The following is a 47,822-nucleotide window of genomic DNA, read 5'->3' on the forward strand; positions in this document are numbered from 1 at the left end:
CCACCCGCACCGCCCGCGCGCTGGTGAAAGACCTCCACTACCGGCTCGACGTCAACACCCTCCACCGCGACGAGACCGCCACGAGCCTGTCGCTCAACGAGATCGGCCGGGTGTCGCTGCGCATCACCCAGCCGCTGTTCGTCGACGACTACGCCCGCAACCGGCAGACCGGCGGCTTCATCCTGATCGACGAGGCCACCAACGGCACTGTCGGCGCGGGCATGATCCTCTGAACCCGGGCCTAGGTAGATCCTTGGGCGTTCGGTGAACGCCTAGTTACTCTCCGCTGTAGCGTCAGCACGTTCCGTATTCACTTCGGGGGTCGTGCACGTGTCTGACGCTCAGCCGATGATCTTTGTTGGAGGGCTGGGGCGCAGCGGGACGACGCTGCTGGAGCGCCTTCTGGGGGAGCTTCCCGGTGTCGCGCCGCTCGGCGAGGTCGTCCATCTGTGGCACCGGGGGGTGCACGCCAACGAGCCGTGCGGTTGCGGGCGGCCGTTCGCGCAGTGCCGGTTCTGGCACGAGGTCGGCGACCGCGCCTTCGGGGGCTGGCGGCCGGCCAAGGCCGACCGGCTGCTCGAACTGCGCCACAAGGTCGACCGCACCCGCCGCGTCCCGGTCTTCGTGCTGGGCCTGATCAGCCGCGAAGCCCAGCTCACCGAGTACGTCGCCGCATACCACCGCATCTACGCGGCGGCGGCCGAGGTCGTCCGCGGCCATGTCGTCATCGATTCGAGCAAGCACGCCTCGCTGGCCTACTGCCTGTCGGCCATCCTCGACCTGACCGTCGTCCACGTCGTGCGCGATCCGCGTGCGGTGGCCGCGTCGTGGCGGCGCAAGGTGGCGCGGCCGGAAGACGGCCGGCCGATGGCCCGGTGGTCGCCGGCGCGCACCGCCGTCCACTGGTTCGTGCAGAACCTCGCCTACGAGGTGCTGCGTGGCAAGGGCGTGCCCATCGTGCGGGTCCACTACGAGGACCTCGTCGAGGAACCGGCCGACACGCTCCGTGTGCTGGCCGGCAAGCTCGGGTTGCCCGCCGACCACGAGGCGCTCGCCTTCATCACCGGCCGCACCGCCCGGCTCGGCGTCGCCCACACCGTCTCCGGCAACCCGATGCGCTTCCACGTGGGCCGCGTGCGCTTCCGCGACCGGCGCCCCGACCTGCCCTTCCCCCATCGCTGGGCGGTCACCGCGCTGACTCTCCCCCTTCTTCTCTGGTACGGCTACCGCCTCAATTACTGACCTACCGATCGGAGGCAACGATGACCTCGACCGTCGGCGTCGTCATCCCCACCCGTGGTGACCGTCCCCTGCGAGCGACGATCGAAGGCGTGCTCGCCAACCGCCCGGCCGCCGTCGTGGTCGTGGTCGACGGGGCGCCGTTAGATTCCGTCGACGACGACCGGGTGGACGACCGGGTGAAGGTGCTGCCCAACTGCCTGAGCCCGGGTCTGCCGGGGGCGCGCAACACCGGGATCGCGGCGCTCGACACCGACCTGGTGGCCTTCTGCGACGACGACGACGTGTGGCTGCCGGGCAAACTCGACGCCCAGGCCGGCCTGCTCCGGCAGACGGGGGCCGAGTTCGCGAGCTGCGGCATCGAGGTCGAATACGGTTCGCGCCGGGTGACCCGGCTGGCCGGGGCCGCCGAGATCACCGCCGCCGACCTGACCCGCTCGCGCATGGCGATGGTGCACGCCTCCACCTACGTCTTCCGGCGTGGTGCCCTGTGGGTCGACGAGAGCGCGCCCGCCGGCCAGAACGAAGACTGGGACCTGGCCCTGCGGGCGGCCAAACGGCGGCCGATCGCCCACGTCGACCGGCCGCTCGTGCGGGTGCGGTGGGGCAGGTCCCACTACGCGACCCGCTGGGCCGACCGGATCAGCGGCCTGGAGTGGATGCTGGCCCGGCACCCCGAGATCGCCGACGACGCCCGGGGGGCCGCCCGCGTCTACGGGCAACTGGCCTTCCACCACGCCGCGCTCGGGCGGCGCAAGGAGGCCCGGCGGTTCGCCGCGCTCGCCTTCCACTCGCGGCACCGGGAGCCCCGGGCCGCGCTGGCGCTGGCCGTGGCGGCCGGGCTCGTCTCGGCTCCGGCCGTGTTGAGCGCGCTGCATACCCGCGGCCACGGAATCTGATGCGCACGCGCATCGTCGCGCCGCCCAAACGGCGGCGCGTCTCCGTGGGCGGGGTGGTCATCGACCGGCTGACCGAGATCGAGGTGGTCGACCGGGTGATCGGCGCGATCCGCCGAGGGTCGGGCGGGCATCTCGTGACGCCCAACGTGGACATCTGCCGGGCGTGCGCGCGTGACCCCGCGTTGCGCGCCCTCGTCCTGCGGGCCTCCATCGCGGTGGCCGACGGGATGCCGCTGGTGTGGGCGGCCCGGCTGCTCGGCAAACCGGTGCCGGCCAGGATCACCGGCGCCGACCTGATCTGGTCGCTCTCCGAGGCGGCCGCCTTCTATCGGGTGCCCATCTACCTGCTGGGCGGACCGCCCGGGGTGGGCGACCGGGCCGCCCGCGCGTTGTGCGAGCGTTATCCCGGGTTGTCGATCGCCGGGGTCGACGCGCCGCCGTGGGGGTTCGAGGACGACGCCGAGCAGTTCGCCGCCATGCGCGACGCGCTGACCTCGGCGCGTCCGCTGCTGGTGTTCGTCGGGCTCGGGTTCCCCAAGCAGGACCTGCTCATCGAGCGGCTGCGGGGCGACCTGCCCGAGACGTGGTTCGTCGGGTGCGGGTCGGCCATCGCGTTCGCCGGGGGCGCCGTGGCGCGCGCGCCCGTCTGGATGCGCGATCGGGGGCTGGAGTGGCTGTTCCGGCTGCTCAGCGAGCCGTCGCGGCTGGCCCGTCGTTATCTCGTCGACGACCTGCCGTTCGCGGTGCGGCTGCTGACGGTGTGCGCGGTGCGGCGGCTCTTCACCTGAGGGTCAACCGGCTGACCCTCTCGGCGTCGGCGGCGGACAGGCGCGACTTGGCCGCCGCCGTTCTGCTGTCGGTGGGGCGGAACGCCGTCTTCGACGCGCCCCGCCAGGCGAAGCCCGCCTCCCGGGCCGGGCCGGTGCACGACCGGGTGATCGTGGCGGCCGATCGGTCGGTCCAGGGGATGCCGCACCATTCGTACAGGCTCCGGAAACCGAAGTGCGGATCGGCGGCCAGCGCCTCGTAGCCGACCACGCGGATGTTGGGGTGGCGCATCCGGGCGACCGACTCGTGCGCGGCCTTCCACAGGGCCGCCGCCTTGGCCAGCCGGTCGGGCGGCGTGCCCGCCAGCGCCGACAGGTGGGGGTGGTCGCGCACGAGGAGGGGCTGGTCCAGCAGGTCGGCCGGGTTCGCGGTCCAGCCGAGGTGCTCCCAGCTCCCGACGAACGTGACCGGATCGCGGACGAGGATCACCACCCGGCAGTCGAGCCGGTCGGCGAACCACTCGGCCGACCAGAGGGCGAACGGGTCGTCGACGAGGGCCCGGCGGCCGGTCAGGCGGCCGTGGGCGAACGAGGTCGCGTATTTCAGGAAACGGGCGGGCGACGGAGGCCAGGGGAGCTCGGCGTGCCAGCGGAACCTCAGGCGCAGCGTGTCCTGGAACGGCTTCAGCCAGGCGGCCTCGTTGTCGCGGCAGATGTACTGGAACCGGTGCTCGACCCGCGCGTTCAGCACCCCCCGGTAGGGCCGTTCGGGGTTGAGCGGCTCGTTGACGTAGACGAGTTCGCCCGAGGCGCAGAGCATGCGGCCGGCCCACGAGGTGCCGCTGCGGGGGAGCCCGGTGACGAGGATCATGCCGTCGCCCTGGCGACCTGGGCGAATGGCAGCAGGTTCTTCACGAGCATCCCGCCCGCCCAGCCGAGCGCCGCGCCGAACGCGCCATAGGCCGGGACCAGCAGCAGATCGAGCCCGACCGTGACGGCCAGCGCGGCGGCGACGTTGCCGAGACTGGCCCTGGTCCGCCCCGAGGCGATCACGACCACGTCGGCCATCCCGCAGGCGGAGGCGACCATCATCGTGACGGCCAGCACGATCGCGACGTCGGCCGCGTGGGCGTAGCCGTCGCCGAAGACCTGGAGGACCTGCGGTGCGAAGAGGGCGTACCCGATCCAGAACGGCCAGGTCAGGGCCATCTGGGTGCGGGCCGCCCGCCGATGGAGGGCCCGCGCCGCCCGCGGCTCTCCCCGGATGAACGCCCTGACCAGCTCGGCCTGTACGCCCTGCGCCAGCCCCTGCCCCACGAGTTGCCCGACCACCTTGAAGCGGGTCGCGGCGACATAGAACGCGGCCTCGGCGGGCCCGGCGAGCAGCGCGACGATCACGACGTCGAGCCGCTGGAAGACGGCCTGCAAGGCGGCGGCCAGCGACCGGGGCGACGTGTAGGCCCAGAACTCCCGCCACGACACCCGGGCGCCGGTACCCCGCAACCTGACGGCGGCCAGGATCGTCACCGGAACCGCCGGGATGCCCCACGCGACGATCAGCCAGGGGGCGGAGAGCCCGGCGGCCAGCGCGCCGCCCACGAGAAGAAGCTGGCCGACCGGTTGAACCAGCCCGCTGAGCAGCAGCGTCTCCCGCATCCCTCCGGTGCTGCGGGTGGCGGCCACCAGAACATCGGCCACCACGACGAAGGGCAACACGAGGGCGAGGGCGGGCTCGGCGCCGGTGAGGACGACGGAGGCGGCAAGCGCGCCGAGGGCCACGGGCACCAGCGCCACGGTCAGGAGCGGCCGGGCGGTTGCCCCGGAATCTCCGGATGGGCGTGGCTCATGCCGCCCGCCGGTCGTGCGCCGAACAGGGACGAGGGCTTGCGCCGCGGCTCGGCGGCCACCGATCGTCTCGGTTCGGTCGTCGACGGTGGCGTGTGGATTCCGGTCGCCGGCCTCGGGACGGGTGGTCGGGGGGTCGCCGATCGGCTCTTCGGGTGGCCGGCGGGCCCGGAAGTAGATCAGGCCGTTGCCCGTGTCGAGGCGTAACACCCCCGCCAGCATCAGCCCCAGCGCCGTCGTGGTGAAGAACGCGCCCGCCTCGGCCGGGGGCAGGGCGCGGGTGATCAGCAGGGTGACGGCGAACTGGGCGGCCGCGCTGGTCCCGGCTCCCGCCAGGCCCGCCACCGACCTCAGGCGCGCCATGAAGGGGTCGCGTCGAGCCACGGCAGCAGCAGGGCGTCCCACGGCAGGAAGTGCTCCGACAGGCGGGTGCGCAGGTCGCGGGGGATCGGCGCGTAGGTCCGCGAGTTGTGCCGGTCGAAGACCGGGTCGGCCGCCGGTGGGAGGCCGAGGAAGGAGAGCACGTCGTCGTACACGGGCAGGGGGTCGGCGAAGAAGCGCCCGCTGTCGACGACCTTGATGCGGTCGCGGGCGATCAGCGGTTCGAGGCGGGCGAGTTGTTCGGCGTAGCGGCCCCTGGCCAGGTAGGCGTGGTGGCGGTGGGCGTGGCTGGCCGACAGCGGCGCGGCGCACAACCGGGCGCTCTCCCCGGCCAGGCGTTCGGGTTCCAGGTCGACGGCGCGGGCGAACGATGGCTCCGACTCGAAGCCGCGGGCCAGTTCGTGCGCGTGGGCGGAGATGGCACGTTCCACCGGATCCCGGACCAGCACGATCAGCTTCACCTCGGGGAGGTCCCAGGCGATCCTCGGCACGGCCAGCGGGTGGAAGAGGTAGTAGGGGGAGGACTCGAACGCCAGCATGCCGGGCCGCCGCAGCGGGAAGTGCGCCCGATACCAGGCCAGGCCGCGGCCGTAGGCCATGTCGAAGTAGTGCACGCCCTTGCGCAGCACCGGCTTGGCCACCATCGGGTGTCGCGACAGCGCCCGGTAGAGGGAGGTCGTGCCGCAGCGCTGCGCCCCCACGATGAGGAACGACGGGAGCATCCGGGCGCCTCCGGTGAGCCGCCCCGCCGTGATCGACACGGCGTGGGCGGTCGTCTTCAGGGCGTTCACGTCAGGGGTTCCAGCCCGTCGACGGCGGGGTTCAGCCACGTCGCGGGCGACCCCAGCGGCTCGTGGCCGTCGGCGCGGTGGCGTTCGGCCAGGGTCATCAGGTAGGCGGCGGCGGTCACCCGCGCCTCCTCGTAGGAGATCCCGAAGGGCTCCAGCAGCCGCCCCGACCGCGCGACGCACGCCTTCGCCGCCGACGCCGGGCGCATCCGCCGCAGAGCCGTCTGGAAGAAGTAGTGCAGCGTGTCGAAGCCCGCCGGCACGCCCGTGCCGAACCGCTCCCAGTCCCAGACCAGCAGCCGGTCGCCCATCGGGGCGACGTTCCACGGCGAGAAGTCGCCGTGCCAGGCGCCCTTGCCGAGCGCGGCGATCTCCTGGGCGGCGGCCGCGAGCAGGTCGGCCGACGGCCGCCCCTTCGTCACCGGGAGCGGCGTCAGGACCAGCACGTCGAGGTCGCGCCACACCCCGTGGTGCATGGCCTTGGGCGCGACGACGACGTCGAACGCGTGGCGGGCGATGGCGCGCAGCGTGTCGGTCTCGTGGCGGATCAGGTCTCTGGTGTGCGGCTGGTCGCCGATCTTCACGAAGGCCAGGAGGCCGGCGTCGCCGTACAGCTCCAGGACGGGTTTGCGGTTCGCGCGGCGGGCGGGGCGGACGTGCAGCGTGGCCCGCACCCGGCGGCCGAGCACGTCGCCGAGGTGGGTCTCGATCGTGTCGGGCCCGTCGGGGATCAGCACCCGCCCGCCGACATGCCATGGCGCGCGCGGCACCAGCCGCCGGGGGACGAGCCGGCTCGGCACCAGAGTCCGGGCCGAAGAAGTGGTGGACGGCGGGAACAGCAAGGAGATCACCTCATCCAGGTAGCGCAGACGTATGCGGGAGTCCTTCACGTCGCGTTCCGCCACAGGACCGCGAACGAGATCAGGTAGAGGGTCAGGGCACTGACGAGGCCGTCGTAGATGAACATGTAGAAGAGGACGAGGAGCATGACCAGGCTCCCCGCCTGCCCGATCGGCGACCGATCATGCCAGTGCCGCCTGACCGCCCCCGCGAAGAAGGCGACGTAGAGCGCCGCCCCGGTGAACCCCTGGGTGATGAGCAGCAGCCAGAGCTGCCCGTCGGAGCCCAGCGGCGGATGCCCGCACGACCGGCACCAGTCGGTCCGGCCGGTGGTGATCGTGCGGTGGTTCCCGAACGCGTTGCGGGTGTTGCCGTAGCCGATGACCGGCGACGTCGCGGCGACCTCGACGGTGGTGGCGACCGTGAAGGCGCGGATGTCGTTGGAGTGGGGCCGGTCGACCCGCGCCGCCACGACCTGGCCCAGCGGCGAGAACACGAAGGCCGCGGCGGTCACGGCCGCGAGGGTGAGCATCGCCGCCCGGTTGCGGTTCCTGACGATCAGGTACGCGATCCCGACGGCGATCGCGGCCCAGAGCCCCCGGTTGAGGGAGTAGACGACCGGCACCGCCGCCACCGCGACGGCCGCCGCCGCCACCGCCTTCCGCGCCGGGCCGCCGTAGACCCACCAGCCGACCACGAACCAGACCAGCAGGACCGAGACGTTGCCGCCCCAGGCGTTGGCCCACTCGAACGGCGCCTCCGGGCGGGGCGCGGCATGCCCGAGCACGTACTGGATCTGCGCGGCGGTCGGGTGGACGAGGTTGGTGACGAAGGCGTGGTCGGGGAGCAGGTGCTCCATCGGCGCGGTGAACTCGAACGCCGGCGCGAGGACGCCCAGCAGGCCCCCGGCGACGGTGGTGAGGAACAGCACCCCCAGCATCCTGACCAGGGCGAGCTGGGGGAGTTCCTCTTTGGTGAGGTTCCCCAGGTAGAGCACGACGACGAAGAGCGCGACGTAGACGGTGAGCCGCATGGCCCAGCCGACGACGCGGCCCGTGCCGAACTCGCCGTAGGTCCCGGCGGGCGTCGCGTCGAGCATGACCATGCTGATCAGATAGCCGACGATGAGCAGCGCCCACAGGCCCATACCCCGGGGGATCAGGATCGGCCGCCGCAACCACAACACGACGGCCATGGGGACGGCCACGACCACGATGGACAACCCGCCGAACCCGAGGGCCCACCAGACGGGGTATCCCACGAGGAACGCCGCGATCGGCCACGCGGCGGGCGCCGACCGCCAGGTCATGAGCGGGTCCCGGTCGCCGCGGAGCATGCCGCCGGCGGAGCAGAGGTGCTCCCGGCCTGGCCGCGGGCCGGGGCCGTGGGCCGGCGGTCCACAGGGGCCGGGCAGGTGGCGGATCCCCCGGTCACAGCAGGTCCCTGCGTTGCTGGGGGATGTCCACCGTCGGAGGTTGCTGCGACCTCAACGCGTCGACCGCCAGCGTCCCGGGAGCGCCCGCCGGGTCGACCGCGATCACGCCCAGGACGTCGACGCCCCGGCGCTTCAGCGACTTGGCCGAACGGATGACCCACGGCGCGCGGATGCGCCCCAGGGCCACCGCCAGCACGGCCGCGTCGGTCGGCCCGGCCGTGACCAGGAGGATGCCGCCGCCCGGCGGGAAGCCCTCTTCCAGGGTCCACGCCACGTGGGCCGGTTCGACGCCCAGGCCCTCGACCAGCACGCTCCGGTGCCCGGCCGCCGTGACCACCGCGGCGAACTCCTCGCCCTGGGGAAGCAGGGCGAGGTTCGTCAGGCGTTCGACGTCGGCCGGGGTGCGGAGGCGCAGATCGGAGCGGTCCCGGGCGAAGGCCGCTCCCACGCCGAGCAGGATGCCGGCGAAGAGGCCGCCGCCCACGTAGAGGGAGGGGCGCGGTTCGCTGGCCGTCTCCGGCGGAGACGCGGGGGTGATCACGGTCCCGGGGGTGACCGCGGTGGTCTTCAGGACGTCGTACCGGAGAGTGAGGGCCGTCGCCTGACGGGTCAGCACGGTCTGCTGGTGGGCGGCCAGGGCACGTTGCGGGGTGCCCTTCGGGTGCCGGGACATGGTGACGAGCGCGGTGCTGAGCTGGCTGTTGACCAGGCGGAGCTTGGCCAGGACGGCCCGCTTCTGCTCGGTCAGCAGCGCCTCGGCCGCCGCCAGGCGGTGGGCCAGGTAGGCGTCGGCGAAGGCCTGCGCGCCCCGGGCGGCCCCAGCGGCGTCGGGCCAGGTGAACGAAATCCGAAGAATTCCCGAATTGGGTGGCACATCAACGGAAACCTGCCCCCGAAGGTCCTCGGGGTCGCCTCCAATAACACGTGACGCATTCGTCGCCACCACGGACGATTGTGCGATCTGCGCCTCGGTGTCTAGATTGAGAGCTTCGCGCTGCCGGGCGGTCACCACGTTCTGCGGCTCCCCGAGCCCGGTCGGGGCCACCTGCACCTCGGCCACCCCGAGATAGGCCGTCGGGGCCCGCCACAGCAGTCCGACACCGCCCATGACGCCGAGAAACAGGCAGGTCAAGGCGATGATCCAGCGGCGGCGGAACACGGAGCCGTACTCCGCGAGGTCCCGGCTGTGCGGCGGTGGCAGGCTCATGTCGGTCTCCGGTGGGGGTGAAGCGACTACGAACCCTAGCCGGGTGCGGTGATTACCCCGGTGCTAATTACAGAATTTCTGCTGGCGAATCACGGAACAATAACGGCGATTCGCCGGACATGTCGGAGCTGCGTTCTGGAAAAGGAGGCCACATGTTCTCCCCCGGCAGTGGAAAGGTGAATCCATGCGCTGGGCAATCACGGTGGTCGTGTTGATGGTGGCGAGCTGCTCCCTGGCTTCGGGAGCCGCCGAACGGACGGTGCCGAAGACGGTGCCGAAGACGGAGCCGCCGATCGCCGCGCCCTGCGCCGTCACCGGCGTGCTGATCCCCACCTGCGGCGCCTGGTGGGGCATCGCCCCCGAGGTCTTCACCGGCCGGGGCCCCGCGCGCGGCCTCCAGCGGGCCGAGCAGCGCATGGGCCGCCGGGCCGACATCCTGCACGTCTACCACCGCGCCGGCGAGTTGTTCCCGACCGACGAGGAGCGCGCGCTCGCGAAAGACCGCCTGCTGCTGGTCAACTGGAAGCCGTCACTGCGCCATACCTGGGCCGAGATCGCCTCGGGCGCGCTCGACCGGCGCATCGACAAGCTGGCCGCCCACATCTCGGCGACCTTCCCGCAGCGGTTCTTCTTGACGATCCACCACGAACCGGAGAACGACGTCCGGCCCGTCGAGGGCATGGCGGCCGACGACTACGCCGCGATGTTCCGCCACGTCGTGCTGCGCCTGCGCGAGAAGGGCGTCACCAACGCGGTCACCGTGATGACCTACATGGGCGCGCCCAATTGGTCGTCGGCGTCGTGGTTCGAGCGCCTCTACCCGGGCGACGCGGTGGTCGACTGGATCGGCGTCGACCCCTACGCCGACGAGCGCGTCACCGACTTCGCCTCGCTGGTCGACAAGCGCCGCCCCGACCACCCCGGGTGGCCGGGCTTCTACCGCTGGGCCCAGTCGCGGTTCCCGGCCAAGCCGATCATGGTGGCCGAATGGGGGGTCTTCGAACGGCCCGGGTTCAAGGCCGCCTTCTTCGATTCGGTACGCCGCCAGATAGCCGCCTACCCCCAGATCAAGGCCCTGGTCTACTTCGACTCGCCCTGGGCGCCCCGGGGCGACACCCGGTTCGACACCACGCCCGAGGCCGCCGAGGCGTTCCGGCGGCTCGGGCGCTCGCCCTACCTGACCCAGCCGCCGGTCGTGAGGGCGTTCATCACCAGCGAGACCGCCCGTTCGACCGGCAGGCCGGTGGTGTCGATCTCCAGGTCGGCGTCCTCCGGCTCGTCGTAGGGGGCCGAGACCCCGGTGAACTCGGGGATCAGCCCGGCGCGGGCCTTGGCGTAGAGGCCCTTGCGGTCGCGGCGCTCACACTCCTCCAGCGGGGTGGAGATCCACACCAGCAGGAAGTCGGCGCCGACCTCCTCGGCCATCTCGCGGGCCTCCTCGCGGGTGTGGGCGTGCGGCGCGATCGGGGCGCAGATGGCCAGGCCGCCGTGCCGGGCGACCTCCGAGGCGACGTAGCCGATCCGGCGGATGTTCAGGTCGCGGTCCTCCGCCGAGAAGGTCAGCCCCTTCGACAACAACCGCCTGACCACGTCGCCGTCGAGGTAGGTGACCGTGCGGCCGCCCTTCTCCAGCAGCGCGTCGCGCACCCCCCGGGCCACGGTCGACTTGCCCGACCCGGAGAGCCCGGTGAAGAACAGCACCAGGCCGCGCCGGTGGGGCGGGCCGGGGATGCGGACCGGGGCCGGGCCGGCGTAGTGCTCGGTGGCGCCGTAGTTGCGGGCGACGTACTCCCGCAGTTCGAGGTCGATCTCGACGTCCTCGCGGGGGGCCAGCGGGACCGCCACCACCTGCGACCCCGGCAGTTCGGTCTGCGCCTTCAGCGCGGCCCGCACCACCGCGGGCCCGGCCTCGCCGAAGACGAGCGGCATCAGCAGGACCGTCGCCTCCAGCTCCTCGGCCGTGGCGGCGACGTCGGCCAGCGCCGGACCGTCGAGCGGCCCGCGCATCGTGACGGCGAGCACCTCGCCGTCGAACTTCAGCTCCTCGGGGGTACGGCGCAGGCGCGCGAACGGCCCGTAGACGGGCGCGCCCAGCGCCTCCACCGGACCCGCCGCGTGGTGCCCGTCGCGTTCGGTCACCGTCATGACCGCCAGCGCGGCCCCTTCGGGATCGGTGAGGGTGACCTGGTCGCCGACGGCGATCTCGTCGGGCAGTGCGATGGTGACGGGGTCGGGCCACGGGGTGCCGTCGGCGAGGGTGCCCGTCTCGGCGACCGACGCGGTGTCGGCCTTGCCGAGGAAACCGGTCAGCGGCGCGAACGCCCCCGAGAGGAGCAGTTCGAGGTCGGCCAGTTCGCGGGCGTCGGGTGTCCAGTCGGTCATGGCGGTCGATTATCCGATCTCGGCAGGCATAGGAGGAGCCGCACGGCGGCGTCATAAAGGCTGACACATCTTCTGGGAGGTGACCGTGGACTCGGCAGCAGAACTGCGTTTCCGTGAGTTCGTGGCCGCCCGCTCGCCCGCGCTGATGGGCCTGGCCTACCTGCTCACCGCGGGCGACCAGCACGCCGCGGAGGACCTGGTGCAGTCGTCGCTGGTCCGCGCGCTGGGCCGGTGGTCCGACGTGGCCGATCCGGAGGCCTACGTGCGGCGGGTCATGTACCACCAGCACGTCAGCCTGTGGCGGCGGCCCTGGCGGCGGCACGAGACCACGGTGGCCGAACCGCCCGACAGGGGCGCCGACGACGGCACCCGCGCGGTCGAGTTACGCCTGGCGCTGCGTGCGGCGCTGGCCACCCTCACGCGCCGGCAGCGCACCATGCTCGTGCTCCGCTACTACGAGGACCTGCCCGAACAGGAGATCGCCCGCGTCATGGGCTGCTCGATCGGCACGGTCCGCAGCACCACCCACCGATCACTGGCGAAACTGCGCTCCGCCGACCTCAGGGAGCTGACCCGATGAACGAGGACACCATGATCGAGGAGGGTCTCCGCGACTGGGCCCGGGAGGTGCGGGTGCCCGCCGACCTGGCCGACCGCGCGCTGCGGGCCCGCAGAAGGCGCGTGTTCGGCTTCGCCGGGTCGGGCGCGGTCCTGGTCGCCGCCGCCGTCGCGGCCGTCGTCACCCTGCTGCCGGGCGTCTCGCCCGACCGCGTGATCGTCGCCGAGCGGCCGAGAACGGCCGCCTCGCCGGCGCCGACGACCGTCCACACCGACACCGAGAACGACCCCCCGGTCAACCTGGTCGCGGCCGGGCCGTGGGCCGTGGGCTCCTACTACTCGACCGAATGGGTCGACACCGGCCGGGGCACCGAGACCCTCCGCTACACCTGGAGCGTCTACGACCAGGGCAAGGGCCGCTACGTCCGCACCCCCTACCAGTGGGTCGACGTGCTGCCCGGCATGGGCCTGGCGGCCGTGCTCGTGGGCGACCTGCCCTCGCAGGGGCTCGGCCTGGTCGACCTGAAGACCATGATGTTCACCCGCTGGTGGGACCTGGACGAGGCCGCCGGGTCGGTCTTCTGGTCGCCCGACGGCTCGAAGCTGGTCGCCACCACCTACAGCGGGCCCCCCGACGAGAAGAAGTGGACCGACGCGGAGCGCACCAGCGCGACGGGCCTGCAGCGGTCGCGCACCGGCTTCTACGTGATCGACCCGAACGCCGGAACCCCGGCCTGGCGGCCCCTGCCGCCCGACCCCGACGCCCTGAACACCCGCGACGACCTGCGCTGGGACGACGACGGCGCCCGCCTGTGGACCGCCGTCGGGGGCGGCGGCCGGTTGCTCTACGACACCGAGGGAACCCGCCTCGGCTCCGACGAAGACAACCCCCGCCGCATGAACGAGGCGGGAGTGTCTCCCGACGGCAGGCTGCGGGCCGGTCCCGCCGGGTTGCCCACCAAGGTCACCGACGTCGAGACCGGTGAGGTCGTCGGCCGTCAGCGGATGCTCCAGCTCTGGGCCTGGGTCGACGACGACCACCTGATCGGCCTCGGTTGTGCCCGCGACTGCGACGACGAGTTCGACAACACGCTGGTCATGGTGAGCGTCGACGGGAAGGAGACGGTGCCACTCGCCTCCTACCGCGACTCGCGCGCCTCGTGGCGGCCGGTCCTGGTGCGCCGCTAGAGGACCCGCGCGAAGTGGTTCCTCGGTCTGCGCACGATCAGCGTCACCTCGTCGTAGACGGGGTCGAGCTTCCCGCGCGACAGCGCCGCCACCGCCCGGCACACCGTCTCGACCAGCTTCCCGCGGGGGCCGAGACGGGCCGGGCCGGTGGTGTCTCCCCGGTCCTCGGCGATCATCAGCCCGCGCATCAGGCAGTAGGCCCGCAGCCCCTCCCGCGAGCAGACCGGTTCGTAGACGGCGGGCAGCGGCTCGCCGAACCTGCCGCGCAGCCAGCCGGGCAGGATCCGGTCGACGAAGCCGTAGGCCGACTCCCGGTCGCGGACCCGGATGAGCAGCAGCCCGCCCGGACGCAGGGCGTTGACCATGCGGTCGAGGATCAGTTCCGCGTATTGGACTCTTTCGAGCAGGAACTCCACGCAGACGATGTCGAACCCCCGTGGCGTCATGGGCACCGAGCGGAGGTCGCCCAGGGCGTAGACGTGCAGATCGGGACGTTCGACCGTGTGAGCGCGAAGGATGGGCCGGTCCTCATCGACCCCGGTGACCCGGCAGTCGACACCGCCGAGCTCCAACGGTTCGCCCCGGCCACACCCGGCCACCAGGACGTCGAGCGGCTTGCCGGGCGTCTCCGCGGCGCGTTCGCCGATGATTTTTCCGAAAGACATGTCACAAAGCGTAGTCATCCGCTCACCGAATCAGGTCGCATCATGGGCGAGTCGCGCGCGCAGTAGCCTTGTGGGGTACCCCGGTCCCGATCAGGTTCCGGGTCGTCCGCGTGCCGTCGACTCGTCCGGCAGGCGGCTGTAGTTACTTACGTGGGGGCCCGCGGCATGACACTTTCCGGACTTCTCGACCTCGTCGCAGCGCAGCCAGAGCTGGCCGAGGCGCTCGGCCAGGAGGTGACCGGCGCCGATCTGATCGCGCCGACCGCCCTGCGGCCGTTCGGGGTGGCCGCCGTGGCGCGCACCCGTCCCGTGCTCGCCGTGACCGCCACCGGGCGGGAGGCCGAAGACCTGGCCGCCGCCCTCACGAGCCTGCTGCCCGAGTCGCAGGTGGCGGTCTTCCCGGCCTGGGAGACCCTGCCCCACGAGCGCCTGTCGCCGCGCAGCGACACGGTGGGCCAGCGGCTCGCCGTGTTGCGGCGGCTCGCCCACCCCGTGGCGGGCGACGCGACCGCCGGGCCGCTGCGGGTGGTGGTCGCGCCGGTCCGCGCGGTCCTGCAGCCCATCGTGGCGGGCCTGGGCGACCTGGAGCCGGTACGCCTGCGCCCCGGCGACGACGCCGACCTCGAAGACGTGGTCGCCCGCCTGGTCGAGAACGGCTACCACCGGGTCGACATGGTGGAGAAACGCGGCGAGGTCGCGGTCAGGGGCGGCCTGCTCGACGTGTTCCCGCCGACCGAAGAACACCCGCTGCGGCTGGAGTTCTGGGGCGACACCGTCGAGGAGATCCGCTGGTTCAAGGTCGCCGACCAGCGTTCCCTCGAAGTGGCCGAGGGCGGCCTGTTCGCCGCGCCGTGCCGCGAGCTGCTGCTCACCGCCGACGTCCGCGACCGCGCCCGCGAGCTGGCCGAACGCCACCCGGCGCTGGGGGAGATCCTCGGGTCGCTGGCCGACGGCGTGCCGGTCGAGGGCATGGAGGCGTTCGCGCCCGTGCTGGCCGGCGACATGGACCTGCTGATCGACCACCTGCCGCTGCGCGCGGCGGTGTTCGTCTGCGACCCCGAGCGCATCCGGGGCCGGGCGGTCGAGCTCGTGCGCACCAGCCAGGAGTTCCTGGAGGCCTCGTGGATCACCGCCGCCGCCGGGGGAGAGGCCCCGATCGACCTCGACGCCGCCGCCTTCCGCACCCTCGACGAGGTGCGCGAGCACGCCGGTGAGCTGGGCCAGCCCTGGTGGTCGATCGCGCCCTTCGGCGACGGCGTCGACCTCGGCGCCCACGACGTGGAGGCCTACCGGGGCGACACCCAGCGCGCCCTGGGCGACATCAAGGGCTGGCTGGGGGCCGGGCGCTCGGTCGTGCTGATGAGCGAGGGCCACGGGCCCGCCGAGCGCATGGTCGAGCTGCTCAAGGGGGTCGACGTCGCCGCCCGGCTGGTCCGGTCGATCGACGAGCCGCCGGGCCGCGACGTCGTGCAGGTCACCACGGGCCGGTTGGAACACGGGTTCGTGACCTCCGGGCTGGCCGTGCTGACCCACCTCGACCTGGTGGGGCAGAAGGCCTCCACCAAGGACATGCGGCGGTTGCCGAGCCGGCGCCGGAACATGGTCGACCCGCTCCAGCTCAAGATCGGCGACCACGTCGTCCACGAGCAGCACGGCGTCGGCCGCTACATCGAGATGGTCCAGCGGACCGTCCAGGGCGCGACCCGCGAATACCTCGTCATCGAATACGCCAAGGGCGACCGCCTCTACGTCCCGACCGACCAGCTCGACGAGGTCACCCGCTACGTCGGCGGCGAGTCCCCGACCCTCAACCGCATGGGCGGCGCCGACTGGGCCAAGGCCAAGACCCGCGCCAAGAAGGCCGTCAAGGAGATCGCGGGCGAGCTCATCCGCCTCTACTCCGCCCGCATGGCCTCCCCGGGCCACGCCTTCGCGCCCGACTCCCCGTGGCAGCGCGAGATGGAGGACGCCTTCCCCTACGCCGAGACCGGCGACCAGCTCGAAGCCATCGACGAGGTCAAGCGCGACATGGAACGGGCCGTCCCGATGGACCGGCTGATCTGCGGCGACGTCGGCTACGGCAAGACCGAGATCGCGGTCAGGGCGGCGTTCAAGGCGGTCCAGGACGGCAAGCAGGTCGCCGTGCTGGTCCCGACGACCCTGCTCGTCCAGCAGCACCTGTCGACCTTCGGCGAGCGGTTCGCCAACTTCCCGGTGACCGTGCGGCCGATCTCCCGGTTCCAGACCGACGGCGAGGTCAAGGACACCCTCGAAGGGCTCAAGGCCGGCGGCATCGACGTCGTCATCGGCACCCACCGGCTGTTCTCGCCCGAGGTCAGGTTCAAGGACCTCGGGCTGATCATCGTCGACGAGGAGCAGCGGTTCGGCGTCGAGCACAAGGAGGCCATGAAGCACCTGCGCACCCAGGTCGACGTGCTGGCCATGTCGGCCACCCCGATCCCGCGGACCCTGGAGATGGGCCTCACCGGCATCCGCGAGATGTCGACCATCCTCACCCCGCCCGAGGAGCGCCACCCGATCCTGACCTTCGTCGGGCCCTACGACGAGAAGCAGATCGCCGCCGCGATCCGGCGTGAGCTGATGCGCGACGGCCAGGTGTTCTTCGTCCACAACCGGGTGCGCAGCATCGACAAGGTCGCCGCCCGCCTGCACGAACTCGTGCCCGAGGCGCGCGTGGCGGTGGCCCACGGCCAGATGAACGAGCAGCAGCTCGAAAAGATCATGGTGGGCTTCTGGGAGCGCGACTTCGACGTGCTCGTGTCGACCACGATCGTCGAGTCGGGCCTCGACGTGCCCAACGCCAACACGCTGATCGTCGACCGGGCCGACAACTACGGCCTCTCGCAGCTCCACCAGCTCCGCGGCCGCGTCGGCCGGGGCCGCGAGCGCGGCTACGCCTACTTCCTCTACCCGCCGGAGAACCCGCTCACCGAGACCGCCCACGAGCGCCTGGCCACGATCGCCCAGCACACCGAGATGGGCGCCGGCATGTACGTCGCCATGAAGGACCTGGAGATCCGGGGCGCCGGCAACATCCTGGGCGCCGAGCAGTCGGGCCACATCCAGGGCGTGGGCTTCGACCTCTACGTGCGGATGATGGCGGAGGCCGTACAGGAACAGAAGAACAAGCTCTCCGGCGAGACGGTCGCCGAACAGCCCGACGTCAAGGTCGAGCTGCCGATCAACGCGCACATCCCGCACGACTACGTCACCAGCGAGCGCCTGCGGCTGGAGGCCTACAAGCGGATCGCCGCGATCGGCACCGAAGACGACATCGCCGCCGTCCGCGACGAGCTCACCGACCGCTACGGCCGCCCGCCGCAGGAGGTCGACAACCTGCTCGAAGTGGCCCGGTTCCGGATCAGGGCCCGCAAGGCCGGGCTGACCGACGTCCAGCTCATGGGCGCCAACATCAAGTTCGCCCCGGCGGCCCTGCGCGACTCCCAGCAGGTGCGGCTCCAGCGGCTCTACCCGAAGGCCCTGCTCAAGCAGGCCACCGAGACCCTTCTGGTGCCGGTGCCGAAGACCAAGCCGATCGGCGGGCAGCCCCTGCGCGACCTCGACATGCTGCGCTGGTGCGGAGACCTGGTCGAGGCGCTCTTCCTGGAGCCCAACCGAGTAAAGTAGGCGCGCCGAACATCTGGGACCTGGAGGGTCGTCTGTGAAGCTCAAACTGGCCGCCGTGGCCGTCGCCGCAGGGCTGGCGCTTACCGCGTGCAGCGGGCCGATCCAGGCCGGTTCCGCCGCCACGGTCGGCGACCACCGGATCACCACCGCCACGCTCGACGAGAACGTGACGGAGTTCCAGAAGGCGCTGGAGGCCGCGAAGATCCCGCCCGACCAGTTGCAGCAGCTTCCCGGCACGGTGACCCAGGCCGTGCTGCTCCAGCTCGTCAACGTCAGCCAGTTCAGCCAGCTTGAGCGGCAGAACGGCATCACCGTCTCCGACGGCGAGGTCGACGCCTTCTACGCCAGCAACAACGGCCAGGCCGCCGTCGACCAGATCCTCCTCCAGCGCGGCGTGTCGCCGCTGCTGGCCCGCGACTGGCTGAAGGTCTCCATCGGCTCGGAGAAGCTGGCCGCCAAGCTCGGCGGCGGCACCGGCGAGCAGCAGATGGCCGCCGGCCAGCAGAAGATCAACGAGCTGGCCAGCCAGATCCAAGTGAACTTCAGCCCGCGCTACGGCAAGTTCGACCCGGCCCAGGGCTGGTTGCCGAGCGACCGCTTCGGCAACGCGCCGGCCGGCAACGGCGCCGCTGCGGGCTGACGCGTGCCGCTGATCGTCGTCACCTCCTCGCCCCGGGTCGCCCCCGGGATCCTCAGCGCTCCCGCGTGGGAGGCCCTGCGGGCGGGGAAGGTCTTCACCGGTTCCGCCGACCATCCGCTGCTGCCGTTCGTGCCCGGGGCGGAGGTCCGCGACGACCCGGCCGCCATCGCCCGCGAGTCGGTCACCGCGACACTGGTCTGGCTGGCCGCGCAGGACGGCGACGAGGCGTTCTTCCGCGCCGTCGGCCACGCGGCGCTGGCGCTGCCCGACCCGCCGGAGATCGAGGTCGTCCCCGGCTCCTACGACCTGCCCGGCGCCCGCCTGCTCGACATGGTCGCCGTGATGGACCGGCTGCGCCGCGAGTGCCCCTGGGACGGGCGGCAGACCCACGAGTCGCTGATCCCCTACCTGGTCGAGGAGTCCTACGAGGTCGTCGAGACCATCGAGAACGGCGACCTGGCCGGACTGCGCGAAGAGCTCGGCGACCTGCTGTTCCAGGTGGTCTTCCACGCCCGGCTCGCGCAGGAGCGCGGTGACGAGGGCTGGGACGTCGACGACGTCGCCGACGCCATCGTGACCAAGCTGGTCCGCCGCCACCCCCACGTCTTCGCCGACGTGAGCGTCGACGGGGCCGAGACGGTGGTGGCCAACTGGGAAGAGATCAAGAGGGCCGAACGCGCGGCCAAGGGCGAGTCGGAGTCGGCGCTGGCCGGGGTCCCCATGGGCCAGCCGGCCGTCTCTCTGGCGGCCCAGTTGCTGCGGCGCGCGTCCCGGGTGGGCGCCCCCGCCGAGCTCGCCGACGGGCCCGCCTCCTCCGGGCAGCGGCTCTTCGATCTCGTCCGCGAGATCCAGGACGCCGGAGACGATCCCGAGGCGCTCCTGCGGCAGGCCGCGCGCGACTACCGGGCCAGGGTCGAGGCCTGGGAGCGGAACTCGCGCTGACTCCGTCTCGAAGGGTGGACGGATGGGCGTTACCCGCGAGTAGGCGTCGATAGGCTCTTGTCGCAAACTGTCTTTCGACATTTAGGAGTGCTTCGTGGCTTCCATCGAGGCCGTTCACGCCCGCGAGATCCTCGATTCACGGGGTAACCCGACTGTCGAGGTCGAAGTCCTGCTCGAAGACGGCAGCACCGGCCGGGCCGCCGTCCCGAGCGGCGCCTCCACCGGGCAGTTCGAGGCGGTCGAGCTCCGTGACGGCGGCTCCCGCTACAAGGGCAAGGGCGTCGAGAAGGCCGTCCTGGCCGTCACCGACGAGATCCAGGACGAGATCCTCGGCATCGACGCCGAAGAGCAGCGCATCATCGACCAGGTCATGATCGACCTCGACGGCACGCCCAACAAGGCCCGCCTCGGCGCCAACGCCATCCTCGGCGTGTCGCTGGCCGTCGCCAAGGCCGCGGCCGAGTCGTCCGACCTGCAGCTGTTCCGCTACGTCGGCGGCCCCAACGCCCACGTGCTGCCGGTGCCGATGATGAACATCCTCAACGGCGGCGCCCACGCCGACTCCAACGTCGACATCCAGGAGTTCATGATCGCGCCGATCGGCGCGGCCACGTTCTCCGAGGCCGTCCGCATCGGCGCCGAGACCTACCACTCGCTCAAGTCGGTGCTCAAGGAGCGCGGCTACGCCACGGGCCTGGGCGACGAGGGCGGCTTCGCCCCCAACCTGCCCAGCAACCGCGACGCCCTCGACCTGATCCTGGTCGCGATCGAGAAGGCCGGCTTCACCCCCGGCACCGACATCGCGCTCGCCCTCGACGTGGCCGCCACCGAGTTCCACAACGACGGCGTCTACACCATCGACGGCAAGGGCCTGTCGGCCGAGGAGCTCGCCGCCTACTACGAAGACCTGGTGCGCAGCTACCCGCTGGTCTCGATCGAAGACCCCTTCGACGAGGAAGACTGGGCGGGCTGGAAGACCCTGACCGACTCCATCGGCGGCAAGGTCCAGATCGTCGGCGACGACCTGTTCGTCACCAACCCCGAGCGGCTCCAGCGGGGCATCGACAGCGCCACCGCCAACGCCCTCCTGGTCAAGGTCAACCAGATCGGCACCCTGACCGAGACCCTCGACGCCGTCGACCTGGCCCACCGCAGCGGTTACCGCTGCATGATGAGCCACCGTTCGGGCGAGACCGAAGACGTCACCATCGCCGACCTCGCGGTGGCCGTCAACGCCGGCCAGATCAAGACCGGCGCCCCGGCCCGCTCCGACCGCGTCGCCAAGTACAACCAGCTCCTGCGCATCGAGGAACTCCTCGACGACGCCGCCCGCTACGCGGGTCGCAAGGCGTTCCCGCGCTTCCAGGGCTAAGTTCTACCGGTACGGCCCGCGTCCGCCCGGCGCGGGCCCTACCGGAAAGCGGGGTTCAGATGGCGAAACGACCGCAGCTCACCGGCCGGGCCGCGATCCTCGCGGTCGTGGTCTGCGCGATCGCGATGAGCCTGGCCTATCCTGTGCGCGAGTTCCTCGCCCAGCGGCGGCAGATCGCTCAACTCGAACAGCAGCAGGCCAGGGCCCTGTCCGACCTGCGCTCGCTCGAAGAGGAACGCAAACGACTCGAAGACCCCGAATACCTCAAGCGCGAGGCCCGCGAGAAACTGCATTTCTGCGAGCCCGGCGCCCACTGCTACGGGGTCCTCGACGACGGAACGAAGACATCCGCCTCGGCCGGACAGCGCAAGGCCGCCGTCTCGCCGTGGTACATCTCGCTCTGGCAGTCGGTCGAATCGGCCGACCGGGGCGAAGGCAAGAAAATGGGGGGATAGTGTCCGGGGTCAGTCCAGACGACCTGGCGGCGGTCGAGGCCCAACTGGGCCGTCCTCCGCGCGGCGTGCGCGCGGTCGCGCACCGATGCCCGTGCGGCCTGCCCGACGTGGTCGAGACGTCACCCCGCCTCCCCGACGGCACTCCCTTCCCGACGACCTTCTACCTGACCTGCCCCCGCGCGGCCTCGGCGATCGGCACCCTGGAGGCCGAGGGCGTCATGGCCGAGATGCGCGAACGCCTCGCCGCCGACCCCGATCTGGCGGCGCGTTACCAGGCCGCCCACGACGACTACCTGGCCCGCCGCGACAAGGCCGCGGCCGAAGACGGCCTGGAGCCCCTGCCCCGCGGCACCCAGACGGCCGGAGGGATGCCCGACCGGGTCAAGTGCCTTCATGCGCTGGTCGGCCACGAACTCGCCGCCCCGGGAACCAACCCGTTCGGCCGCGAGGCGCTCGACGCGCTGCCGGAGTGGTGGGCCGAGGGCCCCTGCGTCTGCTGAGATCCGTCTTCTGTCACGGCGCCGCCCACCCCGGGGCGGCATGGAGGACCAACGGCGGCGGTTGATCGCCCGGTGGCCCGGTAGCTTGGCCGCATATGCTGGCGGGTCTGATCGCCGGTGCCGACGAGGTGGGTTGAATAGTGACACGTGTGGCCGCCATCGACTGTGGGACCAACTCGGTCCGGTTGCTCATCGCCGACGTCGAAGGTGACACGCTCACCGACGTCGCGCGGCGGATGGAGATCGTCCGGCTCGGGCAGGGCGTCGACAAGACCGGGATGCTCGCCCCCGAGGCCCTGGAGCGCACCTTCGCCGCCATGCGCGGCTACGCCGCGGAGATCCTCGACGAGGGCGCGGTGAAGACCCGGGTCGTCGCGACCTCCGCCACCCGCGACGCGGGGAACCGCGACGTCTTCGTCGACGGCGTGCGCGCCATCTTCGGCGTGGAGCCCGAAGTGGTGACCGGTGACGCGGAGGCCAATCTCTCCTTCAACGGGGCCGTAAGGGGCATTTCCGACCCGCAGGGACCCTATCTGGTCGTCGACATCGGCGGCGGTTCGACCGAGTTCGTCGTCGGCTCGTCGGCGGTCAAGGGCGCCCGGTCGATGGACATCGGCTGTGTCCGCCTCACCGAACGCCACGACGGCGACTTCGCCGCCATGCGGGCCGACATCGACGCCGCCCTGGGCGTGGTGGCCGACACGGTCCCGGTACGCGAGGCCCGGACCCTCGTCGGCCTCGCCGGCTCGGTGACGACCGTCGCCGGGATCGCCCTCGGCCTGCCCCGCTACGACTCGGAGAAGATCCACCACTCGCGCATCCCGGCCGGGGACGTGCACGAGGTGACCGAACGGCTGCTCACGATGACCCGCGAGGAGCGGGCCGCGATCCCGGTGATGCACCCGGGCCGCGTCGACGTGATCTGCGCGGGCGCGCTCATCCTCGACCGGATCGTGCGTGACTTCGGCTTCACCGAGGTGGTCGTGAGCGAGCACGACATCCTCGACGGCATCGCCTGGTCGCTGACCTGAGGTCTCACGTGTTCAGGCGCACCGGCAACGAGAACAGGCCGCGCATGATGTTGCTCGGCCACCACACCAGATCGTCGGTCGCCAGTTCCAGGTCGGGGAAGCGCCGGATCACCCCGCCGATCGCGACCTCGCCCTCGATCTTGGCCAGCGCCGCGCCCACGCAGTAGTGGGCGCCGCGCCCGAACGCCAGGTGCGGTTCGTCGACGCGGCCGGGACGGAACGTGTCGGGGTCGTCGAAGGCCTCCGGGTCGCGGTTGGCCGCCAGCAGCGACACCAGGATCGGTTCGCCGGGGAGCATCTCCTGGCCGCCGATCACGACGGGCTCGGTCGGGAACCGCCACGTCGCGTTCCGCACGGGGCCGTCGTAACGCAGCATCTCGTCGATCACGTCGGGCAGCGTCGAAGGGTCCTTCTTCAGCGCCGCGAACTGGCCGGGGTTGCGTAGGAGCGCCAGCAGCCCGTTGCCGATGAGGGCGACCGTGGTCTCGTGCCCGGCGATCAGCAGCAGGAACGCCGTCGAGGTCAGTTCGTCGGGGCTGATGTCGGGGCGTCGCACCAGTTCGGTCAGCAGGTCGTCGCCCGGATGGGTGCGCTTGTGGGCCACCAGGTCGCCCAGGAAGCGCTCCATGCCGTCGGTCGCCGCCGCGATCTGGCCGATCTCCGAGGCCGCCGCCGAGTCGATCACCGCGGCCAGGCGGTGGAAGGTGGCCCGCTCTGACTCGGGCACGCCCAGCAGGTCGCAGATGATCGCGATGGGCAGCGGATAGGCCAGGTCGGCGATCAGGTCGGCCTCGTCTTTGGCGGCGATGACGGCGAGCAGGCCCTCGGTCAGTTCCTCGGCCCTGGCCCGCAGGCTCGCCACCCTCCGGGGCGTGAACGCGGCGCTGACCAGGCGGCGCAGCCGAGGGTGGTCGGGGGAGTCGGCGTTCAGCATGTGCCGGGCCAGCGTCGAACGGTGGTCGAGGGGGAGGCCGAGTTGCGCGCGGAACCATTCGGGGGAGCCCAGCGCCGGGTCCTTGGCCAGCGCCGGATGGGTCAGCGCGGTCACCGCGTCGGCGTGACGCGTGATCAGCCAGGCCTCGCAGCTGGGCAGCGGCACCTTGGTGACCGGGGCGTTGCGGCGCAGCCAGTCGTAGGCCGGGTAGGGGTCGGCGTCGAAGGCGGGGCCGAAGAGTGGAGGGAGGGACACGGCGCTTTCCTTCCCCGCCGCCTCCGCTGGCACGCTTGGGGCCATGAGTTTCGTACCTCCCGGCACCGGGTGGCCGGACGACCCGGCCACGCCCTCGACCCCCGTCGCGACCACGCCGGCGGAGGTGGCCGACCTGGCCGCGCACAGCCCGTCGATCGGCGAGCTGACCGCCCGCCAGTCGGTGTGCCGGGCCTGTCCCCGGCTGGTGGCCTGGCGGGAGGAGGTGGCCGACGTGAAGCGGAGGGCGTACCAGAACGAGACCTACTGGGGACGCCCCATCGCCGGTTGGGGCGACGACGACCCGAAGGTGCTGATCGTGGGCCTGGCCCCCGCCGCCCACGGCGGGAACCGCACCGGCCGCATCTTCACCGGCGACCGCAGCGGCGACTGGCTCTTCGCCTCCCTCCACCGCACGGGCCTGGCCGCGCAGCCGACGAGCGTGCACGCGGGCGACGGCCAGCGCCTGATCGGCGCCCGCATGGTCGCGGCGGTCCGCTGCGCGCCTCCCGCCAACAAGCCGACCCCTGGAGAGAGGGACAACTGCTTCCCCTGGCTGCTCCAGGAGCTTCGTCTCGTACGCCCCCGCGCCATCGTCGCCCTGGGCGGTTTCGCCTGGCAGGCGATCTGGCCCGCTCTGAAGGCCGTGGGCCACCCGCTCCCGACCCCGCGTCCGGCGTTCGGCCACGGGGTGGAGGTGCCACTCGACGGGACGACGCTGATCGGCTGCTACCACCCGAGCCAGCAGAACACCTTCACGGGCCGTGTCACCGAGCCGATGCTCGACGCCGTCTTCACCCGCGCCGCGAGCCTGTGACGGCCCGTGTTCTTGCTGGTCACAGGGATTGTGAATTGCTTCACATGTGTGAAGTCGGTCACGTCCGAAAGTTTGGGCAAAATTCCCGCGTCAAGTCGTACCGGAAATTTCTGAACTGGAAAGTTCGGTCAAGTTGCCTTGGGAAGGGATTGGCCCCGCCCGGTGTTGTTCAGGTAGCTTGTGAATGCTTTCACAAGCGATCGGACACACGAAGGGCATCCGTGGTGAACCGCACGTCGAAGCACATCGTCATCGTTGGCGGTGGATACGTGGGCATGTACACCGGCCTGCGGCTCCAGCGCACCCTCCGTCGCGAACTGCGGAACGGATCGGTCCGTATCACCCTCATCGACCCGCAGTCCTACATGACCTACCAGCCGTTCCTGCCGGAGGCCGCCGCGGGAAGCATCTCGCCGCGCCACGTCGTGGCGCCGCTGCGCCGCGTCCTGCCCAAGGTCCGGATCCTCAACGGCAAGGTCGCCAAGGTCAACCACGAGCAGCGCGAGCTGACCTTCGAGCCGAGTGTGGGCGAACCCCGCGAGATCGGCTACGACGTCGTGGTCATGGCGGCCGGCTCGGTCTCCCGCACGCTGCCGATCCCGGGGCTCGCCGACGCGGCCATCGGGTTCAAGTCGGTCGGCGAGGCCATCGCGCTGCGCAACCGCGTGCTGGCGCTGCTCGACCGGGCCGAGTCGACCGACGACGAGGAGGTGCGGCGCCGGGCGCTCACCTTCGTCGTGGTCGGCGGCGGGTTCGCCGGGATCGAGGCGCTGGCCGAGCTCCAGGACATGACCGACGACGCGATCTCCTACTACCCGTCGATCAAGAAGAGCGACCTGCGGTGGGTGCTGATCGAGGCGACCGACCGGATCCTGCCCGAGGTCGGCCCCGAGATGGGCACCTGGACCGCCGAGCAGCTCCGCGAGCGCGGCATCGAGCTGAAGATGTCGACCCGGCTGAACTCGGTCGTCGGCGGCCACGTCGAGACCAGCGACGGCGACGCCTTCGAGTCGGCGACGGTCGTGTGGACGGCCGGCGTGAAGGCCGCCCCGATCGTCAACTCCGGCGACTTCCCGCTCGACGAGCGCGGCCGCGTCAAGACCACGACCAAGCTCACCGTCAGCGGCGTCGAGGGCGCCTTCGCGGCCGGTGACGTGGCGGGCGTGCCCGACCTCACCCACCCCGGGGAGTACTGCGCGCCCAACGCCCAGCACGCCGTCCGCCAGGCCAGGGTCCTCGGCGACAACGTCACCGCCTACCTGCGTGGACGCCCTCTCAAGGACTACAAGCACAAGTACGTCGGCTCGGTCGCCGGGCTGGGCCTGCACAAGGGCGTCGCGAACGTCTACGGAGTCAAGCTGCGCGGCTGGCCCGCGTGGTTCATGCACCGGACCTACCACCTGTCGCGGGTGCCGACCACCAACCGGAAGGTCCGCGTCATGGCCGACTGGACCCTCTCGTTGTTCTTCCGCCGGGAGACCGTGTCGCTCGGTGAGATCGAGCACCCCCGCGACCAGTTCAGAGCCGCTGCCGCCGGGTAACCCCGGCATCTCCCTTTGTTAACGGCCCGCGCCTACCATCAGGCGCGGGCCGTTATCACATTGCAAGGCGAGAAGGGAACGCGGATGGTTGTTTCATCCCGTTTCGCTAGCCATTCTCCCTGCTACTGTATTGCCGCCCAGTTTGATGGATCGTACGGGGGATGCGGCGTAAGGTCTCACCAGTTACAGTTGTGCGCTCCGTGACGTATGATCGCGGCGCCCCCGTAGCCCAATGGCAGAGGCAAGCCCCTTAAAAGGGCTTTAGTGCGGGTTCGAGTCCCGCCGGGGGCACCGTTTGGTGGCGTAATTCGGCCCGTGACCAGCAGAAATGCGGTCGCGGGCCGTTGTGATTCCAGGATGGCCGCGGTTAATGCCCGCGAACCGACCTGCGACGATGATCGTCCGCCTCGCCGTCAGCGCTCCGGTCAAGGCCGGAACCCCTCTGTGGACGCCGGATCGAGCCTCCGGCGGGCGTCGCGAGCCGATCTTTGTCAGGGCCGAGGAGGGCTCCCGGGGGTGTAGTCGCGTGCACGGCCTTGCTTCGAGGGGAGAATCCCATTTCGCGGCCGAAGGCGGGTCGCTTCCCTTTCGGTACTGGCGGCAGGCGGAAAACGTTGCTAAGGGGTGCCTGATAAATCCCTGATCATGGATGGGGGCACCAGGGGCGCGTCCGGGACCGTTCCGCGGGCGCGACCTTTCTCGCGAGCTCGGAGAATACCGTTGGAGCGATTCTGTCGCCCACTGGTGAAAGGCATTGACAAGGCGATTCTGAATTCACCAAGAATCGTTTTCCGCTGATTCTTCCGGTCATGGGTCTCGGTAATTGCCGTCGACAAGTTTTCGCAGGTGGGAGGTGGTGTGAAGGTGATCGGCGATGTCTCCGGCGTCAATTCCGGCCGGTCTGGGTCCGGGCGGGCCACGTGTGATCACCTGCCCGTCGGGGCATGTCCCGGAATGGTTCCATGTGGAGCGGTAAAATTTCCGCCAAGCCGACCGTGAGAACCGTCAAGTAACATCAGTCACTTTGGTGGCCGTCCCTTTCTCCCAGGTTCCGTCCAGGCGGCGGCCCCGGAGCGCTGATCTGACCGCGTCAGGCAGATCGGGCGAGTCCATCGCGTCAAGTTCGGCCGGGGTCCATTCCCTGGCCGCCACGAGCGTGGCCAGCGGCTTCGCCAGACCCTCGCCCACCAGGCAACGGACCGCCCGGGGCAGCAGCTCGGGCCGGGAGGCGGCCAGCCGGAGGAACGCCTCGGCGGCCTCGGGGCACTCGTCCGCGATCAGCGCCAGCCACCACAACGCCCGCCGGGCCTGCTTGACCGACACGTCCCGGGTGAGGCGGTCGACGAGCCCGGGACGGGCGGCCGCGAACTCCGCCAGCAGCCGCCCCGCGAGCGGCACCGGGCGCGGCGGACGCTCGGCGGCCCACTCCGCCAGCGACTCCAGCTCGGCCGCCGTCCGGCCGGCCAGCTCCGGGATCCGCCGCAGCAGCGTCGGCCGGGCCCCCACCAGCAACGCGGCGGCGACCACGTCGTCCAGCGGATCGGCGTCCCGGGCGTTCACCACGCCATCGGGCCCCGACAGGCGCACCACCTGCTCGACGCCGCAGGGCCGCCGGACTTCGAGAAGCAGCCGGACCGTCGTGGTCCCCCGGTAGGCGCGCAGCTCCGCGAGCAGGGCGTCGAGGTCGTCCCGGAGGTCGGCCTCCTCCACCAGGATCAGCGTCGGCCGTCCCACGTTCTGGAGCGCCCGCAGGAGGTCGCGGCCCGCGCCGGGCCGGAGCAGGCCGGTCCGCCACTTCGGGCCGCGGCCGAGGGCGAACTCCCGCATGAGCCGCGACTTGCCCGCCCCCGGAGGACCGGCGACCGCCAGCACCGACGCCGTCGCCGGCCCGTCGCACCAGTCGGCGAGCCGCCACGACTCCCCGTCGCGTCTCCGGCCGGGCGCCGGACGGCCCACCGGCTCCAGCGCTCCGGCGATGACCCGCCGGGCCTTCCGCGACTGGAGGCCGCGCACGACGGCCACGACGACGGCCGCACCGACGAGATGGACCGCCAAGGAGATCGCGCTACCCTCGGTGACCCAGTCGACCACCCCGCGGAACGTCAGCGCCAGTCCCAGCGACCCGCTCGGCAGCCACGCCCTCAACCGATCCCTCATGGGATCGATCAATACCGTGACGGGCCCGTCTCGGATAGGTGGCCAGACGCCACACATACTCGACCGGTCCCTGCCGGAAACGCCGCAACCACAACGTCGACCACACCCACTGCACGGACAGCACGGCCGCCGCGATGCCCAGCACCGTGGCCGTCGACCAGTCCTCGGCCGTGCCGCCGACGAGCGGCCGCAGCGCCAGCACGAGCAGCGTCGCCGTCAGGTAGTCGGTCAGCGCCATCCGGCCGAGAGGCGCGAAAAGGGCGTACAGGAACCTCCGGAGAGGGCCGCGCAGCAGCACCAGGAACAGGCAGACGTAGACGACGGCGGTCGCCAGCCCGGCGGCCGTGAAGAACCGGACGTCGGACGCCTGCAGGTACCCCAGTACGACGGCCGGCACCAGCGCCACCCCGCCGACGATCGCCGGAACCCGGGCCGACGCGTCCAGCCGGTCGGCCACCCCGTAGCGGACCAGCGCCGACCCCAGCAGGAACAACCCGGGGACCACCAGGATCCCGCCGCCGAGGAACAGCGCCAGGCCCAGCGCCGCCACCGAGGCCACGGCGACCACCCGGCGGGGCAACCACGTCGACGGCAGCAGGACGACCAGCCCGGCGGCGGCGTAGATCGTCAGGACGTCGCCGTTCCACAGCAGCCGGTGGGCCAGACCGAGCACCAGCAGCGCCAGGAGCCGCCGCGCCAGCACCACCCGCGTGCCCGCCGACTCGTAGAGGAGCCAGAACCCCATTCCGAACAGCAGTGAGAAGATGGGGAAGAACCGATGGTCGACCAGCAGTCCGAGCCACAGGTCGGCCGTGGTGGGCGGCCCGCCGTCGGGCGGCAGCAGCCCGACCGTGGTGGCGATGGGCCGGACGTTGGCGACGAGGATCCCGCAGAGCGCGAAGCCGCGGATGACGTCGAGAGCCACGATGCGTGGCCGGGGGGATAGCCGTGACATACGGCAGAAGTCTGGTCACCGCACCGGTCCGCGACCTGACCCGAACGGTCACGTCCGGGCCCGCCGGCTCGTCCTTTCGGCCAACGGGGAGAACCTGCCGCGAGTCGGCGGGAAATGATCTTGTTGGCGTTGATCGCGGCGTATCGTAGCTCGGAACACGGTACGGCGACTGGACGGGTGGAACATGGACACTCTTCACGGATCTTCCCCCTTTCCCCCTATCGCGGATTACGGCTTCCTCTCCGACTGTGAAGTGACCGCACTGGTCGCGAGCAGCGGAAACATCGAATGGCTCTGCCTGCCACGGCTCGACTCCCCGTCGGTTTTCGGCGCGGTGCTCGACCGGGGCGCGGGGCGGTTCCGGCTCGGCCCGGCCGACACGTACGTCCCGGCCGCCCGCCGATATCTCCCGGGCACGATGGTGCTGGAGACCTCCTGGGGCACCCCTCAGGGCTGGATCATCGTCAGGGACGTCCTGCTCATCGGTCCCTGGCACCACGAGAACGAGCTCTCCCACACCCACCGGAGAGCGCCCACCGACTACGACAGCGACCACGTCCTGCTCCGGACGGTCCGCTGCGTGTCGGGCGAACTGCAGATCACACTGGACTGCGAACCGGTCCTCGACTACGGCCGTAAGCCCGTGAACTGGTCATACACAGGTAGGGGCTACCACCAAGGACTGGCGACCGCGGAGGGCAGTGACCTCAAGCTGAGGCTCACCACCGACATGCGGCTGGGCTTCGAGGCGGGCCGCGCCATGGCCCGCACCCTGATCAAGGAAGGGGAGACGCACTTCGTCGCGCTCACCTGGACCGAGCACGAACCCCCGTACACCTACGACGACGCCTACAAACGGCTCGTCTGGACCGCGCACCACTGGCAACACTGGCTGGCCCGCGGCGACATCCCCGACCACCCCTGGCGCGGCTACCTGGAGCGCAGCGCCCTCACCCTGAAGGGGCTGACCTTCGCCCCCACGGGAGCGCTGGTCGCGGCGGCCACGACCTCGCTGCCGGAGACCCCGGGCGGCGAGCGCAACTGGGACTACCGCTACTCCTGGGTGCGCGACTCGACCTTCGCGCTCTGGGGCCTCTACACGCTCGGCTTCGACTGGGAGGCCGACGACTTCTTCTGGTTCATCGCCGACGTGGCCGAGCGCGACGAAGAACTCCAGATCATGTACGGGGTCGACGGCGAACGCGACCTGACCGAGCGCATCCTCGACCACCTCGAAGGGTACGAGGGCGCCAAGCCGGTCCGCATCGGCAACGGCGCGTTCGACCACCGGCAGAACGACGTCTGGGGCGCGGTCCTCGACTCCTTCTACATCCACATCAAGTCGCGCGACCGGCTCGACGACCGGATCTGGCCGATCCTGGTCCGGCAGGTCGAGGCCGCGATGAAGCACTGGCGCGAGACCGACCGGGGCATCTGGGAGGTGCGCGGCGAGCCGCAGCACTTCACCTCCTCCAAGGTCATGTGCTGGGTGGCCATGGACCGCGGCGCCCGGCTGGCCGAGCTGCGCGGCGAACCCGAGCTGGCCAAGACGTGGCAGGCGGTCGCCGACGAGATCAAGGACGACATCTGCACCAACGGTGTCAGCGAGAACGGGATCTTCCGGCAGCACTACGCCACCGACGCGCTCGACGCCTCGCTGCTGCTGATCCCGCTCGTGCGGTTCCTGCCGGCCGACGACCCGCGCGTGCGGGCGACCGTGCTGGCCATCGCCGACGACCTGACGGTCGACGACCTGGTGCTGCGTTACCGCACCAAGGAGACCGACGACGGCCTGGCGGGCGAGGAGGGCACCTTCACGATCTGCTCGTTCTGGCTGGTCAGCGCCCTGGCCGAGATCGGGGAGCTACAGCGGGCCCGGCGGTTGTGCGAGAAGCTGCTCTCGTTCGCCAGCTCGCTCGGCCTCTACGCCGAAGAGATCGACCCGGTCAGCGGCCGGCAGCTGGGGAACTTCCCGCAGGCGTTCACCCACCTGGCTCTGATCAACGCGATCATTCACATCATCCGTGCCGAAAACCACCTTCAGCACCCCGGAACTTCCCCGGCGGATCACTCGTTGAGGAGACGGTGAGAACCATCCCTTGGTCTTGCGGGCTTTACCAACCCACGGGACCATGGCGAAATAGCTGATCATTAAAACCGCATCGTGGAGGCACGGTGGAGAGCAGAAACCCGATTTTCAGTCGGCGTGGCCCGGTCGGCCAAGGACAGTGGTCGGGGCCGACGCCGAGCCCCCAGCATTTGCAGGACATGTACAACCAGCCGGCCTATGCGCCGCCCACCCCCGTGGGCCGCGTCCTGACGATGGACGACGTCGTCATGAAGGGCTTCATCGTCCTCGGCACGCTGCTCGCGTCCGCGGGCGTGGCCTGGGTGATGGAGGTCCCGATCGGGATCGCGGTCGTGGCGGTCATCGCCGCGCTGATCCTCGGTCTGGTCATCACGTTCAAGCAGAGCACCAACCCGGCGCTCATCCTGGCCTACGCGGTGCTCGAAGGCGTCGCGCTGGCCGGGATCAGCCTGGTCTTCGCGGCACGATTCGGCAACGGCATCGTCCTCCAGGCGATCGTCGGCACCATGATGGCGGTCCTGGGTGTTCTCGCGGTCTACGCGCTGAACATCTTCCGCCCCACGCCCAAGTTCGCGAAGTTCGTGATCGGCGCCGCGATCGGCGCCATCGGCCTGATCCTGGTCAACATGCTGGTCGGCATCTGGGTGCCGGGCGGGCTGGGTCTTCGGTCCGGCGGTGCGCTGGCGATCGTGTTCAGCGTCGGCATGATCCTGCTGGGCATGTTCTTCCTGCTGCTCGACTTCGACGAGATCAACCACGCGGTCCAGGCCGGCGCCCCCGAGCGCACGTCCTGGCTGCTCGTCTTCGGCCTGATGCTCAGCATCGTCTGGATCTACCTTGAGGTCCTGCGGCTGCTGTCGTACTTCTCCGGCGACGACTGATCCAACGACGGAAAGCGCGCCCCCGGCCACTCGCCGGGGGCGTTTTCGTTGTACGGCGAGGAACAAAAGATCAACAATTCGTAACGAAGAGATGTCTGTTGGGTCTTGTCAAGCCCCTGGCCGTGAGGCAGTGTCGACTCAAAGAGCCTTATCCGTGGAGGTGCTTATGTCGTTGAACCACTCACCGGAGACCCAAACAAAGCTCATCGCCCGCGTCCCCACGATCACCGGACGCGAACTCCCCGAGTGGTTTCAAGCCATCGACAACGGTCCGTCGTTCTCTCGCTGCGACGAGCGTGCCAACTGGCTCGCCGACGAACACGGGCTGACCCACGGCTACGCCGCCGCCATCGTGCTGGAGCACGAGCGACGCCGACGCGGCCACATTTTCTAACAGGTCTTCACAGCGCCCGCGCCCCCTCCGGCGCGGGCGCATCATTGTGTCCATGGACATCAGCAAGGCCCTGGAGTTCGTCCGGGCCAACCACCGCGCGGTTCTGATCACCCGCTACCCCGACGGCCGCATCCAGTCGTCACCCGTCACGGTCGGGGTCGACGCCGATGACCACGTCGTGATCAGCAGCCGCGAGACCGCCGTCAAGACCCGGAACGTGCGGAAGACCCCCGAGGTCGTCATCACCGTCATGACCGACGCCTTCTACGGCCAGTGGCTCCAGCTTGAGGGCACGGCCGAGGTGGTCTCGCTGCCCGAGGCGATGGAACCCCTGGTCGACTACTACCGCGGCATCAGCGGCGAACACCCCGACTGGGACGACTACCGCGCCGCGATGGAGCGGGACCGGCGAGTGATCATTCGCGTCACCGTGACCAAGGCCGGTCCCGACTTCCACGGTTAGGAGAGTCGCTCCACGATCATCGCCATGCCCTGGCCGCCGCCGACGCACATGGTCTCCAGGCCGATGGTCCTGTCGTGGAAACGCAGGCTGTTGAGCAGCGTCGAGGTGATGCGCGCGCCGGTCATCCCGAAGGGGTGGCCGACCGCGATGGCGCCGCCGTTCACGTTCAGCCGGTCGAGGTCGATCCCGAGGTCCTGGTACGACGGGATCACCTGGGCCGCGAACGCCTCGTTGATCTCCACCAGATCGACGTCGCCGATCGCCATGCCGGCCTTGGCCAGCGCCTTCTTCGACGCCTCGACCGGGCCCAGGCCCATGATCTCGGGCGACAGGCCGGTGACGCCGGTCGACACGATCCGGGCCAGCGGGGTGATGCCGAGCTGGGCGGCCTTGACGTCACTCATGATCACCACGGCGGCGGCGCCGTCGTTGAGTGGGCAGCAGTTGCCCGCCGTGACCGTGCCGTCGGGGCGGAAGACCGGCTTGAGCTGCGAGACCGCCTCGTAGGTGGTGCCCGCGCGGGGGCCGTCGTCCGTGCTGACGACGGTGCCGTCGGGCAGCGTGACCGGCGTGATGTCGGTCTCCCAGAAGCCGTTCGCCAGCGCCTTCTCGGCGAGGTTCTGCGAACGCACGCCGAACTCGTCCTGCTCGCGGCGGCTGACGCCCCGCGAGGAGGCGACGTTCTCGGCGGTCTGGCCCATCGCCAGGTAGATGTCGGGCACGTGGCCGTCTTCACGGGGGTCGTGCCACGGGGGCGTGCCGCCCGCGGCGGCGGCGTCGGTGCGCCCCTTGGCGTCGAGGAACCGGGTGTTGCGGGTGTCGGGCCACGAGTCGGCGGCGCCCTTGACGAACCGTGACACGCACTCGACGCCGGCCGAGACGAACACGTCGCCCTCTCCGGCCTTGATCGCGTGGAAGGCCATGCGGGTGGTCTGCAGCGACGACGAACAGTAGCGGTTGACGGTGGTGCCCGGCACCCCGTCGAGGCCGAGCAGCACGGTCACCACCCGGGCCAGGTTGAAGCCCTGCTCGCCGGCCGGCTGGCCGGTGCCGAGCAGCAGGTCGTCGATCTCGTTCGGGTCGAGTTGCGGCACCTTCGCCAGCGCCGCCGTGACCATCTGGACGGTCAGGTCGTCGGCGCGGATCTCCTTGAGCGATCCCTTGTTGGCGCGGCCGATGGGGGAGCGGGCGGTCGCGACGATGACTGCCTCAGGCATGGGGCTCTCCAGTGTGACGGCGGACCTCTCCCCGGAGGCTACTACCTGGTATTCCAGAAGTCGGCGGCAGGGTGCCAGAAAACAGAACTTTGTACTGGTGCACAAGCGGGCCGAGGATCAGCCGTACATGCCGGGCAGGGTGGTGGTGGCGTCCTTGACGCCGTGGAGGGCGCCCTTCTCGTCGCGCCACAGGCGCCAGCCGTTCTGGGCACCGGTGAACCAGGCGGGCGGGGCGCCCGCGTCGGTGGTGCGTTTCCCGGTGGCCAGGTCGAACTCGCACAACGAGGCGACGGAGTAGAACCCGGCGGCGGCCTTGCCCAGGGGCTGCGGGTCGGTCACGCAGAACGACCAGCTCCGGATGCCCTTGACCTGGGTGGCCTGGCCGCTCGACAGGTCGAAGGCCGAGCCGGGGGCGTTGTGCTTGAGGAACCCGAGGGTGTTCATCGCCTGCGGGAACGCCAGCCACCAGCCGGAACCGGGCACCTGGGTGGCGGTGATCTGCCCCATCACCCGCCCGCTCTGCCCGTCGAGCCGGGCGAACCCGCCGTAGGTGCCCTGGCCGTCGACCGGCCGCACCACCGGCGACACCGCCGGGTTGCCGCTCGGGTAGACCCGCACCACCGACGGCCGCACCCAGTCGATCACCCCGTCGGCCAGCCGGATCGAGAACATCCCGAACGTGGAGGTCTTCCCGGTCTTGGGGTGGGTGTAGGGGGCGATGTAGCCGACCAGCCGGTCGCCGGACACCCCGAACGCCCAGCCGCCCGACAGGTCGACCCCGTTGCCGAGGGCCGCCTGCACCGGCTGCTGCCACAGGGGTGTGCCGTCCTTCAGCGAGTAGGCCTCCACGACCGGGTCGGCCGCGAGGCGCAGGATGACGACGTGCTTGTCGTCGGACCACTCGACCTCGGCGATGCCGGGCATCTTCCAGACCACCTTGCCGGTCTTGGGGTCGAGCACGATCATGCGCGCGTTCGCCAGGGCGGTGTGCTCCGACATGCAGACGAACGCGCCGCAGCGCTGCGGCCCGAACGTCGAGTGGACCGGCCGGGTCCAGAGCTGCTTTCCGGTGCGGGCGTCGCGCGCCATCAGCGTGGCGTTCCAGCGGCCCTGCTTGGCCGGGTCGAGCGCGACCACGACCCCCTGGCCGGGGGCGGTCTCGACGGTGGCGGGGGCCTGCACACCCATGCCGGGCAGCCGCCCGGCCATCGTCGCGGGCTGGGCCCAGAGCTTCTTTCCGCTGGTCAGCTCGACGGCCACGGTCTCCAGGTTCCCGTCGGCCCGCATCGACGTCAGAGCCGCCACCCCGGCCCCCGTGGTGGTCCGGCTGACCACGTTGACCTGGGTGTTGTTCCAGGTCGGGAAGGCGGCGGGGGCGATGGCGGCGTCACTGCCCGAGCAGGCGGCCAGGGCTCCGCACGTGAGCAGGGCGAGCGCGAGGGCATGGGGCCGTATCAAGATTCACTCCTCCAGGGGGTGACGGCCCGGACGCCGAGGGTGACCGGAATCAGGTGTGCGGAGACACCACGTCACGCCTGCGGCGGAGCAGCATGGCCCACCGTCCGTGGGGACCGACCGCCCGGCCTGCGACGCGGGTCGCGGTGACCTCGGTTCCGGGTTCCTCAACGGCCATCGCCGCCAGAAGGTATTGCGAGCCTTCGACGCGCTCGGGGGAGGGCTCTGGCCACAGGTCGAGCGCGGCGCATACAGAAGGTAGCACTGTGTAAGCGGCCTGTAGGTAGCCTCGGGCACTTGGATGGAATCGATCGGGTCCGAACATTTCTGTCGGATTTGTCATGAACGAGGGTCCGAGCAGGTCGGCGAAGCTGACCGTGCGCCCGCCCGCCTCGATCACCGCGATCGTCTGCGCGGCGGCGAGCTGACGGCTCCACCGGCGCGTCACCCAGCGCAACGGCTGGGCGATCGGCCGGACCGTGCCGAGATCCGGGCAGGTGCCCACGACCACCTGCGCGCCCGACTCGCGCAGCCGCCGCACGGCGTCCTGGAGGTGGCGGACCGCGGTCGCCGGGCGGGTCTGGGTGGTGACGTCGTTGGCGCCGATGAAGACGACCGCCACGTCGGGACCGACGTCGAGGGCCCGGTCGACCTGGGCGTCGAGGTCACGGGAGATGGCGCCCGACCGGCCCACCACGGTCAGCCGGACCGGCCGCTCGGCCACCGCGGCCAGGCCGAGGGCCAGGTTCACGCCCGGGGTGTCCTTCGGGTCGGTCATGCCGAGGCCGACCGAGGTCGAGTCGCCGAGCACCACCATGGAGATCGGCTCACCGGGATGGTCGCCGTAGACGCCGTCGGAGGGCGGGCCGTCCTCGGAGGTCGGACGGCCGACGATGCGGCGGGCGACCATGGCCTCGGCCATCAGGAGCGCGTAGGTCGCCGCCCCGAGGGCGGTCACGCCGCCCCCGCCCAGCGCGGCGGCCGTCACGATGCGCCTGGCGGCCCGTGCCGCACCCGGAGTCCAGATCACCGGCCCAACCCCCTATACGGTGTGAGGTGAAAACTAGCCGAGCCCCGGTCACCCCCTTGGGGCTGAGGCAGCCGTCCGGCCGACAAAGCTTCGGCAAAGAACACAAGGTGGTTCTCGCGGTGCGCGTACACGACTCGCTGATCGAGCTGATGGGGAACACCCCGCTCGTGAGGCTCCGCAAGGTGACGGCGGGCGCGCCGGCTCAGGTGCTGGCGAAAGTCGAATACTTCAACCCCGGCGGGTCGGTCAAAGACCGCATCGCGCTGCGCATGGTCGAGGCGGCCGAGCGCAGCGGCGCGCTCAAGCCGGGGGGCACGATCGTCGAGCCGACCTCCGGCAACACCGGGGTGGGGCTGGCCATCGTGGCGCAGGAGAAGGGCTACAAGTGCCTGTTCGTCTGCCCCGACAAGGTCGCCAACGACAAGATCGCCGTACTGCGCGCCTACGGCGCCGAGGTCGTGGTCTGCCCGACGGCCGTCTCGCCCGACCACCCCGACTCCTACTACTCGGTCTCCGACAGGCTCGCGCGGGAGGTCCCGAACGCCTGGAAGCCCGACCAGTACAGCAACCCCGAGAACCCGGCCAGCCACTACCACTCGACCGGCCCGGAGATCTGGGAGCAGACCGAGGGGCGGATCACCCACTTCGTGGCGGGCGTCGGCACCGGCGGCACGATCAGCGGCACCGGCCGATACCTCAAGGAGGTCTCGAACGGCCGCGTGAAGATCATCGGCGCCGACCCCGAGGGCTCGGTCTACTCGGGCGGCACCGGCCGTCCCTACCTTGTCGAGGGCGTCGGCGAGGACATCTGGCCGGCCACCTACGACACCACGATCTGCGACGAGATCATCGCGGTCTCCGACCGTGACTCGTTCGGCATGACGCGGCGGCTGGCCCGCGAAGAGGCGCTGCTGGTCGGCGGCTCGTGCGGGATGGCCACGGTCGCGGCCGTCCGGGTGGCCCGCAACGCCGGCCCCGACGACGTCGTGGTGGTGCTGCTGCCCGACAGCGGCCGGGGCTACCTGTCGAAGATCTTCAACGACGAGTGGATGGCCGACTACGGCTTCCTGTCCACGGCGGCCGACGAACACGCCGTCGGCGAGGTGCTCGTCCGCAAGGGCGGGGTGCTGCCCCAGTTCGTCCACGTGCACCCCCACGAGACCGTGTCGACGGCGATCGCGATCATGCGCGAGTACGGCGTCTCCCAGCTCCCCGTCATGAAGGAGGAGCCGCCGGTCATGGCCGCAGAGGTGGTCGGCTCGATCGTCGAGCGCGACCTGCTCGACGGCCTCTACCGGGGCAAGGTGCACGCCGACGATCCGCTGGGCGACCACATGTCGGCCCCGCTGCCGATGGTCGGTTCCGGCGAGGCGGTGGCCCGCGCGATCGAGGCGCTGGAGAAGGCCGACGCCGCCGTCGTGCTCGAAGACGGCAAGCCCGCCGGCCTGGTGACCAGGCAGGACCTGCTCGCCTTCCTATCGGGCCGGTAGGGGGACCTCCGCGGTCACCTCCCACAGGTGCCCGGCCACCGGGCCGGCGATGAGGTGGCCGCCCATGGTCTCCACCCGTTCGGCCATGCCCACCAGGCCGAAGCCGCCGCCGAGCCGCGACAGCCGCGGGTCGGCGGCCGACAGGGGGTTGGCGACGCGCAGCCGCACCGAGTCCTCGAAGGTGGTCAGCCGCACCTCCACCCACGGCGTGTGCGGGGCGTGGCGGCGGATGTTGGTGAGCGACTCGGTCAGCACCCGGTGCAGCGTGGTCAGCACCTCCGGGGCCAGGGTCAGCGACGAGACGCCCGGCCCGAGGTCGAAGGTGGCGGCGGGGGAGAACTGGTCGACCATCTTCCGCAGGTCGTCGAGGGTGACGCCGACGTGCCGGGTGGCGTGGTCGTCGGCCCGCAACACGCCGACGAGGCGGCGCATCGAGGTCAGGGCCTCGCTCCCGGCCCCGGCGATGGCGTCGAGCGCCGGCAGCACCGCCTCCGGCTGGGTCTCGCCGACGGCGCGGGCGGCCTGGGCCTGGACGACGATGCCGGTGATGTGGTGGGCGACCAGGTCGTGCAGCTCCCGGGCGAGTTCGAGGCGCTCGCCCCTCCTGACGCGCTCCTCGCCGATCTTGCGGCGTTCCTGCTGGACACGCAGGTAGCCGCCGATCGCCGCGCCCACGCCCCACCCGAGCACGAACACGAACGTGGCCCCCGCCGTGGCCGCGTCCGAATAGCCGTTGTAATCGTTCACCGGCCCCTCGAACCTGAGCGACGGGAGGGTGACGAGCGTCATCAGGATCCCGACCGTGATCAGGACGCCGTTCCTGATCGGCTCCACCCGGCGCAGCACGGTGATCGTCAGCACCATGAACGCGCCCGCCTCGGTGAACCCGATCGCGCGCACATCCGACAGCCCGGCCAGCGTCCGCGACAACACCAGCGACACCGCGATCAGCGTGAGCGCCACCAGCCAGGTCCGTCGCTTGCGGAGCGCCACCGCCAGAATGCCGGCGGCGCCGCCGGCCAGGCAGACGATCGTCCCCGTGCCGCCCTCCGCCGCGGCGGTCACGAGGCCGTCGAACACCAAGAGCAGTCCCAGTACGCCGAGCAGCGCGATCTCGCCGACCCGTTGCGTCCAGGTACTGAGCCGTTCCCACACGATCGCCGAGGTTACGACGAAAGGGGTAGAGCGGACATCGGCCGATCGGCCGACCCCGCCACGGCGAACCATCCCCATGGGCGAGATGGAGATGAATGTCCGTCTTGTTCCATTGAGAGTGGAGGTGGTCACCGTGACCGTGATCGCAATCGCCCTGGTGGCGTTAGGCCTGGTGCTCGTCGGTGTGCTGGCGCTCGCCGACCCCGTCCTGCTCTCGCGCTTCGAGGAGTCGGACTTCGGAGCGAAGGAAAAGCAGAAGGCGGCCTAGCCGATACGCTCGACTCCATGACTGAAGGCTTCGAAACCCTGGCCATCCACGCCGGGCAGGAACCCGACTCGCTGACCGGTGCGGTGGTGCCGCCCATCTACGCCGTCTCGACGTACAAGCAGGACGGCGTGGGCGGGTTGCGGGGCGGATATGAATACAGCCGCTCGGCGAACCCGACCCGGACCGCCCTTGAGTCGTGCCTGGCCGCTCTCGAAGGCGGCGTGCGCGGGCTGGCGTTCGCCTCGGGTCTCGCCGCCGAAGACACCCTGCTCCGCACGGTCTGCCGGCCGGGCGACCACGTGATCATCCCCGACGACGCCTACGGCGGCACCTACCGGCTGTTCGCGAAGGTGCTGGAGCGCTGGGGCCTGGCCTACGACCCCGTCCCGCTCGGCGACGCCGAGGCGGTGCGCGCCGCGATGCGTCCCGAGACCAAGGTCATCTGGGTCGAGACCCCGACGAACCCGCTGCTCGGCATCGCCGACATCGAGCGGCTGGCCTCCATCGCCCACGAGGGCGGCGCGCTGCTCGTGGTCGACAACACCTTCGCCTCGCCCTACCTGCAGCAGCCGCTGGCGCTCGGCGCCGACGTGGTCGTCCACTCGACGACCAAGTACGTCGGCGGCCACTCCGACGTCATCGGCGGCGCGCTGGTCACGCGCGACGTCACCCTCGGCGAGGAGCTCACCTACCACCAGAACGCCATGGGCGCGGTGGCCGGGCCGTTCGACGCGTGGTTGACGCTGCGCGGCGTGAAGACCCTCGGGGTGCGCATGGACCGCCACTGCGACAACGCCGAGCGCGTCGTCGACCTGCTGCTCTCCCACCCGAAGGTGATCGAGGTCTTCTACCCCGGCATCGAGCGCCACCCGGGCCACGAGATCGCGGCCAAGCAGATGAAGCGTTTCGGCGGCATGGTGTCGTTCCGGGTCGCGGGCGGCGAGCAGGCGGCCGTCGACGTGTGCGACCGGGCCCGCCTGTTCACCCTCGGCGAGTCGCTCGGCGGCGTCGAGTCGCTGATCGAGCACCCCGGCCGGATGACCCACGCGAGCGCGGCGGGCTCGCCGCTGGAGGTTCCGGCCGACCTGGTGCGTCTGTCGGTGGGCATCGAGACCGTCGGCGATCTCCTCGACGACCTCTCCCAGGCCTTCGGCTGACCCGTCTACGGGTTGAAGAAGACCATCAGGACGAGGATCACCAGCCAGATCAGGGCGACGATGCCGCCCAGCGCGGCGATGCGCGCCACCTGGACCTTCCCGTCGTCTGACGGGTCGTCGTTCTCCAGGGCGGCGATCGCCTTCTTCGTGTCGCGGTCGATGATGACGAGCATCACGGCCGCGACTATGAACAGCGTCATGGAAACGGTCAGGTAGACCTCCCCCAGGTTGCCGCCCCCGAGCAGCAGACCGAAGAGGAAGACGCCCAGTGTCAGCAGGCCGAACACCCGGCCCATCCGCTTGAGGTAGTGCAGGACGTTCAGGTCCTGCTTGCGGATGTAGCGCGGGATCGAGCTCGTGACGACGGTCAGCGGGCCGATCGCGAAGATGGCGAAGGCGATGTGCAGCCAGAGCAGCAGCTTGTCGAGGAACGACATGCGCCGAAGGCTATCGCGATCACGCCTCACACCGTCAGGGTGTCGTCGATCTTCGCGCATGTCGGGCAGGCCTGCTCGGGGTGGATCACACAAGCGGTGTGGTCCACGTTGAGTCCGAGCATGCGCCGCGACAACGACGACAGGGCGCTCTGGGGGCTGAGGGTGAGGCTGCGCCGGCGGTCCTCCCGCTTGATGCTGTGCACCACGAGGGCGAAGCCCGCCAGGGCGCCGAAGGCGAGCAGGAGTGAGACGACGAGGATGAAACTGGACAACATGTGCGCGACTCCAATCGCTGCGGTGAATCGCACGTTATGAGGTCGCGGTGCCGCCCGGTTGTGAGACGTCGGACAGGGTGATCTCACCTGCTGTTAGACCGATATCACCCTTCGTCTACTATGCCCGTCTGCGCGCCCGCAGGAAGTCGCTGACGACGTACTCGCCGAGTTTGTCGACGTTGGGGGCGAACACCCGGCCGCCGTTGCGCCGCGCGACCTCGTCCACGAAGGCCCTGAGCCGCTCGTCGGCGGCCAGCATGAAGACGTTCAGCGTGGCCCGGCGCCGGGTCATCTTGTCGACCTCGGCCAACGTCAGTTCGAGGGTCTCCTTCGACGGCGGCCACTCGAACCGCGGGCTGCCGTCGCGCATCAGGTGGGCGGTCGGCTCGCCGTCGGTCACGACCAGCACGACCGGCTCGAAGTCGGGGTGCCGGTCGAGGTGGCGGCCCGCGATCAGCAGCGCGTGGTGCAGGTTGGTGCCCTGGACCATGTCCCATTCGAGGCCGGCCAGTTCGTCGGGCTGGAGCACCCGGGCGTAGTTGGAGAAGCCGATGATCTGCACCGCGTCCTGCGGGAACTTCGAGGCCACCAGGGCCTGGAGGGCCATGGCGGTCTGCTTGGCCGCCGCCCAGGTGCCGCGCAGCGCCATCGAATAGGACAGATCGACCAGCAGGCAGACGGCCGCGGCCGACCGCCTTTCGGTTTCGGCCACCTCGAAATCGTCCACCGAGAGGGTCACCGGGGCGCCGCCGCCCCTGCGCACCCCGTTGATCACCGTGCGGACCACGTCGATCGGCTGCTCGTCGCCGAAGCGCCACGGCCGGGTCGAGCCGGTCAGCTCCCCGGCGGCGCCGGCGTCGTGCTGGTCGTGGTCGCCCCGGCGGGTGCTCTCCAGCGAGTTGAAGACCCGGCGCAGCGCGGTCTCGCCGAGGCGGCGCACCGCCTTCGGGGTGAGCTCCAGCTTGCCGCGGTTGCGGCGCAGGTAGCCCTGCTGCTCCAGCTCGCGCTCGATCTGCTTGAGCGCCTGAAGGTCGTCGACGGCCGAGCGGCCCAGCGCCCGGCGGATCACCTCCTCGTCGACGTCGGACAGGCGTGCGCCCGGGTAGTCCTGGCGCAACGACGACTCCAGGTCGTTGAGGTCGGCCAGCTCCTGGAGGGCGCTGACGGAGTCGCCCATGCTCATCGGCGACTCGCCGCTGACCCGCTCGGCGGAGTTCCAGGCGAGGTCGGGGCGGCGGGCGTAGAGGGAGTCGCCGAGGCGGCGCATCTGGTCGGCCAGGCCGCTCTCCTGGAGGGACTGGTCCATCAGGCCGGCCAGCTCGGCGCGCTGCTCGGGGGTCATCGAGGCCAGCATGCGCTGGGCGGCGGCGGCCCGGCGGGCGAGCTGGTCGACCAGTTCCTCCAGGTTGCGCGGGTTCTCGGGGAACATGTCGCCGAAGTCGCGCATGAAGTCGTCGAAGTCCTGCTGGGTGTGCTCGCCCCGGGCGTCGCGGTCGAGCATCTCGTTCAGCGCGGCCATCATCTGCCTGACCCGCTCCATCGCGGCCGGGTCTGGGTTGGCCAGGGCGTCGCGCATGCCCTTGAACTGGCTGTCGAGCACCTCCCGCCGCAGCAGGTCGCGCAGCTCCTCGAACGACCGGCGCGCCTGCGGCGAGCGCCAGTCGTATTCGGACAGTTCCTGTACGGCCCTCGCGGTGTCATCCGGCAGGTCGTCGAGCTGGGTCTCACGGAAACGGGCGTCGTCGGACGGGTCGGGGAACAACTCGGTGCGCTCCTGGTCGAGGGCGCGGTCGAGCAGTTCCCTGGCCTGCTCCAGGATCCCGTCGAGCCGGGTGTTCTGCCGCAGGTCCCGCCTGCGGTTGCGGACCTGCCGGAGCAGCTCCTCCAGGCCACGCCGCCCCGGCGCGTTGGGCAGACCCCGTTTCAGCAGGTCACGCAGCGCGTCGAGGGGGGTCGAGCCGGACAGGATGGCGTCGCCCATCTCGTCGAGGGCGCCCCTGACGTCGTAGGGCGGCGCCAGGGGGTCGGGGCCGTCCTGGTATTCGCCGTACCGGTAGGAGGTCACGTGCGGTAGACCGCGGCGCCCGCGATGTCGTCCTTAGACAGGCGGCGCATCAGGTAGAGGCCTTCGAGGGCGAACTCCAGCGCGGCGGCGGCGTGGCCGGGGGACTCGTCGCCCTCGCCCATGCCGATCCGCGACATGATCTTGGCGAGGCCCTCGACCCGGCCGATCCGGCGCAGCAGCTCGGTGGCGCCGACCAGCTCGCCCGACTCGATCTGGGCGCCCTGGGCGAACTTGTCGAGCAACGGCGCGAGGTCGGCGCCGCCCAGGGTGCCGCGGAAGGTCTCGGCGGTGGCCCTGCGGAGCAGGTGGGCGAGCACCTCGATCTCCCGGCCCTCCTCGCTGACCTCGAACTCGACCTTGCCACGCAGCGTGTGCACGATCCCCGGCAGGTCGCAGACCCGCGCCACCGGCAGATCCTCACCGGTCAGGGCGGCCCGCCGGACGGCGGAGGCGGCGGCGGTCTCGGCGGCGGCGATCGAGAACCGGGCCGACACGCCCGACCGGGTGTCGACGGCGGACGACTCGCGGACCAGCCGGGTGAACCGGGCGATGATCTCCACGAGGTGCTCGGGCACGTCGGCGCCGATGTCGCCCATGGCCTCCTGGCGGATCAGGACCAGCTCGTCGTCGATCGACCTGGGGTAGTGGGTGCGCACCTCCGCCCCGAACCGGTCTTTCAGCGGCGTGATGATGCGGCCCCGGTTGGTGTAGTCCTCGGGGTTGGCGGAGGCGATCAGCAGGACGTCGAGGGGCAGCCGGAGGTTGTAGCCGCGGACCTGGATGTCGCGCTCCTCCAGCACGTTGAGCAGCGCGACCTGGATGCGCTCGGCCAGGTCGGGCAGCTCGTTGACGGAGAAGACGCCCCGGTTGGTGCGCGGCACCAGGCCGTAGTGGACGGTCTCGGGGTCGCCCAGTGTGCGCCCTTCGGCGATCTTGATCGGGTCGACGTCGCCGATCAGGTCGCCCACCGAGGTGTCGGGGGTGGCGAGCTTCTCGCCGTAGCGCTCGCCGCGGTGCTTCCAGGCGACGACGATCTCGTCTTCGCCGAGCGCGCGGCAGCGTCCGCAGACGGGCTCGTAGGGGTGGTCGTTGATCTCGCAGCCCGCGATGACCGGCGTCCACTCGTCGAGCAGCCCGACGACCGTGCGGATCAGCCGGGTCTTGCCCTGGCCGCGTTCGCCGAGGAGCACGACGTCGTGCCCGGCGATCAGCGCGCGTTCGAGATGGGGCAGCACGGAGTCGTCGAACCCGACGATGCCCGGGAACCTCGGCTCACCGGCGCGCAACCTGGCCAGCAGGTTCTCTCGGATCTCGGCTTTGACTGACCGGTGGACATGTCCGCTCTCGCGCAGTTCGCGCAGAGTGCTCAATGTCGGAGCGGGTGCTGGCGATTTGTGCACGGGATCGAGACTACGTCGCCATTGGAGTTCCGGCACCTGATTGCCGGCACGAGGAAGATTCGGATCTTGACCATTGCGTGACGATCCGTACGCGTCGGCAACGTGCTACTGGGGAGAAACGGGGCATGAAGCCTATGCAACACATCTACCCGAGATAGCGCGACTTGTCCGTAAAAGAGGGGGCGAGACGATGGCGGTAATCACCAGCCGGTTCGCCGACGGTCTCGCCGTCGGGCCCAATCTCGTCGAGAGTGCGGAATCGGCCATCCGGCAGGCCGTCGAAGGCCTCTCCGGGCCCGCCGACCTGGTCTGCTTCTTCATCTGCGGGGAAGACCCCGACGACGTCGCGCGGGCCGGGCAGCGGGCGATGGCCCTGGTTCCGGACGCCGCGGTGATCGGCTGCAGCGCCACCGGCGTGATCGGCGACGCGCAGGGGGTCGAGCTCACGCCGGCCGTGTCGGCGTGGGCGGCCAGCCTCGGCGAGGCGCGGGTGACGACCTTCGCGCTGGAGTCCCTGCGGGCCGATGACCGGTTCGTGGTGATCGGGCTGCCGGAGCGTGACCCCGACGACCGGGTGGCGATCATGCTCGCCGACCCCTACAGCTTTCCGACCGACGCCTTCATCGAGCACTCCGGCGAGGTGCTGGGCAACCTGCCGATCATCGGCGGTCTGGCCAACGGGCTGCGCGGGCGGGGTTCGGTCCGGCTCTTCGCCGACGGCGAGGTCTACACCGAGGGCGCGATCGGGGTGCTGCTGAGCGGCCCCGTCCAGATCAGCACGGTGGTCAGCCAGGGCTGCCGCCCGATCGGCCCGACGATGATCGTGACGGCGGCCGAGGACAACCTGCTCCTCGAACTCGCCGGCCAGCCCGCGCTGGCCCGGCTCGAAGACATCGTGAGCTCCCTCGACGAGGACGACCGCGAACTCGTCGCGAGCGGCCTGCAGATCGGCGTCGCCATGGACGAGTACGCCGAACGGCACGAGCGGGGCGACTTCCTGATCCGCGGCGTGCTCGGCATCGACCCCGAACGCGAGGCCGTGGCCATCGGCGACGTGGTGGAGATCGGCCGCACGGTCCGCTTCCAGGTCCGCGACGCCGAGACGGCCGACGAGGACCTCTACGAGCTGCTCGACGCCCACATCGAGTCGGGCGGCCGGGTCGACGGCGCGTTGTTGTTCTCCTGCAACGGCCGGGGCTCGGCGATGTTTGGCACCCCCGACCACGACGCCCTCGCGCTGCGCGACACCCTCGGCCCCATCGGGATCGCCGGGTTCTTCGCCGCCGGAGAGGTCGGGCCGGTGGGCGGGGTGAACCACGTGCACGGATTCACGGCTTCCGTCCTGGTCTTCTCATCGTCGTCGTGAGACAGTCGGCGCCGTGGCGGTTCTGGCGGTCGACATCGGCGGCACGAAGTGCGCGGTCGCCCTGACCGACGCGTCGGGAGACATCCTCACCTCGCACGTGGCGCCCACCCCTCCCGGCGGCGACGCCGAGACCCTGTGGCGGGCGTTGTGGTCGCTTATCGAGACCACGGTCGGCTCGGCACCGGTCGACGGCGTCGGCGTGGGCTGCGGCGGCCCCATGACCTGGCCCGAGGGCGTGGTCGCCCCCCTCAACATGCCCGGCTGGCGCGACGGCTTCCCGGTGGTGGCCCGGCTCCGGGAGAGGTTTCCGGGCGTTCCGGTACGCGTCCACAACGACGCCATCGCCCTGGCGGCGGCCGAACACTGGAAGGGCGCCGGCCGGGGCGTCGACGACATGATCGGGATGGTCGTCTCCACGGGCGTCGGCGGCGGCCTCATCCTCGGCGGCCGCCTGATCAACGGCGGCACCGGCAACGCCGGCCACATCGGCCACGTCGTCGTCGACCCGTCGGGCCCGCCCTGCGGCTGCGGCGGCCACGGCTGCCTGGAGGCCGTCGCCCGCGGCCCCGCCCTCGCGGCCTGGGCGGTCGACCAGGGCTGGATCCCCGGCACGCCCGCCGCCGGCCCGCTCGACCCCGAGCTCTCCGAACGGGAGGCCGCGGCCCTCTACCGCGAGAACGCGAAGGCGACCGGCCGCCAACTGGCCGCCGACGCGGCGGCGGGCGACCAGATCGCGGTGGCGGCCATGAACCGGGCGGGCTGGGCGCTGGGCCTGGCCATCGCCTCGGCGACCCACCTGTGCGACGTCGACCTGGTGACCATCGGCGGCGGCCTTTCCCAGTCGGGGCCACTGCTCTTCGAGCCCCTGGAGGAGACGCTGCGGACCCACACGCGCATGGGCTTCTCCTCGCGGGTGCGGGTCGTGCCGGCCGCGCTGGGCCAGGAGGCGGGGCTGATCGGCGCGGCGGCGCTGATCCTGGGCGGCGACCGTTACTGGTCCCCTTGAGCGCTGCGCCATATGCCGAAATGTCCGGCACGTAGTGCCGGATCGGCGGTGCACGTGTCGACGGCCAATGTGTCAGCGGCGGGCGGTGGCGACAGCGGATGCTTTCTGCGGCGCAGCGTTTTGGCGACGCCGGGTGTCAGCGGCGGTTGACTCTGCGGCGGATGGTGTGTGGCCCGGTGGTGTCTGTGGCTTGCGGCCCCTGGTGTCTGCGGCCCCTGGTGTCTGCGGCCCCTGGT

At 71.0% G+C, this 47,822-nt stretch carries 44 protein-coding genes and 1 tRNA gene (1 of these 45 cut by a window edge); 26 read left to right on the forward strand and 19 right to left on the reverse strand.

The features are described from left to right. The 4 genes from cysN to AW273_RS07365 all read left to right on the forward strand — a co-directional run. Positions 1 to 233 carry the 3' end of a sulfate adenylyltransferase subunit CysN gene (gene cysN / locus AW273_RS07350; RefSeq protein WP_062338901.1) on the forward strand. 1,012 nt of this gene lie to the left of the window's left edge, so 233 of the gene's 1,245 nt are visible here — the last part of the coding sequence; its start codon lies off the left edge, out of view; it ends in the stop codon at positions 231 to 233. A 115-nt stretch (positions 234 to 348) separates the two neighbouring features. Then, positions 349 to 1,242: a sulfotransferase gene (locus tag AW273_RS07355; RefSeq protein WP_062346541.1), complete on the forward strand. Its 894-nt coding sequence runs from the start codon at positions 349 to 351 to the stop codon at positions 1,240 to 1,242. Positions 1,243 to 1,262: 20 nt separating this feature from the next. After that, complete coding sequence (locus AW273_RS07360; protein ID WP_062346543.1) at positions 1,263 to 2,138, forward strand: glycosyltransferase family 2 protein; 876 nt, start codon at positions 1,263 to 1,265, stop codon at positions 2,136 to 2,138. Continuing rightward, on the forward strand, positions 2,138 to 2,926 hold the full coding sequence (locus tag AW273_RS07365) for a WecB/TagA/CpsF family glycosyltransferase (RefSeq protein WP_062346545.1): 789 nt from the start codon (positions 2,138 to 2,140) through the stop codon (positions 2,924 to 2,926). Before AW273_RS07360 ends, AW273_RS07365 begins: the two co-directional genes overlap by 1 nt. Here AW273_RS07365 and AW273_RS07370 read toward each other — a convergent pair. From AW273_RS07370 to AW273_RS07395, 6 genes are all read right to left on the reverse strand, one after another. Next, positions 2,919 to 3,776: a sulfotransferase gene (locus AW273_RS07370; RefSeq protein ID WP_062346547.1), complete on the reverse strand. Its 858-nt coding sequence runs from the start codon at positions 3,774 to 3,776 to the stop codon at positions 2,919 to 2,921. The two genes, AW273_RS07365 and AW273_RS07370, sit on opposite strands and share 8 nt — an antisense overlap. Then, positions 3,773 to 5,134, reverse strand: coding sequence for a lipopolysaccharide biosynthesis protein (locus AW273_RS07375; protein WP_157555622.1), 1,362 nt, complete (start codon positions 5,132 to 5,134; stop codon positions 3,773 to 3,775). Before AW273_RS07375 ends, AW273_RS07370 begins: the two co-directional genes overlap by 4 nt. Next, a complete protein-coding gene (locus AW273_RS07380; protein ID WP_369409031.1) occupies positions 5,101 to 5,922 on the reverse strand; it encodes a sulfotransferase domain-containing protein in 822 nt (273 codons plus the stop codon). The genes AW273_RS07375 and AW273_RS07380 overlap by 34 nt, the downstream gene beginning before the upstream one ends. Further along, entirely contained in the window at positions 5,919 to 6,809 is an 891-nt protein-coding gene (locus AW273_RS07385) for a hypothetical protein (protein WP_062346781.1), read from the reverse strand. Before AW273_RS07385 ends, AW273_RS07380 begins: the two co-directional genes overlap by 4 nt. Continuing rightward, complete coding sequence (locus tag AW273_RS07390) at positions 6,806 to 8,068, reverse strand: hypothetical protein (protein ID WP_062346782.1); 1,263 nt, start codon at positions 8,066 to 8,068, stop codon at positions 6,806 to 6,808. Before AW273_RS07390 ends, AW273_RS07385 begins: the two co-directional genes overlap by 4 nt. A gap of 121 nt (positions 8,069 to 8,189) precedes the next feature. Continuing rightward, positions 8,190 to 9,401 carry a YveK family protein gene (locus AW273_RS07395; RefSeq protein WP_062346551.1) on the reverse strand — a complete coding sequence of 404 codons (1,212 nt, stop codon included), beginning with the start codon at positions 9,399 to 9,401 and terminating at the stop codon, positions 8,190 to 8,192. Positions 9,402 to 9,585: 184 nt separating this feature from the next. Between AW273_RS07395 and AW273_RS07400 the strand changes: the two genes are divergently transcribed. Continuing rightward, complete coding sequence (locus AW273_RS07400; RefSeq protein ID WP_063909867.1) at positions 9,586 to 10,686, forward strand: glycoside hydrolase family 26 protein; 1,101 nt, start codon at positions 9,586 to 9,588, stop codon at positions 10,684 to 10,686. On the opposite strand, the gene cysC is transcribed toward AW273_RS07400, so the two are convergent. Then, positions 10,575 to 11,783, reverse strand: coding sequence for an adenylyl-sulfate kinase (gene cysC / locus AW273_RS07405; protein ID WP_062346553.1), 1,209 nt, complete (start codon positions 11,781 to 11,783; stop codon positions 10,575 to 10,577). The genes AW273_RS07400 and cysC overlap by 112 nt on opposite strands. Positions 11,784 to 11,868: 85 nt before the next feature. Between cysC and AW273_RS07410 the strand changes: the two genes are divergently transcribed. Both AW273_RS07410 and AW273_RS07415 read left to right on the forward strand, forming a co-directional pair. Beyond that, complete coding sequence (locus AW273_RS07410; RefSeq protein WP_062346785.1) at positions 11,869 to 12,363, forward strand: SigE family RNA polymerase sigma factor; 495 nt, start codon at positions 11,869 to 11,871, stop codon at positions 12,361 to 12,363. Next, positions 12,360 to 13,529, forward strand: a complete 1,170-nt coding sequence (locus AW273_RS07415) for a hypothetical protein (RefSeq protein WP_062346554.1) — start codon at positions 12,360 to 12,362, stop codon at positions 13,527 to 13,529. Before AW273_RS07410 ends, AW273_RS07415 begins: the two co-directional genes overlap by 4 nt. Here the strand turns inward: AW273_RS07415 and AW273_RS07420 are convergent. Next, on the reverse strand, positions 13,526 to 14,194 hold the full coding sequence (locus tag AW273_RS07420) for a class I SAM-dependent methyltransferase (protein ID WP_157555623.1): 669 nt from the start codon (positions 14,192 to 14,194) through the stop codon (positions 13,526 to 13,528). The genes AW273_RS07415 and AW273_RS07420 overlap by 4 nt on opposite strands. A 165-nt stretch (positions 14,195 to 14,359) precedes the next feature. Here AW273_RS07420 and mfd point away from each other — a divergent pair, with 165 nt between their 5' ends. From mfd to AW273_RS07455, 7 genes are all read left to right on the forward strand, one after another. After that, positions 14,360 to 17,842 carry a transcription-repair coupling factor gene (gene mfd, locus AW273_RS07425; protein WP_062346558.1) on the forward strand — a complete coding sequence of 1,161 codons (3,483 nt, stop codon included), beginning with the start codon at positions 14,360 to 14,362 and terminating at the stop codon, positions 17,840 to 17,842. Positions 17,843 to 17,876: 34 nt separating this feature from the next. Next, positions 17,877 to 18,482 carry a SurA N-terminal domain-containing protein gene (locus AW273_RS07430; RefSeq protein ID WP_062346559.1) on the forward strand — a complete coding sequence of 202 codons (606 nt, stop codon included), beginning with the start codon at positions 17,877 to 17,879 and terminating at the stop codon, positions 18,480 to 18,482. Between the two features lie 3 nt (positions 18,483 to 18,485). Next, the gene (locus tag AW273_RS07435; protein ID WP_062346562.1) at positions 18,486 to 19,424 is read left to right on the forward strand and encodes a nucleoside triphosphate pyrophosphohydrolase; all 939 of its coding nucleotides are present in this window, start codon (positions 18,486 to 18,488) and stop codon (positions 19,422 to 19,424) included. 94 nt (positions 19,425 to 19,518) lie between these two features. Further along, positions 19,519 to 20,796: a phosphopyruvate hydratase gene (gene eno, locus AW273_RS07440; protein WP_030451960.1), complete on the forward strand. Its 1,278-nt coding sequence runs from the start codon at positions 19,519 to 19,521 to the stop codon at positions 20,794 to 20,796. A 59-nt stretch (positions 20,797 to 20,855) separates the two neighbouring features. Beyond that, positions 20,856 to 21,251 (forward strand): FtsB family cell division protein, encoded by a 396-nt coding sequence (locus tag AW273_RS07445; protein ID WP_062346563.1) that lies wholly within the window; start codon positions 20,856 to 20,858, stop codon positions 21,249 to 21,251. Beyond that, a complete protein-coding gene (locus AW273_RS07450; RefSeq protein WP_232327145.1) occupies positions 21,251 to 21,751 on the forward strand; it encodes a DUF501 domain-containing protein in 501 nt (166 codons plus the stop codon). Before AW273_RS07445 ends, AW273_RS07450 begins: the two co-directional genes overlap by 1 nt. A gap of 140 nt (positions 21,752 to 21,891) precedes the next feature. Continuing rightward, positions 21,892 to 22,782: a Ppx/GppA phosphatase family protein gene (locus AW273_RS07455; protein ID WP_062346565.1), complete on the forward strand. Its 891-nt coding sequence runs from the start codon at positions 21,892 to 21,894 to the stop codon at positions 22,780 to 22,782. Between the two features lie 4 nt (positions 22,783 to 22,786). Here the strand turns inward: AW273_RS07455 and AW273_RS07460 are convergent, their stop codons facing one another. After that, complete coding sequence (locus AW273_RS07460; RefSeq protein WP_232327147.1) at positions 22,787 to 23,971, reverse strand: cytochrome P450 family protein; 1,185 nt, start codon at positions 23,969 to 23,971, stop codon at positions 22,787 to 22,789. Positions 23,972 to 24,014: 43 nt separating this feature from the next. On the opposite strand from AW273_RS07460, the gene AW273_RS07465 reads away from it, so the two are divergent. The 3 genes from AW273_RS07465 (at position 24,015) to AW273_RS07475 (ending at position 26,617) form a co-directional block, all read left to right on the forward strand. Beyond that, positions 24,015 to 24,785, forward strand: coding sequence for a uracil-DNA glycosylase (locus AW273_RS07465; protein WP_062346568.1), 771 nt, complete (start codon positions 24,015 to 24,017; stop codon positions 24,783 to 24,785). Positions 24,786 to 25,060: 275 nt separating this feature from the next. Further along, entirely contained in the window at positions 25,061 to 26,326 is a 1,266-nt protein-coding gene (locus AW273_RS07470) for an NAD(P)/FAD-dependent oxidoreductase (protein ID WP_062346789.1), read from the forward strand. A 218-nt stretch (positions 26,327 to 26,544) separates the two neighbouring features. Beyond that, positions 26,545 to 26,617, forward strand: a tRNA-Leu gene (locus tag AW273_RS07475). 714 nt (positions 26,618 to 27,331) lie between these two features. Here the strand turns inward: AW273_RS07475 and AW273_RS07480 are convergent. Together AW273_RS07480 and AW273_RS07485 are read right to left on the reverse strand one after the other, a co-directional pair. Further along, entirely contained in the window at positions 27,332 to 28,483 is a 1,152-nt protein-coding gene (locus tag AW273_RS07480) for a hypothetical protein (RefSeq protein ID WP_157555624.1), read from the reverse strand. Further along, positions 28,392 to 29,438 carry a DUF418 domain-containing protein gene (locus tag AW273_RS07485; RefSeq protein WP_083949574.1) on the reverse strand — a complete coding sequence of 349 codons (1,047 nt, stop codon included), beginning with the start codon at positions 29,436 to 29,438 and terminating at the stop codon, positions 28,392 to 28,394. The genes AW273_RS07480 and AW273_RS07485 overlap by 92 nt, the downstream gene beginning before the upstream one ends. Before the next feature lie 184 nt (positions 29,439 to 29,622). Between AW273_RS07485 and AW273_RS07490 the strand changes: the two genes are divergently transcribed. The 4 genes from AW273_RS07490 to AW273_RS07505 all read left to right on the forward strand — a co-directional run bounded on the left by AW273_RS07490 (position 29,623) and on the right by AW273_RS07505 (position 33,265). After that, positions 29,623 to 31,527: a glycoside hydrolase family 15 protein gene (locus AW273_RS07490; protein ID WP_062346572.1), complete on the forward strand. Its 1,905-nt coding sequence runs from the start codon at positions 29,623 to 29,625 to the stop codon at positions 31,525 to 31,527. Positions 31,528 to 31,613: 86 nt separating this feature from the next. Continuing rightward, entirely contained in the window at positions 31,614 to 32,408 is a 795-nt protein-coding gene (locus AW273_RS07495) for a Bax inhibitor-1/YccA family protein (protein WP_062346574.1), read from the forward strand. Positions 32,409 to 32,574: 166 nt separating this feature from the next. Then, positions 32,575 to 32,802, forward strand: coding sequence for a DUF4287 domain-containing protein (locus tag AW273_RS07500; protein ID WP_030451949.1), 228 nt, complete (start codon positions 32,575 to 32,577; stop codon positions 32,800 to 32,802). A gap of 52 nt (positions 32,803 to 32,854) precedes the next feature. Further along, positions 32,855 to 33,265: a PPOX class F420-dependent oxidoreductase gene (locus AW273_RS07505; RefSeq protein ID WP_062346576.1), complete on the forward strand. Its 411-nt coding sequence runs from the start codon at positions 32,855 to 32,857 to the stop codon at positions 33,263 to 33,265. Here AW273_RS07505 and AW273_RS07510 read toward each other — a convergent pair. From AW273_RS07510 to AW273_RS07520, 3 genes are all read right to left on the reverse strand, one after another. Beyond that, positions 33,262 to 34,482 (reverse strand): acetyl-CoA C-acetyltransferase, encoded by a 1,221-nt coding sequence (locus tag AW273_RS07510; protein ID WP_062346578.1) that lies wholly within the window; start codon positions 34,480 to 34,482, stop codon positions 33,262 to 33,264. The genes AW273_RS07505 and AW273_RS07510 overlap by 4 nt on opposite strands. 117 nt (positions 34,483 to 34,599) lie before the next feature. Continuing rightward, the gene (locus AW273_RS07515) at positions 34,600 to 35,940 is read right to left on the reverse strand and encodes an outer membrane protein assembly factor BamB family protein (RefSeq protein ID WP_232327152.1); all 1,341 of its coding nucleotides are present in this window, start codon (positions 35,938 to 35,940) and stop codon (positions 34,600 to 34,602) included. 49 nt (positions 35,941 to 35,989) lie between these two features. Further along, a complete protein-coding gene (locus AW273_RS07520; RefSeq protein ID WP_062346582.1) occupies positions 35,990 to 36,967 on the reverse strand; it encodes an SGNH/GDSL hydrolase family protein in 978 nt (325 codons plus the stop codon). A gap of 119 nt (positions 36,968 to 37,086) precedes the next feature. On the opposite strand from AW273_RS07520, the gene AW273_RS07525 reads away from it, so the two are divergent. Next, complete coding sequence (locus AW273_RS07525; RefSeq protein WP_062339126.1) at positions 37,087 to 38,457, forward strand: cystathionine beta-synthase; 1,371 nt, start codon at positions 37,087 to 37,089, stop codon at positions 38,455 to 38,457. Here the strand turns inward: AW273_RS07525 and AW273_RS07530 are convergent. After that, entirely contained in the window at positions 38,443 to 39,612 is a 1,170-nt protein-coding gene (locus AW273_RS07530; RefSeq protein WP_063909869.1) for a sensor histidine kinase, read from the reverse strand. The two genes, AW273_RS07525 and AW273_RS07530, sit on opposite strands and share 15 nt — an antisense overlap. A 133-nt stretch (positions 39,613 to 39,745) precedes the next feature. Between AW273_RS07530 and AW273_RS39055 the strand changes: the two genes are divergently transcribed. Further along, positions 39,746 to 39,880, forward strand: coding sequence for a hypothetical protein (locus AW273_RS39055; protein WP_269750224.1), 135 nt, complete (start codon positions 39,746 to 39,748; stop codon positions 39,878 to 39,880). 17 nt (positions 39,881 to 39,897) lie between these two features. Continuing rightward, a complete protein-coding gene (locus AW273_RS07535; protein ID WP_062346583.1) occupies positions 39,898 to 41,037 on the forward strand; it encodes a cystathionine gamma-synthase in 1,140 nt (379 codons plus the stop codon). A gap of 5 nt (positions 41,038 to 41,042) precedes the next feature. Here AW273_RS07535 and AW273_RS07540 read toward each other — a convergent pair whose 3' ends face one another. The 4 genes from AW273_RS07540 to AW273_RS07555 all read right to left on the reverse strand — a co-directional run bounded on the left by AW273_RS07540 (position 41,043) and on the right by AW273_RS07555 (position 45,184). After that, positions 41,043 to 41,474, reverse strand: a complete 432-nt coding sequence (locus AW273_RS07540) for a DUF2269 family protein (protein WP_062346586.1) — start codon at positions 41,472 to 41,474, stop codon at positions 41,043 to 41,045. 26 nt (positions 41,475 to 41,500) lie between these two features. Further along, positions 41,501 to 41,749 carry a hypothetical protein gene (locus AW273_RS07545; RefSeq protein WP_062346588.1) on the reverse strand — a complete coding sequence of 83 codons (249 nt, stop codon included), beginning with the start codon at positions 41,747 to 41,749 and terminating at the stop codon, positions 41,501 to 41,503. 118 nt (positions 41,750 to 41,867) lie between these two features. Next, complete coding sequence (locus tag AW273_RS07550) at positions 41,868 to 43,814, reverse strand: vWA domain-containing protein (protein WP_062346590.1); 1,947 nt, start codon at positions 43,812 to 43,814, stop codon at positions 41,868 to 41,870. Beyond that, positions 43,811 to 45,184, reverse strand: a complete 1,374-nt coding sequence (locus AW273_RS07555) for a sigma 54-interacting transcriptional regulator (protein WP_439648619.1) — start codon at positions 45,182 to 45,184, stop codon at positions 43,811 to 43,813. The genes AW273_RS07550 and AW273_RS07555 overlap by 4 nt, the downstream gene beginning before the upstream one ends. A gap of 220 nt (positions 45,185 to 45,404) precedes the next feature. Between AW273_RS07555 and AW273_RS07560 the strand changes: the two genes are divergently transcribed. Continuing rightward, complete coding sequence (locus tag AW273_RS07560) at positions 45,405 to 46,580, forward strand: FIST signal transduction protein (protein WP_062346594.1); 1,176 nt, start codon at positions 45,405 to 45,407, stop codon at positions 46,578 to 46,580. A gap of 13 nt (positions 46,581 to 46,593) precedes the next feature. Beyond that, positions 46,594 to 47,586 carry an ROK family protein gene (locus tag AW273_RS07565; protein WP_062346595.1) on the forward strand — a complete coding sequence of 331 codons (993 nt, stop codon included), beginning with the start codon at positions 46,594 to 46,596 and terminating at the stop codon, positions 47,584 to 47,586. Positions 47,587 to 47,822 lie beyond the last annotated feature (236 nt).

The organism is Herbidospora yilanensis (genome assembly GCF_001570565.1).
Lineage (GTDB): Bacteria > Actinomycetota > Actinomycetes > Streptosporangiales > Streptosporangiaceae > Herbidospora > Herbidospora yilanensis.

Coding starts and splice junctions, on each gene's coding strand:
- AW273_RS07355 (WP_062346541.1), top strand. CDS start 349: ATGATCTTTGTTGGAGGGCTGGGGCGCAGCGGGACGACGCTGCTGGAG.
- AW273_RS07360 (WP_062346543.1), top strand. CDS start 1,263: ATGACCTCGACCGTCGGCGTCGTCATCCCCACCCGTGGTGACCGTCCC.
- AW273_RS07365 (WP_062346545.1), top strand. CDS start 2,138: ATGCGCACGCGCATCGTCGCGCCGCCCAAACGGCGGCGCGTCTCCGTG.
- AW273_RS07370 (WP_062346547.1), bottom strand. CDS start 3,776: ATGATCCTCGTCACCGGGCTCCCCCGCAGCGGCACCTCGTGGGCCGGC.
- AW273_RS07390 (WP_062346782.1), bottom strand. CDS start 8,068: ATGACCTGGCGGTCGGCGCCCGCCGCGTGGCCGATCGCGGCGTTCCTC.
- AW273_RS07395 (WP_062346551.1), bottom strand. CDS start 9,401: ATGAGCCTGCCACCGCCGCACAGCCGGGACCTCGCGGAGTACGGCTCC.
- AW273_RS07400 (WP_063909867.1), top strand. CDS start 9,586: ATGCGCTGGGCAATCACGGTGGTCGTGTTGATGGTGGCGAGCTGCTCC.
- cysC (WP_062346553.1), bottom strand. CDS start 11,783: ATGACCGACTGGACACCCGACGCCCGCGAACTGGCCGACCTCGAACTG.
- AW273_RS07415 (WP_062346554.1), top strand. CDS start 12,360: ATGAACGAGGACACCATGATCGAGGAGGGTCTCCGCGACTGGGCCCGG.
- AW273_RS07420 (WP_157555623.1), bottom strand. CDS start 14,194: ATGTCTTTCGGAAAAATCATCGGCGAACGCGCCGCGGAGACGCCCGGC.
- mfd (WP_062346558.1), top strand. CDS start 14,360: ATGACACTTTCCGGACTTCTCGACCTCGTCGCAGCGCAGCCAGAGCTG.
- AW273_RS07445 (WP_062346563.1), top strand. CDS start 20,856: ATGGCGAAACGACCGCAGCTCACCGGCCGGGCCGCGATCCTCGCGGTC.
- AW273_RS07465 (WP_062346568.1), top strand. CDS start 24,015: ATGAGTTTCGTACCTCCCGGCACCGGGTGGCCGGACGACCCGGCCACG.
- AW273_RS07470 (WP_062346789.1), top strand. CDS start 25,061: ATGTACACCGGCCTGCGGCTCCAGCGCACCCTCCGTCGCGAACTGCGG.
- AW273_RS07480 (WP_157555624.1), bottom strand. CDS start 28,483: ATGAGGGATCGGTTGAGGGCGTGGCTGCCGAGCGGGTCGCTGGGACTG.
- AW273_RS07485 (WP_083949574.1), bottom strand. CDS start 29,438: ATGTCACGGCTATCCCCCCGGCCACGCATCGTGGCTCTCGACGTCATC.
- AW273_RS07490 (WP_062346572.1), top strand. CDS start 29,623: ATGGACACTCTTCACGGATCTTCCCCCTTTCCCCCTATCGCGGATTAC.
- AW273_RS07500 (WP_030451949.1), top strand. CDS start 32,575: ATGTCGTTGAACCACTCACCGGAGACCCAAACAAAGCTCATCGCCCGC.
- AW273_RS07505 (WP_062346576.1), top strand. CDS start 32,855: ATGGACATCAGCAAGGCCCTGGAGTTCGTCCGGGCCAACCACCGCGCG.
- AW273_RS07510 (WP_062346578.1), bottom strand. CDS start 34,482: ATGCCTGAGGCAGTCATCGTCGCGACCGCCCGCTCCCCCATCGGCCGC.
- AW273_RS07535 (WP_062346583.1), top strand. CDS start 39,898: ATGACTGAAGGCTTCGAAACCCTGGCCATCCACGCCGGGCAGGAACCC.
- AW273_RS07540 (WP_062346586.1), bottom strand. CDS start 41,474: ATGTCGTTCCTCGACAAGCTGCTGCTCTGGCTGCACATCGCCTTCGCC.
- AW273_RS07545 (WP_062346588.1), bottom strand. CDS start 41,749: ATGTTGTCCAGTTTCATCCTCGTCGTCTCACTCCTGCTCGCCTTCGGC.
- AW273_RS07560 (WP_062346594.1), top strand. CDS start 45,405: ATGGCGGTAATCACCAGCCGGTTCGCCGACGGTCTCGCCGTCGGGCCC.